We start from the raw sequence: 49,053 nt of genomic DNA, 5'->3' as shown, positions 1-49,053 counted from the left end.
GCCTTCGCAGAACCTTGCCCGGCCTCCCCCGCCCGCCCCGCGGGTCCGGGGGGGGGGGGGCCCCCGGCGGGCGGCGGCGGGGGGGGGGGGGGTGGGCCGGGGGGGTGGCTGCTCGTAGACCGGCATGGCCTGCGTCGACTGGCCGGTGCCACCGGAGCCGGCGGAGGCCAGCTCCTGGTCCAGCTCGGCGACGCGCTGACGGAGGTCGGCGTTCTCCTCGATGAGCCGCGTCAGCTCGTTCTCCACCAAGTCGAGGAACGCGTCGACCTCATCCTCGTTGTAGCCGCGCTTGCCAATGGGTGGCTTGCTGAACGCGACATTGTGAACGTCGGCGGGTGTGAGCGGCATTGTCGCCCCCTTGAAGTCTGGACAGTCAACCGGTCTCAAAGTGTAGAGCTTGGGTGGAACGTAACTGGCGTCCATCCTGTCACACCAGCCGCGGCCGTTGCAGAAGTGGATGAAATTAAGAACCAATTTCAAACATCGTCGGACGTTCGGGGACGATTTCGCGGCTCAATTTCGGCCCCGGCAAATCGTGTCCGCAACTCGCAGCGGGCCCCGATCACCGCGCGGCGCGGCCGGGGCTCAGGCGGCCGCGCCGAACGCCAGTTGCATGCCGATGAAGGCGACCAGCAGCAAGACCATGATCGACAGGTCGAACCGCACCGCACCTATCGTGAGCTGCGGAATGAGGCGTCGCAGCAGTTTCACCGGCGGGTCCGTCACCGTCATGATGATCTCCAGGATCACCACCGTCGCGCCCTTGGGATGCCAGTCGCGGGAGAACGACCGGATGAACTCCACCACGACCCGGGCGATCAACAGCAGCCAGAACACGAACAGGGCGAAGCCCAGGATTTCGAAGAAGAGCGACAACGGAGCCGACCTCGCTACGGGCAGGGGTGTGACATCAGATACAGCCCTCGCGGCTGGTCACGCCCGAGGTGCGACGCCAGCCTACCTGTCCGTTCCGGAGTGCCTACTGATAGGCGTAGAAGCCCGCCTCGGCGATGCGGCGCCGCTCCTCGGCGCTGACGTCGATGTCCGCGGGTGACAACAGGAAGACCTTGGTGGCGACCTTGTCGAACGAACCCCTCAGCGCGAACGCAAGGCCGGCGGCGAAGTCGACCAGGCGCTTGGCGTCGGCGTTGTCCATCGACACCAGGTCCATGATCACCGGGGTGCCGTCGCGGAACCGCTCGCCGATCGTGCGCGCCTCGCTGTAGTCCTTGGGCCGCAGCGTGGTGATCTTGGACAGCGGGCTGCCCGCCTCGAACAACTCGGCCATCCGGCGGGGGTCCATCGCCAGCGCGCCGCGGGTCGCACCGCGCATCGGCGCGAATCGTGGTGCGGGACGGTCGAATTCGCGGGGTCGCAGCCTCGGCTCGAACCGGTCGTCGTAACCGCCCCGGTAGCCGGCCGGCGCGTCGTCGTACTCGCGGTCGTCGTAGCCCCGGAGGCCCGGGCCGTAGCCCTCCTCGTCGAAGCGGTCGTCGCGGCTACGGCGCGAATATCCACGGGAGGCGCCGCGGTCGTCGTCCTCGTAGTACTCGTCGTCGTAGTCATCCATCGGGGCCATACCGAAGTAGGCCTTGACCTTGTGAAGTGTGCTCATCGCTCGACCCTTCTCATGCCCTGGACTCTGGTGTCTGTGATGAATGTGTGACTGGAGTGACTACTTCTGGTGACGGTAGAGGACGTTGTCCCAATAACGCGGTACCGACACGCACACACGTCGAGCCGTGTTTGACCGCCGCCTCGAGGTCGTCGGACATGCCCGCCGACAACTGCAGACGTTGCTGGTAGGCCGCCTGCACCCGCTGATGTTCGGCCTGCAGACGCGCGAACGCGGCGTCGGGGTCGGCACCGAGGGGCGGCATCGCCATCAGGCCGACGAACTCCAACGCAGGCGCCGCGTGCGCGGCCGCGCACAGTTCGTCGACTTGCTCGGGCCTGTTGACGTCGACGCCGCCCCGGCTCTCGTCGCCATCAAGGCTCACCTGGATGAAGACGCGCAGCGGTTCGGCGCGGCGGCCGTCCTCGAGCGCGTCGGCGGCCGCGCGGTTCAGGGTGGCTGTCAATCGGTGGCTGTCGACGGAGTGCGCCGCATACGCCCAGCCCGCGATGGACCGCGCTTTGTTGCGTTGAATCCGTCCGACCATGTGCCAGCGAATGGCCGCGACATTCGCCATCGAAGCGATTTCTTTGACTTTATTCGACGCTTCCTGTTCGCGTGACTCGCCAAAAGCTTCGCATCCCAAACGGCGCAAAATAATGACATCGGTTGCCGGAAAGAATTTGGTCACCGGTAGTAATTCAATTTCGTCGATATCGCGTCCGGCGGCGCCGGCGGCGGCGGCGATTCGGGCGCGGACGGCGGCCAGCGATTCGGCCAACTCGAGTTCGCGCGGCGTAGGCAAGGCGTCCGTCACTCCATCCACACCAGCGATGCAAGCCGCCCGGTCGGCGCGTCGCGCCGGTGGCTGAACAGGTCGCGGTCCTCGACCGTGCAACGCGGGTCGACGTCGATGGCGGCGACACCCAAAGTGGTTAGTTGCCGGGAGATTCCGGCTCGCAGATCGAGTCCGGGCGTATTCTTCGCGGTCGTCGTGCGGCTGCCGGGCAGGGTGGTCTCCACCTCCGCGGCCATCGCCTCCGGAACCTCGTAGTTGCGGCCGCTGACCGCGGGGCCCAGTAGAGCCGAGATGTCCTCGGCCCGCGCACCCAGCGCGATCATCGTCTCGACCGTGCGCGCCACGACGCCTTTCTGTGCGCCGACCCGTCCGGCGTGCACGGCAGCCACCACTCCTGCCCGCGCGTCGCCCAATAAAACGGGAACGCAATCGGCGGTAACCACCGCCAATGCCAAACGCGGTCGGGTCGTAACCAATGCGTCAGTATTGTCGACCGGCACGTCCGGCGCATGGTCCACCACAGCGACGTGATCGCCGTGCACCTGATTCATCCAGACGATTCCGTGGTCCCCCAATCCGACCGCCGCGCTCAACCGCTTGCGGTTGGCGGCGACGGCAGCCGGGTCGTCGCCCACGTGGTCGCCGAGGTTGAAGGTGTCGAAGGGCGGCGCGGAGAAGCCGCCGGCGCGTGTGGTGGTCACGCGCCGTATCCGAACCGTCACGGTCGCCAGTATGGCTAGTGGCGCATGAACGGTGGCACGTCGACGTCGTCGTCGGCGATGCCGCCGTCGTCTCCGCCGATGCTGACCGTCGCGCCGTTGGTGTGCACCGGCACGCTCGCCGGATCGGCAGGGTCGAACAGCGACGTGGTCACCTTGCCGGCCTTGCCGGGCGTGATGCCCTGCCCCTCGGCGGGACTGACCACCGGTTTGCGCCCTGGGCCGGTGGAGTCGAACCCTGCGGCGATCACGGTCACGCGGACCTCGTCGCCCAGCGAGTCGTCGATGACGGTGCCGAAGATGATGTTGGCATCTGGATGGGCGGCGTCCTGGACGAGCGATGCGGCCTCGTTGATCTCGAACAGACCGAGATCACTGCCGCCGGCTACCGAGAGCAGCACGCCCTGCGCGCCCTCCATCGACGCCTCCAGCAGCGGCGAGTTGATCGCGATCTCGGCGGCCTTGAGCGCGCGGCCGTCGCCGCGGGCCGAACCGATGCCCATGAGCGCGGTGCCCGCCCCGCTCATCACGCCCTTGACGTCGGCGAAGTCGACGTTGATCAGGCCCGGCGTGGTGATCAGGTCGGTGATGCCCTGCACGCCGTTGAGCAGCACTTCGTCGGCGCTGCGGAAGGCGTCCATCAGCGACACCGCGGCGTCGCCCATCTGCAGCAGTCGATCGTTGGGGATGACGATCAGGGTGTCGCAACTCTCCCGCAGCGCCTGAATGCCGTTCTCGGCCTGGTTGCTGCGCCGTTTGCCCTCGAACGAGAACGGCCGCGTCACCACACCGACGGTCAATGCGCCCAGTTTTCGCGCGATCGTTGCCACCACGGGTGCGCCGCCCGTGCCGGTGCCGCCGCCCTCGCCCGCGGTGACGAACACCATGTCGGCGCCGCGCAGAAGCTCCTCGATGTCGTCCTTGGCGTCCTCGGCGGCTTTGCGCCCGACTTCGGGGTCGGCGCCGGCGCCGAGGCCACGGGTGGAGTCGCGACCGACGTCGAGCTTCACGTCGGCGTCGCTCATCAACAACGCCTGCGCGTCGGTGTTGATGGCGATGAACTCCACGCCCTTGAGGCCTTGCTCGATCATCCGGTTGACGGCGTTGACGCCGCCGCCACCGATGCCGACCACCTTGATGACGGCGAGGTAGTTGTGTGGGGGGGTCATTGCGATCCCTTCCTCCCGGGTTGGCTGTCGACACGCCGACCGCTTGGCAAACCCTAAACCTCAACCAGAGGGTTATAGTTATGTCAAGTTGTTTCCGCGCAACCAGAACGGTAGGGCGAGGTCGAGCGGTTGCCATGCAGGCGCGCCGACGTGTCGCAGATTTTTCCCCTCGCGTGTGCGGCTACTTCACCGTCGGCAGGTCCGGGCTCGACACGTCGTAGGTCTGTCCGGGCTGGGTGAGCAGCGCCCCGAGTTTCAATGCCTTCTCTTCGGTGCGATCGGTGGTGCCCCAGATCACCTGTCTGCCGTCGACGAGCTGCAAGGTGATGGCCGCGACCGACGGCGCCGCGATTCGCGCGACCTGGGCGGCGACCTCCGGACGCAGCGACGTCATCACCTGCAGCGCCGCCTTCGTCGGCCCGTCGTTGGGGCCGGGGTGATCGGTGTCGAGATACGGCACCCCCGGCGGCGGCGGACCGATCGCGAAGTCCACGCCGTCGCGGTCGAACAGGTGCGGTCCGTCGGGATAGTCCTTGACCACCACCGGCACTCGCTCCTCGACGGTGATCCGCAGGGTCGACGGATACTGGCGTTGGACGCGCGCGCTGGCGACCCGCCGGATCGTCGCCACCCGTTCGGCGACGTTGTCGGTGTTCACCTGCAGAAGCGGCGTGCCCGGCGCGACAGCCGCGGCGGCGACGACCTCCTCCCGCGTCACCGCGCCCAACCCGGTGACCACGGTGTTGCGCACGGCCATGACCGGCGTGAAGTACAGCAGCAGCCCCAGTCCGACGACGATCACGCTGACCAGCGCGGACCACATCAGCACCTTCAAGCCTCGGACCGTGCCGCGGCCGAGCTTGCGGGTGTTCTCGGCGGGCTTGCCGAGCGCGCGCCGCTTTGCCTCCCTGCGGGCCTGCTCGATCGCGGTGGCGCGGGCCTGCGCGGCGCGGCGCTCTTCCCGCTCGCGGCGTGCCCGCCGCCGCGGCCCCTCGAAATCCGGAGCCGCCGCAGGGGCCGCCGGTGTCTCGGGCGCGTCCGCCTGCTCGGTCGGGCCGCTGTCGGTCGGCTCGGTCATCGCGACCCCGGGGTGCCGCGGTTTGCCTTGACCCGCAGCGCGGCAAGGATTTCGGCGCCGAGAATGGTCACATCACCGGCGCCCATGGTGACCACGACGTCGCCCGACGCGGCGGCCTCGGCCACGCGCGCCGGCACCGCGGACAGGTCCGGCACGTACGTCACGGGCACGCCGACGTGTTCGGCGACGCTGGCGCCGCTGACGCCGGCGATCGGTTGTTCGCGGGCCGCGTACACGTCGAGCACGAACACTTCGTCGGCGCCGTCGAGCGCCTGCCCGAAGTCACGCGCGAAAGTCTGTGTGCGCGAATACAAGTGCGGCTGGAACACCACGATGGACCGGCCGCCGGACTGTTCGGTCACTGTGCGCACCGCGCTCAGCGTGGCCCGAACCTCGGTCGGATGGTGCGCGTAGTCGTCAAAGACGCGGACACCGCCGGCCGTTCCGACCAACTCGAACCGGCGGCGCACCCCTTCGAAGCCGGCCAGCCCGTCGAGCACGGCGTCGACCGGTGCGCCCACCTCGATCGCCGCCAGCACCGCCGCGATCGCGTTGAGCGCCATATGCCGTCCCGGCACCGAAAGGCGCATCACCCGCGGTTGCGGTTCGCCGGCGAGCCGGATGTGGGCCACCGCACCGGTGTCGTGCTGCTCCCAGCTCAGCAGCGTGCCCTGCAGGGGCAGGACCGGGTCGCTGCCGTACCGCAGCACGCGGATACCCAATTCCGCGGTGCGCTCCGCGAGCGCCGCGGCACCCGGGTCGTCGGTGCAGACAACCAGTGCGCCACCGGGTTTGAGGCGTTCGACGAAGTCGTCGAACACCGCGCCGTAGGCCTCGGCGCTGCCGAAGAAGTCGAGATGGTCGGCCTCGATGTTCGTCACCACCGCGACGTCGGGGGTGTACTCCAGCAGTGAGCCGTCGCTTTCGTCGGCCTCGGCGACGAAGCAGTCGCCGCTGCCGTTGTGTGCGTTGGTGCCGGCCTCGCCGAGGTCCCCGCCGACGGCGAAGGACGGGTCGAAACCGCTGTGCTGCAAGGCCACGATGAGCATCGACGTGGTTGTGGTCTTGCCGTGCGTGCCGGTCACCATCAAGGTGGTGTATCCCGCCATCAGCTTGGCCAGCACCACCGGCCGCAGGATCACCGGGATACCGCGCCGCCGCGCCTCGACCAGTTCGGGATTGGTCTTCGGGATCGCGGCGTGGGTGGTGACAACCGCGGTCGGCCCACCGGGCAGCAGGTCCAGCGAGGACGCATCGTGCCCGATCCGGATCGCCGCGCCGCGGGCCCGCAGCGCGGCCACCGCGCGGGACTCCTTGGCGTCGGAGCCCGACACCAGCCCGCCGCGGTCCAGCAGGATGCGAGCGATACCCGACATGCCCGCGCCGCCGATGCCGACCATGTGCACCCGCTGCAGCTCGTCCGGCAGCGACTTCGCTTTCATCGCAGGCTCTTTCGTCCGGGGCCGCGCGCGACCTCGAGAGCGATCTCGGCGACCCGCCTGGCCGCGTCGCGGTGACCGGCCAGCGCGGCGGCCGCGGTCATCGTCTGCATCCGGCCGGGGTCGGTGAGCAGGTTCACGACGGTGTCGGCGACGACGCCCGGCGACAGGTCGGCGTCCTCGACGATCAGCCCGCCGCCGGCTTCGACCACGGGCAGTGCGTTGAGCCGTTGCTCGCCGTTGCCGATCGGCAGCGGCACGTACACCGCGGGCAGCCCGACCGCGGTCAGTTCGGCGACCGTCATCGCGCCGGATCGGCAGATCGCCAGGTCCGCTGCGGCGTACGCCAGATCCATCCGGTCCAGATACGGCACCGCGACATAGGGCGGGTCGCCGTCGGCGGGCTCGCGCAGGACGAGGGTGTTCTTGGGGCCGTGGGCGTGCAATACCGAAATTCCAGCAGCGGCAAGGTCTTTGGCCGCGGCCGACACTGCACCGTTGAGGGACTGGGCACCCTGCGATCCGCCGAACACCAACAGCACGCGGGCATCCGGGGCGAATCCGAAGTGGGCGCGGGCCTCGGCCCGCAATGCCATCCGGTCCAGCGAGGTGATCGCCGCGCGCACCGGCACGCCGACCACCTCGACATCGCCCAACCCGGGGTCGGGCACCGCCGAGAGGATCCGCCGCGCCGATCGGGCCCCGACCCGGTTGGCCCAGCCGGCGCTGGCGTTCGCCTCGTGCACCACCACCGGCACCCGCCGGCGTCGTCGCAGGCTGTGCGAGGCCAGATATGCCGGCACCGCGACATAGCCTCCGAATCCGACGATGACGTCGGCCTGGACCTCGTCGAGCACCGCCCGGGTCTGCCGAACGGCCCGTCGCAGCCGCACGGGCAGGCGGACGAGATCACCGGAGAGTTTGCGCGGCAAAGGCACCGGCTGGATGAGTTCGAGGTGGTAACCGCGTTGAGGCACCAGCCGGGTCTCCAGGCCGCGGGGCGTGCCCAGCGCCGTGATCCGCACAGTCGGGCTGAGCGCGGCCAGGGCGTCGGCCACCGCCATCGCCGGTTCGACGTGCCCCGCGGTGCCGCCGCCCGCGAGTACCACGGAGACCGTGTCGTTCACCCGTAACGCTGACCTTCCAGTGCGCGCCGCCGGCTTCTGTCCGAACGGCCGCCTCCATGATGCCTTGCGGCCCGTACCGGCCCGCCGGCCGTCTGACGTTTGCGACGGTCGCCGGCGGCCTGCTTGCGCGCGGGCTTGGGGGCCTGCTTGGCCGCGGGCTTGGCAGGCCGGGCGCGTTTGCCCTTGCCCGGTTTGCCGGACCGCTCGGCGCCGCGCCTGTTGAGCCGGTCGCGCAGCGCCTCGGTGCGCGACGGCACATAGGGTGCGGGCAGCGGCAACCGCAGCAGGTTGTTGACGCGATCGTCGCGGCCGGCGCGCAGAGCCGCCACCGCCTCGGGTTCGTGCCGCGCCGCGTTCGCCATGATGCCGATCATCAGAAGCGTTGTCGCCGTTGATGTTCCGCCCGCAGAGATCAGCGGCAGCTGCAGCCCGGTGACCGGCAGCAACCCGACCACGTAGCCGACGTTGATGAATACCTGGCCCATGATCCACAACGTCGCGGTGGCGGTCAGCAGGCGCAGGAACGGGTCGGCAGAGCGCCGGGCGATGCGCATACCGGTGTAGGCGAACAGGCCGAACAGACACAACAGCCCCGCCGCGCCGATGAAGCCCAGCTCCTCGCCGATGATGGCGAAGATGAAGTCGTTGTGCGCGTTGGGCAGGTAGTTCCACTTGGCCGCGCCCTGGCCCAGACCGTCCCCGAACACCCCGCCGTTGGCCAGCGCGAACCGTGCCTGACGGGCCTGATACCCCGACCCCTGCGTGTCGGCCGCGGGGTTCAGCCAGGACTGCACCCGCGCCGACCGATAGCCCTCGGCCATGGCGAGTACGGCGGCCGACACCACGACCATGAACAGTGAGGACACGAACACCCGCAGCGGCAGCCCCGCGTACCACAGCAGGCCCAACAGGATGATGCCCAGCGACACGGTTTGTCCGAGGTCGGGCTGCGCGACGATGAGCGCCAGCGCGACGAACGCGGCCGGCACCAGCGGGATCAGCATCTCCTTGAGCGAGGCCTGTTCCATGCGGCGGGCGGCCAGCAGATGCGCGCCCCAGATGGCGAATGCGATCTTGGCCAGCTCCGAGGGCTGCATCGACAGTCCCGCGACCACGAACCAGCCCCGAGAACCGTTGGCCACCGTGCCGATTCCCGGGATCAGCACCAGGATCAGCAGCACGATCGTGATCGCGAAGCCGGAGAAGGCGAGGCTGCGCATCAATTGGATGGGGACGCGCAGCGCGAGGTAGAACGCGAACAGCCCGACGACCGTCCACAGCACCTGCTTGGCGAACACGACCCAGGGCGAGCCGTCCTGGTCGTAGGAGTACACCCCGGATGCCGACAGCACCATCGTCAGCCCGAGAGTGGTCAGCAGGGCGGCAACCGCGATGATCAGGTGGAACGACGTCATCGGCCGGCCGAGCCACGCCCCGAAACGGGTTCGGGGCCCGGCCGTTTCGGGCACCGGCTCCGCCGGCTTGTCCTCGGCGCCCGCCCTGCGAAGCCGCAGCCGGGTCAGGATCGCGCTCATCGCCCGCTATCCGGACAGGGCGCGCACGGCGTCGGCGAACGCGTCGCCGCGGTGGCTGTAGCCGCTGAACTGGTCGAAGGAGGCGCCGGCGGGGGCCAACAACACGGTGTCGCCCGGGCGGGCGAGGTCCCGGGCCGCGCCGACGACCGCGGCCATGATCTCGCTCCCGGAGGAGGCGCCCGCGAGCGTGATCACATTGGTAACAGGACTAACTTCCGACCCAATTGTCCCTTGCACCCCAAAATCCTCCCCCGTCACAACCTCGATGACGGGGACATCCGGGGCGTGTCGCGATAACGCCTCGGCGATCGACGCCCGGTCCCGACCGATCAGCACCGCTCCGACCAGCCGATTCCCCATGGATGCGAGCAGCTCGTCGACCGATGCGCCCTTGAGCAGGCCGCCGGCGACCCACACCACTCGGGGGTAGGCGGCGATCGAGGCCCGGGCGGCGTGCGGGTTGGTCGCCTTGGAGTCGTCGACATAGGTGACCCCGTCGACCGTCCCGACCACCTGGGCGCGGTGCCTGCCGACCTCAAAGCCGGCCAACGCGTCGGCGATGGCGCCCGGCGCCACGTCGACCGCGCGGGCGAGGGCGGCCGCGGCCAGCGCGTCGAGCACCCCGACCGGTCCGGCCACCGGAATGGACGCCGCTTCGGCGAGCGCGACCCGATCACCGAACGCGTTGTCGACGAGCGTGCCGCCCACCACACCGAGTTCACCGGCGCCCGGTTCGCCGAGGCGGAAGCCGACGCGGGTCGCGGCGGCGGCGGTGTCGAGCAGGCCCGCGGCGACCGGGTCGTCGAGGCCGACCACCGCGACGCGCCCGTCCAGCACGCGGGCCTTGTCGCGTGCGTAAGCCGCCATCGAGCCGTGCCAGTCGAGGTGGTCCTCGGCGACGTTGAGCACCACCCCCGCGTCCGGCCGCAGCGACGGCGCCCAGTGCAGCTGGAAACTGGACAACTCGACCGCGAGCAGGTCGGAAGGCTCGGCCAGCACGTCGAGCACCGGGTTGCCGATGTTGCCGCACAGCACCGCGCGGCGCCCCGCCGCGATCAGCATGGCGTGCAACATCGACGTGGTCGTCGTCTTGCCGTTGGTCCCCGTGACCACCAGCCAGCGCCGCGGCGGTCCGAACCAGCCGGCCCGGTCCAGCCGCCAGGCCAGCTCCACGTCACCCCAGACCGGCACGCCGGCGGCCGCCGCCGCGACCAGAACCGGCGTGGTCGGCGCGAAACCCGGGCTGGTGACGACCAACGCGTAGTCGCCGATGTTCGCCTCAGCCTCGGCGGTCGTGACGACCGTCGCGGGCGTGATCAGCCGCTGCAACGCAAGCGGGTCGTCGTCGCAGATCGTCAGACGAACGCCGGTCGGCTCCAGCACGGCGCTCACCGAGCGGCCGGTGAGCCCGGCGCCGGTGACCAGCACACGGGCACCGGGTACCAGCGGCTCGATCCGGACCATCTCAGGCACCGACGGTGGTCAGCCACTCGCTGTAGAACAGCGCGACACCAAGCCCGCAGGCGATCGCGGTGAGCAGCCAGAACCGGATGATCACCGTGGTCTCCGCCCACCCGACCAGCTCGAAGTGGTGGTGGAACGGCGCCATCCGGAACACCCGGCGGCCGGTGGTGCGAAACGCCATGATCTGCACGACGACCGACACCACCTCGGCGACGAACAGCGCGCCGAGCACGACGGCCAGCATCTCGGTGCGGCTCGCTACCGACAGCCCGGCGATGATGCCGCCCAGCGCCAGCGATCCGGTGTCGCCCATGAAGATCTTGGCCGGCGCGGCGTTCCACCACAGGAAACCGATGCACGCCCCCGCGGTCGCGGCCGCGATGATGGCCAGGTCCAGCGGGTCGCGCACGTTGTAGCAGCCCAGCCCGGGGCTGGTCGCGCAGGCGTTGCGAAACTGCCAGAAGGTGATCAGCACGTAGGCCGCGCACACCATCGCCATCGCGCCCGCGGCGAGGCCGTCCAGACCGTCGGTGAAGTTCACTGCGTTCGACCAGGCGCTGACCACGACGACGCAGAACAGAACGAACAGCGCGGGCGGCAACGTGACGGTGGCGATCTCACGCACATAGGACAGTTCGGCGCTGCCGGGGGTCAACCCGTCGGCGTTGCGGAACTGCAGGGCCAGCACGCCGAACAGCATCGCGGCGGCCAGGATCCCGAGCGTCTTCGCGGTCTTGTTGAGGCCGAGGTTGCGCGAGCGCCGGATCTTGATCAGGTCGTCGACGAAGCCGACGACGCCGAGCGCGGTTGCCAGGAACAGCACCAGCAACCCCGACGCGGACGGGCCCCGGCCGTCCATCACGACGCCCACCAGGTGCGTGCCCAGGTAGCTGGCCCAGATGCCCGCGACGATCGCGACCCCGCCCATCGACGGTGTGCCGCGCTTCTTGTGGTGGGTCGGCGGCCCGTCCTCGCGGATCTCGTGGCCGAAGCCCTGCCGGGTGAACAGCCGGATCAGCAACGGGGTGAGCAGGATCGAGACCGTCAGCGCGATGCCGACGGCGATGAGGATCTGCCTCATGCGTGCGGGTCCCCGGTCTCGGCGGCCCCAAGATCAAGCAAAGCGTCGGCCAACGCGCCCAGCCCGGCCGCGTTGGAGGCCTTCACCAGCACCACGTCTGACGGTTGCAGTTCGGCGCGCAGGAGTGCCAGCGCCTCGTCGGCGTCGGCGACCATGGTGGCCTCAGCCCCCCACGATCCCTCCATCACTGCGCCGTGGTGCATGGCGCTCATAGCCCTCCCGGTTCCGACGACGACAAGTCGTGACACATCTAATCGCACGGCCAGTCGGCCGATGCGGTCATGCTCGGATATCGCGTCGTCGCCGAGTTCGGCCATCTCGCCCAGCACCGCCCAGCTGCGGCGTCGTCCCCCGCCTCCCCTACCCTCCGGGTGTGGGCCCACGCGCGCCATCGACGCCAGCGCCTTGAGGCCCGCGCGCATCGAGTCGGGGTTGGCGTTGTACGCGTCGTTGATGACCGTGACCCCGTCGCTGCGGGTGGTGACCTGCATGCGGTGCTTGGACACCGGCCCGGCGGTGGCGAGCGCGGCCGCGACCTGCTCGAGAGTGGCGCCGCACTCCAACGCGACGGCCGCCGCACACAGGGCGTTGGAGACCTGGTGATCGCCGTGCACGGAAAGCGCGACCTCGACATCTCGGGTCCCGGCGTGCAGGCTGAACCGCGGTCGGGCCAGCTCGTCGAGCGTGACCGCCTCGGCCCAGACGTCGGCGTCCCGACCGCCGGGCTCCCGGGACACCCGGACCACCCGCGCCTCGGTCTGCGCGGCCATCGCGGCCACCGCGCTGTCGTCGACATTGAGCACTACCGCCCCGGACGCCGGAACAGCTTGTGGCAGTTCGGCTTTCGTCGCCGCAATCGCTTCGCGGGAACCAAACTCGCCGAGGTGCGCGGTGCCCACGTTCAACACCACCGCGATGGACGGCGTGGCGATGGCGGCCAGCGCCGCGATGTTGCCGCGGTGGCGAGCCGACATCTCCAGCACCAGGAATTCGGTGGAGCGCGTCGCGCGCAGCACCGTCCAGGGGTGACCGAGTTCGTTGTTGAAGGAGCCCGGTGGCGCGATCACCTCGCCCAGCGGTGCCAGCACCGCGGCCACCAGATCCTTGGTCGAGGTCTTGCCGGACGATCCGGTGATGCCGATGATCGTGAGCCCGCTCTCGACGAGTTCCGCGGCGACCGCGGCCGCCAGCTTCGCCAACGCTGCCAGCACCGCTGCGCCGGAGCCGTCAGAGTCGTGCTCCAGCACGCCTGCGCCACGGTCGGATGTCTCGGGGGTCGGATCGACGACGATCGCGGGCACCCCGACCGGCCGCGCGGCGAGCACTGCGGCGGCGCCGGACGCCACGGCCGCGGCAGCGAAGTCGTGTCCGTCCGAACGGGCCCCGGGCAGCGCGAGAAAGAGGCCGCCGGGCGTGACGGCCCGCGAGTCGAACTCGACGCTGCCCGTGATCCGGGTGGATGAAGCGTCCTCGGCGGAGACGTCGGCGAGCCGGCCGCCGACGATCTCGGCGATCTGGGCGATCGTGAGGTCGATCATGGCCGGTGACCCGCTGCCTCGAGGGCGTCCGCCAGCTCCTGGCGGTCGTCGAATGGGCGGGTCACCCCGGCGCTGGTCTGGCCGGCCTCGTGGCCCTTCCCCGCGATCAACACGACGTCCCCGGCCCGCGCCCACGCCACCGCGTGAGCGATCGCCGCGCGGCGGTCCCCGATCTCGACGACCTTCGTGGACCCGGTCGATGCTCCCGCGACGATCGCCGCGCGGATCGCGGCGGGATCCTCGTCGCGAGGATTGTCGTCGGTGACGACCACCAGGTCGGCCAACTCGGCGGCGACGCGTCCCATCGGCTCCCGCTTACCTTGATCGCGGTTGCCGCCCGCACCGAACACCACCGCCAGCCGGCCTTCGGTCTGCGCCCGCAGTGTCTCCAGCACCGCCTGCAGCGCTCCGGGCTTGTGCGCGTAGTCGACCAGCGCCAGGAAGTCCTGTCCGCGCTCGACGGCTTCCATCCGGCCCGGCACGGTCGCGGTGCGCAATCCGGGCGCGGCCTGTTCGGGCGAGACCCCGACCGCGTCGAGCAGCGCGGCCGCGAGTAGGCAGTTGGCCACGTTGTAGCGACCCGGCAGCCCGATCCGCAGCCCGTGATGCACACCGGCGGGGTCGACCGCGAAGAACTCCTGCGCGTTGCGGTCGACGGTGCGGATGTCGTCGACACGCCAGTCGGCGTCGCGTCCGGTCGCACTGACGGTGACCGGGTCGCGCGCCAGCCTGGCCATCTCGCGGCCTGCGTCGTCGTCCACGCACAGCACGGAAACGTCTGCGCAATTGCGGGATTCGGGATCGAACAGCCGCGCCTTGGCTTCGAAGTAGTCGCGCATCGTCGGGTGGAAGTCGAGGTGGTCGCGCGACAGGTTGGTGAACCCTCCGACCGCGAACCGCACACCGTCGACGCGGCCCAGCGACAGTGCGTGGCTCGACACCTCCATCACGACGGTGTCGACCCCCTGCTCGACCATCACCGCGAGCAACGCTTGCAGATCAGGCGCTTCGGGCGTGGTGAGGGCACTGGCCTGATCGCGTCCGTCGATTCGGACGCCGACGGTGCCGATCAGCCCCGCCACCCGCTCCGCCGACCGCAGCCCGGCCTCCACCAGATATGTGGTGGTGGTCTTGCCGGAAGTCCCCGTGACCCCGATGACACGCAGCCGCTCGGACGGTCGTCCGTACACCGCGGCAGCCAACTCGCCGAGCACCGACCGCGGGGACGGGTGGATGAGGACGGGCACGTCCACCTCGGTTCCCACCAGCACCAGCCCGTCCGGATCGGTCAGGACCGCGGTCGCGCCGCGCGCGACGGCCTCACTCGCATGCCGCCCGCCGTGCGACGACGCGCCGGGCAGCGCCGCGAACAGGTCGCCGGGTTCGACGTCGCCGCTGCGCAACGTGACTCCGGTGATGCTGATCTGCGGCACAGGTCCGCCCCCGGCGGGCACCGCCTGGACCTGCTCGGCCAGTGGCCCGAGCGCCGGACCGGCGGGATGGCTGGGTCGCAGGTTCATGGCCAAGACACCCTACCGACCCGGCACTCTGGGCGCCCGCCGCATGTCGGAGGCCGTCGGCGCCGCCCTCAGGTGGCCTGCAGCGTCAGCCGTGGACCTGGGTCCGGCGAGAGCGGCACGTTCTCGCGCTGCAGCAGCCAGGACGTGATGTTGTGGAACAGCGGCGCTGCCGTCGTTCCAGGCTGGCCGTCGGCGGTGCGCTGCGGGTTGTCCATCATGATGCCGACCACGTAGCGAGGATCGTCGGTGGTGGCGATGCCGGCGAAGGTGATCCAGTAGACGTCGTCGTAGTAGCACCCGCACGCCGGGTTGATCTGCTGTGCCGTGCCGGTTTTCCCGGAGATCTGATACCCCTCGACGCCGGCCTGCCAGCCGGTCCCCTGCTGTTCGCCCGTGGGGTCGCGTTGCACCGTCGCCCGCAGCATCTGCCGCACTGTCTGCGCGGTCTTGGGCGACACCACCCGCACACCCTCGGGCCGCGGTTCGTCGGTGCGGGTGCCGTCGGGAGCGATGGTGGCCTTGACGATGCGGGGCGGGACGCGCACACCGTCGTTGGCGATCGCCTGATACATGCCCGTCATCTGCAGCAGCGTCATCGAAAGGCCCTGTCCGATGGGCAGGTTGGCGAACGTGCTACCCGACCACTGGTCGATCGGCGGGACCAGACCCGCGCTCTCCCCCGGCAGTCCGACCCGAGTGCGCTGCCCGAGACCGAACTTGCGCAGCATCTCGAAGAAGCGCTCGGGACCGAGACGCTGGGCCAGCATCAGCGTGCCCACGTTGGAGGACTTACCGAAGATCCCGGTGGTGGTGTAGGGCATCGTGCCGTGCTCCCACGCGTCGCCGACGGTGACGCCACCCATGTGGATCGACCCCGGCACCTGCAGCACCTCGTCGGGATGCGACAACCCGTACTCGATGACCGAGGCGGCGGTGACGATCTTGTTGACCGAGCCGGGCTCGTACGGAGACGACACCGACGGGTTGCCCAGTTCGCGGTCCTCCTGACGGCCGATGTCCTGACTCGGGTCGAACGTGTTGTCGTTCGCCATCGCCAGCACCTCACCGCTTTTCGCGTCCAGCACGACGGCCGAGACGTTCTTGGCGCCGGACAGGTTCTTGGCCTGCTGCACCTGCTGCTGAACGTAGAACTGGATGTCGTCGTCGATGGTCAGCATCACCGTGGAACCGTCGACCGCGTCGTGGCGGTTGCGGTAACTGCCCGGGATGACGACGCCGTCGGACCCGCGGTCATAGGTGATCGACCCGTCGGTGCCCGCCAGCACGGCGTCGAGCGAGTCCTCGAGGCCGAGCAGGCCGTGTCCGTCCCAGTCGATACCGCCCACGATGTTGGCGGCCAACGAGCCGCCCGGATACTGGCGCAGATCCTGGCGCTCCGAGCCCACCTCGGGGAACTTGGTGGTGATCGCGTCGGCGATCGCCGGGTCGACCGCACGCGCGAGGTAGACGAACGTCTCACTGCTCTTGAGCTTCTTGAGCACGGTGGCGGCGTCGGGCTTGTTGTTCAGCCGCGACGCCACCTCGGCGGCGATCTCACGCAGCCTGCGGTTCGGTTCGGGCGCCTCGGTGGATTTCGCCCTGGCCTCCTCCAACTGCTTGCGGACCTTGACCGGCTGAAAGGTCAGGGCGCGCGCCTCGATCGTGAAGGCGAGCTTGTCGTTGTTGCGGTCGACGATCGAACCGCGCACAGCCTTCTCGACGTCGACGACCTTGAGCTGGCCCGCGGCCTCGGCGCGCAGCCCCTCCGCGCGAGGCACCTGAAGGTTGAAAAGCTGACCGGCCGCGACGATCAGCACCAGGAAGATGACGGCGTTGCCGACCCGGTGCCGGAACACGAAAGACGCACTGCGCAAGCCGGTTCCGGCCATCGGCGCGCGGGTCCGGCGGGATTTTGCCGACCGTTCCTGCGAGACGGCGACGGACTTGCGGCGGGTGTCCGGCGCACCGCCATCGCGGCGCCGGCGCTCGCCGCGGCTCATGCTCCAGCGCCTGCCGGAGCCGGGACGGCGGGGCTGAACTGCTCGGCACCCGGTACCGGGCCCGGCAGCGGCTGCTGGGTGGGAACGTGCGGCGCGCCGAGCGGAGCGGCCTGCATGTGATCGCCGGGTGGGACGATCGGCGCGGTAGGCGGCATCGCGAGGGCGGGGCCCGGCAGCGGCGGCTGCCCCGGAAGCGCGTGCGGTGCCGCCGCGGCCGGCGGCACTGCCGTCGGCGGCTGTCCCGGAAGCACTGCCGTCGGCGGCTGTCCCGGAAGCACCGCCGTCGGCGCCTGTGCGCCCAGCTGCGGTTCCTCGCGGGACGGCATGCGGACGGTCAGCTCACGAGGCTCGACGACACGCGGCGCGGGCGGCCGCGGCGCCGGCGGCGGAGTCTCTTCGGGCAGTGGCGTGTTGAGCGGCGGCGGCGGAACCCCTTCGGCCGGCTTGGGAGTTCCGACCACTACCCAGTTGCCGGCGGGGTCCTGCACCAGGTGAGCGGTGTCGCGGGACGGGATCATCCCGAGCTCGCGGGCGGCTTCGGCCAACGCGGGCGCGGCCTGCGCCTCGAGCACATCACGCTCCAGCGCTTCCTTCTGTTGCAGCAGAGCCTGATTCGTCTCGCGGGCGTTGCCCAGCCGGTAGGACCGCTCCGCCGCGTCGGTGGACAACCACAGTGTGGTCCCGAGGCCGAATCCGAGCGAGCCGATCACGAGCACCACGAACGGCACCCTTGACATCAGAGCACGCGGATTCAGCTCTATCGAGGCCAGCTTGACGATGATGCGCTCGCGCAGCGGCGGCCGAACGACCTTCGGGGCTTTGGCTTTTCGAGCCTTGGCCCGCGCCTTGGCCTGGCTGGCGTTCTTCGGCCGGCCCGGCGCATCGGACGGACGCGGAATGGGATTGGTCTGCGGTCCGGAGCGTAGCGGTCGCTGCTCACGAGTGGGCTTGCGTCGCGCCTGCGCATCCCCCGAGCGACGCTGGGCACCCCGGGTGGGGCGCCGACGCTCGTCGCTGCCGCGCACCGGTGCACCTCGCCTGACCTGCTTGGTCTGCTTGGTCTGCTTGGTCTGCTTAACCTTCACCTGGCGGCCCCCACCTTCTCCAGTGCTCGTAGCCGCACGGGCGCGCTACGCGGGTTTCGTTCGATCTCCTCGGGAGCTGCGCGCTCGGCGCCGCGAGTCAGTGCGACGAACTCCGGGCCGTGACCCGGCAGCTCGACGGGAAGGCCGGGGGGTGTCCTGGACGCCGTGGCGGCCGTGAAGGCCGATTTCACGATGCGGTCCTCCAACGACTGGTAGGCCATCACGACGATGCGGCCTCCCGGGGTGAGCGCGCCCAGCGCCGCGGGCAACGCGGCGCGCAACGAGTCCAACTCGCCGTTGACCGCGATGCGCAGCGCCTGAAACGTGCGCTTCGCCGGGTGGCCGCCGGTGCGCCGCGCGGGCGCCGGAATCGCCTGATAGAGCAGCTCGACCAGCTCGCCGGTGGTACGGAAGGGCTGGCGGGCGCGACGGCGGACCAGCGCAGCGGCGATCCGGCCGGCGAAGCGCTCCTCGCCGAACTCACGCAACAGCCGGGTCAGCGACTTCTGGTCGTAGGTATTGACGACGTCCGCGGCCGTCAGCTCCGCGTCGGGATCCATCCGCATGTCCAGCGGCGCGTCCGCCGCGTAGGAGAACCCGCGCTCGGTGCGGTCCAGCTGCATCGACGACACGCCGAGGTCGAACAGCACACCGTCGGCTTTGCCTGCCCCCCAGGCGGTTTCGCCGAGGGCCGTGGCGATGCCGTCGTAGCGGGTGCGCACCAACGTCACCCGGTACGCGAACCGCGACAACCGCTCCCCCGCGATCCACAGCGCGTCGGGGTCGCGGTCGAGGCCGATCAGTCGCAGCCCGGGCAGTTCGGTCAGGAACCTCTCGGCGTGTCCGCCCGCGCCGAGGGTTGCGTCGACGAGCAGCGCTCCCTCACCGGATGAGCTGTCCCGCGTCAGCGCGGGTTTGAGGAGTTCGACGCAGCGGTCCAGCAGGACCGGGACGTGTCCGTGGTCTCCGCTGCGCCGTTCCATGGCCTTCCCTCCGTTCCACGCCCCTGCATCGGGGTCCCTGTCCGAGAGCGCGGACCTGGCGTTGGGGAAGTACGCCAGGGCCGGTTCGGGCAGAGACCGCGATGCACGGGCCAGATGTCGGCCGCTGTGCCGGTCGACCGCCGGATCAGATGATGTCGTGCAGAGCTTCATCGGTGGCCGCGGAGAAGTTCTCTTCGTGGGTCTGCTGGTACTCCTGCCATGCTGTCGAATCCCAGATCTCCAGGTAATCGACCGATCCGATCACCACGCAGTCCTTCGACAGGTTCGCGTAGCGACGGTGATCGGCCGACAAGGTGATCCGGCCTTGCGCATCCGGGTGCTGTTCATCGGTGGCGGCGGCCAGGTTCCGCAGGAAAGCGCGCGCTTCGGGATTGCTTCGCGATGCTTGCGACGCCCGTCGTGCCAGCTTCTCGAACTCGGCGCGCGGGTACACGGCGAGGCTGTGATCTTGACTCTTGGTGACCATCAACCCTCCTGCCAGCGCGTCGCGGAACTTGGCGGGCAGCGTGAGCCGCCCTTTGTCGTCGAGTTTCGGCGTGTAGGTGCCGAGAAACATCTCGCCGACCTCCCTGCCGCCCGGAGTCCCGGTCGCTCCGGTGTCTGCCACTTTACCCCACAATCCCCCACTCTCCACCATTTAGAGCGGGCAATTCTGTCGGTGGCCCCACTCCGGCCCCAAACGGCAGAAGTAACTAGATCCCTCGCGGCCGGGCGGCCGTCGCGCTGGGCAGGGAAAATCGCTGCTAGACGCCGCGCGGCGCAGTGGTGGGGAACAGTGGGGCGTGATGGCCCGCCCGCCCACGAAAAAAGGGGCAGCCCCTTACGGGCTGCCCCTGCGTCGGCGGGTGACTACTCGTCGAAGCGGCGGCGGAACCGGTCTTCCATACGACTGGCGAACGATCCGCCCGAACCCTTGCTGCGCTTCTGGCGCGGGGCGCCGGGCTCGGGAGCCGAGCGGTCGCGGCCACCGGGTACACGCGGGCCGGTGATCGCATACACGACACCGCCGAACATCACGATGAAGCCGAGGACCGAGAGCACCGGGAAGCCACTGATCTGGGTGGCCGGGAACGCGACACCCGACACCAGCATCGCGAGGCCGATCACGAACAGCGCGGCGCCTTGCAGTCGGCGTCGGGTCGAGGGAGCGCGCAGGGTGCCGCCGCGAACACTCGAAGCGAACTTCGGGTCCTCGGCATAGAGCGCGCTCTCGATCTGGTCGAGCATGCGCTGCTCATGATCGGAGAGTGGCATTCGTCCCTCCCTCGGAAACCCTGGGCCGACTGCCGGCCGTCTCGAAGTCCAAACTCGTCGGCGCCCGCCTTCCGGGCACCTAACAGTCATGATACGAGGTCGATCTGAGCCGTACCACCTAGTTCGACGCCCGATTGTATGACGTGACACCGCCGTTTGGAGAGCGCGGGCGGCTGCGCTCGATAATGGTGTGGACGACACCGCAAGGCACGCGGAGAGGCAGGCACAGTTGGCGACATTTCTGATCGATCTGTCGCCGAGCGATATGCAACGCCGGCTCGGTGACGCGCTCGCTGTCTACGTCGATGCGATGCGCTATCCACGCGGCACCGAGGACCAGCGGGCGTCGATGTGGCTCGAGCACACCCGCAGGCCGGGATGGAAGGCCGTCGCCGCCGTCGAGGGCCTTGACGCCGATCCGTGCAGCGCCGCCATTCTCGGCGTCGCCTACGGCTACTGCGGGGCACCGGATCAGTGGTGGCAACAGCAGGTCGTGGCCGGGCTGCAGCGCGTGGGAGCGGACCGGGCGCAGATCGCAGAGTTGATGACGAGCTACTTCGAACTCACCGAGTTGCACATCCACCCGCGCGCTCAGGGCCGTGGGCTCGGTGAGGCGCTGGCCCGCAGGCTGCTCGCCGGCCGAGAGGAGTCCTACGTGTTGCTGTCGACGCCGGAGATCAACGGCGAGGCGAACCGGGCGTGGCGTTTGTACCGCAGGCTGGGGTTCACCGACGTCATCCGCGGCTACCACTTCGCAGGCGATCCGCGGGCTTTCGCGATCCTGGGCCGGTCACTGCCACTGTGATCCGGCATCTGGCACGATGACCTCGTGCTGGCCCGCCATCGCAGCAACAGAACCCGGTTGCTCGCGCTCGTGATGCTGACTCTCGTCGTGCTGCCGACGGCCGTCGGCTGCGTTCGGGTGCGGGCGTCGATCACGGTGTCCCCCGACGACCGGGTGTCCGGGCAGATCGTCGCCGCGGCCAAACCGCGGAACGCCGACGACAAGGGCCCCCAGCTGCTGAACAACCTGCCGTTCGCCAACAAGGTGGCGGTCTCGGAGTACAGCCGCGACGACTACGTCGGTTCCCAGGCGGTGTTCTCCGACCTCACCTTCGCCGAGCTGCCGCAGTTGGCCAACATGAACCGCGACGCCGCGGGTGTCGACATCTCGCTGCGCCGCGCCGGCGACCTGGTGATCCTCGAGGGGCGCGCCGACCTCACCTCGCTCAACGACCCGGAGGCCGACGTGTCGCTGACGGTGTCCTTTCCCGGCGAGGTCACCTCGACCAACGGCGACCAGGTCTCGACCGAGATCGTCGAATGGAAGTTGCGGCCCGGCGTCGTCAGCACCATGAACGCCCAAGCCCGCTACACGGACCCGAGCGCCCGGTCGTTCACCGGCGCGGCGATCTGGCTGGGCCTGGGCTCGTTCCTGGTGGCCGGCATCATCGGCGCGTTGGCCTACATGAGCCGTGATCAATCGCCGCGGGTGGGCGACGCCCGCGATTAGACAGAGAAAGGGGCGCCCGCTGAGCGTGCATGCCGCGGCACCGTCAGCCGTCGAGTTGGCCGGCGCCGTCACCGACCAGCTGCGCGGTCTACTGCAGGACCGGCGCAGCGAATGCGCATACATGGGCGATGATTACGCCGAACTGACCGCGGCGCTGGAGGAATTCGTGCTGCGCGGCGGCAAGCGGCTGCGGCCCGCCTTTGCGTACTGGGGTTGGCGGTCGGTCGCCGATCGGTCCGAGGACCCGCTCGACCCGGATGTGTTGCGGTTGTGCTCGGCGCTCGAACTGCTGCACGCGTGCGCGCTGGTGCATGACGACGTCATCGACGCGTCGGCCACGCGCCGCGGTCTGCCGACTGTGCACCGGCTGTTCGCCGAGCGGCATCGCGCGCACGGCTGGCACGGCTCGGCCGAGCAGTTCGGCATGTCGGCGGCGATCCTGCTCGGTGACCTTGCGCTGGTGTGGGCCGACGACGTCGTCGCGACGGCCGAGCTGTCCGCCGACGCGGCGCGGCGGGTGCGACGGGTGTGGGCCGCAATCCGCACCGAAGTGCTCGGCGGCCAGTACCTCGACATCGTCGCCGAGGCCAGCGGCGCGCAGTCGGTGGCCTCGGCTCTGACGGTCAACATCTACAAAACCGCGTCGTACACGATCACCCGGCCGCTGCAACTCGGCGTCGCTGCTGCCGCCGACCGCCCGGACGTCCAAGACGCCTTTCACGATCTCGGCACCGACCTCGGCGTGGCGTTCCAGCTGCGCGACGATGTGCTCGGGGTGTTCGGCGACCCCGCGGTCACCGGCAAGCCCTCCGGCGACGACCTGCGGGCGGGCAAGCGCACCGTGCTGCTGGCCGAGGCGGTCGAGCTGGCCGAGAAGACCGACCCGGTGGCCGCCAAGCTACTGCGCACCTCCATCGGCTCTGACCTGTCCGAGGCCCAGGTCACAGAGCTGTGCGGGGTGATCGAATCGGTCGGTGCGCTCGCCGCGGTGGAGAGCCGCATCGAGGAGCTCACCCGCCAGGCGCTCGACACCCTCGACGCCGCCGACATCGACGCGCACGCCAAGGCGGGACTGTCCGAGCTGGCCCGGCTGGCCGCGAATCGAACCGCGTGAGCATGACCGCCCAACCGTCGCCGCGGCAGACGAAAAGCAGTGTGACCCAACACTTCTCACGGCTGACCTCGTTCGCGACGTCGCCGCAGGCCCAACCCGCCCGGCTCGGTTTCGTGGGCGCGGTGCTGATCACCGCCGGCGGTCTGGGCGCGGGCAGTACCCGACTGCACGACCCGCTGCTGGAATCGCTGCACATGTCGTGGCTGCGGTTCGGACACGGCTTGGTGCTGTCGTCGATCCTGCTGTGGGGCGGCGTGGCGCTGATGCTCGCGGCGTGGCTGTGGTTGGGCCGCGAGGTGGTCAACCGCACCGCGACCGAATACACCATGGTGGCGACGACCGCCTTCTGGCTGGCTCCGCTGCTGCTGAGCGTCCCGCTGTTCAGCCGCGACACCTATTCCTACCTCGCGCAGGGCGCACTGCTGCGCGACGGGCTCGACCCGTACGCCGTCGGCCCTGTCGACAACCCGAACTCGTTGCTGGACAACGTCAGCCCGATCTGGACCACCACCACCGCGCCGTACGGCCCGGGCTTCATCCTCATCTCCAAGTTCGTCACGATGCTGGTCGGCGACGACGTGGTCGCGGGCACGATGCTGCTGCGGCTGTGCATGCTTCCCGGCCTGGCACTGCTGATCTGGGCCGCGCCGCGCGTCGCCCGCCATATCGGCGCCGACGGCGCGACCGCACTGTGGATCTGCGTGCTCAACCCGCTGGTGATCATCCATCTGATGGGCGGCGTGCACAACGAGATGCTGATGGTGGGCCTGATGATGGCGGGTATCGCGTTGACGTTCAATGGCCGCCATCTGTGGGGTGTGAGCCTGATCGCGGTCGCGGTCGCGGTGAAAGCGACTGCCGGGCTGGCGCTTCCGTTCATGGTGTGGGTGTGGGCCCGCAATCTGCGTAGCGGGCGCGGCTTCTCATCGGTCAAGGCGTTCGTGGTGGCGACGGTGGCATCGGCGCTGATCTTGTCCGCGGTGTTCGCGGTGCTGTCCTTCGCGGCCGGGGTGGGGCTGGGCTGGCTCACCGCGCTGGCCGGATCGGTGAAGATCATCAATTGGCTGACGCTGCCGACCGCCGCGGCGAACCTCATCAACGTCTTCGGCGGATTGTTCCTGCCGGTGAACTTCTACGCCGTGCTCGACGTCGCCAGGATCATCGGGATCGTGGTCATCGCGGTGTCACTTCCGTTCGTGTGGTGGCGATTTCGGCACACCGACCGGGAGGCGCTGACCGGTATCGCGGTGGTGATGTTGATCGTGGTGCTGTTGGTCCCCGCGGCTCTGCCCTGGTACTACACCTGGCCGCTGGCGGTGGTGGCGGCACTGGCTCAGAGCCGTCGGTCGATCGCGGTGATCGCGGGCCTGTCCACGTGGATCACCGTGATCTGGAAACCCGACGGGGCTCACGGCATGTATTCGTGGGCGCATGTGCTGTTGTCCGTGGCGTGCGCCGCGGTGGCGTGGTATTCGCTGTACAAAGCGCCACCGCGAGCCGTCAATAGGCCATCGCCTGAGCCCGGCGCACCACCTCACGGGCCTGATGCGAGTGAAGAGCGTCAACCGGCCGGGCATTAGCCAACGCGTCGGTGGTGCCGTCGCGCCTGATCGTCAGCGATGCGTCGGGGGTGAACAGCCAGCGCACGATCTCGGTGTCGTGGTAACCGCCGTCGCGCAGCACGACCAGTAGACCGGGCAGCGCCTTGACGACGTGGCCGGTGGCGTCGAAGAAGATCTTCGGGACCACCACCGCGCCGTGTCGGCGCACGCCGATCAGATGGCCGTCGCGCAGTTGCTGATGCACCTTGGTCACCGCCACGCCGAGCATCTCGGCGACGGTGGGCAGGTCGTAGACGTCCTCGGCCGGGTCGAGGACGTCCTCCGCGGCCGGAATACTGCTCACGGCACCGAGTCTAAATCCGGTCGCGCCCGGCCGGAGGCGCGAAATAGACGAGATCGCCCTCCGTAACATGTCTTCGGTGGATGCCTACCCGCACACGGACCCGCTTCTCGGGGACGTGCTCGACGGTCGGTACCGCGTCGACACCTTGATCGCCACCGGGGGCATGTCCGCGGTCTACCGTGGGCTCGACCTACGCCTCGATCGGCCCGTGGCGCTCAAGGTGATGGACGCGCGGTACGCGGGCGACACACAGTTTCTGACGCGGTTTCAGCGTGAGGCACGCGCGGTCGCCCGGTTGACCGATCCCGGCCTGGTCGCCGTGTACGACCAGGGCGGCGGAGGTGTAGGCGGCCATCCTCCCTTCCTGGTGATGGAACTCGTGGAGGGCGGCACGCTTCGCGAACTGCTGCGCGAGCGCGGACCGATGCCCCCGCATGCGGCCGCGGCGGTGCTGGCGCCGGTCCTCGGCGGACTCGCGGCGGCGCACCGGGCGGGCCTGGTGCACCGCGACGTCAAGCCCGAGAACGTGCTGATCTCCGACGGTGGCGACGTCAAGATCGCCGACTTCGGGCTGGTGCGCGCGGTTGCCGAGGCGAAGATCACCTCCACCAGCGTCATCCTGGGCACCGCGGCGTATCTGTCGCCGGAACAGGTCAGCACCGGTGACGCCGACCCACGCAGCGACGTCTACGCGGTCGGGATCTTGACCTACGAACTGCTGACCGGCCATACCCCGTTCGCCGGCGACACCGCGCTCGCGGTGGCCTATCAGCGGATGGACAACGACGTGCCCGCCCCGAGCTCGACGATCGCCGGCGTCCCCGCACAATTCGACGACCTGGTGGCTCGGGCCACCGCCCGCGACCCCGCCCACCGCTACGCCGACGCTGATGAGATGGCCGAACACCTGGAAGCGATCGTCGACGCACTCGGGTTGCCGCCGTTCCGGGTGCCGGCTCCCCGCAATTCCGCCCAGCATGCGTCCGCGGCCCTGGAGACCGCCACGGCGCAGACGGCGATTCCACCGGCGCCGCGCCAGCAGACCCGAACGCTACCGCGCGACGACTGGCCGGCCCCCGAACCCGAATTCCAACCGGTGTCGGCGCAGTTCGCTGGCATCGACCTCGACGAGTTCTATTTGGCCCGGCAGCGCGCTCGGCGCACGCTGCTGTTCTGGGTCGTCGCCGTATTGACGCTGACGGCGCTGATCGCGGCGGCGGCGTGGACCGCGGGCAGCAACCTGCCCAACCTCTTCTAGCCGCGATCTAGTCGCGCAGCATCTCCGCAACCAGGAACGCGAGTTCCAGGCTCTGCTGGGTGTTCAACCGCGGGTCACAGGCGGTTTCGTAGCGCCCGGCGAGGTCGGAATCCGAGATGTCCTGCGCTCCGCCGAGACATTCGGTGACGTTCTCACCGGTGATCTCGACGTGGATGCCGCCGGGGTGGGTGCCCAACGCCCGGTGCACCTCGAAGTAGCCCTGCACCTCGTCGACGATCCGATCGAAGTGGCGGGTCTTGTAGCCGGTGGAGGACTCGTGGGTGTTGCCGTGCATCGGGTCGCACTGCCAGATCACCTGATGGCCGGTGACCTGCACCTTTTCGATGATCGGCGGCAGCAGATCGCGCACCTTGTTGTTGCCCATGCGGGTCACCAGCGTCAGCCGGCCCGGCACGTTGTTCGGGTCCAGCCGCTCGACGTACTCGACCGCGAGTTCCGGTGTCATGGTCGGGCCGAGCTTGACGCCGATCGGGTTCGCGATCACCTCGGCGAACGCGATGTGGGCGCCGTCGAGTTGGCGGGTGCGCTCGCCGATCCACACGTAGTGCGCGGACAGGTCGTAGAGCTTCGAGCCCTGCTCCGTCTCGGACAGGCGCAGCATCGCGCGCTCGTAGTCGAGCACCAGCGCCTCATGGCTGGCGTAGATCTCGGCGGTCTCCAGGTTTCGGTTGTCGACACCGCAGGCGCTCATGAACGTCAGCGCGCGGTCGATTTCACCGGCCAGCGCCTCGTAGCGGGCGCCCGCGGGTGAGGTGCGGACGAACTCGCGGTTCCAGTCGTGCACCTGATGCAGCGACGCGAGACCGGACCCGGTCAGCGCTCGGACCAGGTTCATCGCGGCGCTCGCGTTGGCGTAGGCCCGCACCAGCCGCGACGGGTCGTGCTCACGAGCCGCGGCCTCGGGCGCGAAGCCGTTGACCATGTCGCCGCGGAAGGACCGCAGCCCGAGAGCGTCGATGTCGGCCGAGCGCGGTTTGGCGTACTGGCCCGCGATACGCGCAACCTTGACGACCGGCACGCTGGCGCCGTAGGTCAACACCACCGCCATCTGCAGCAACGCTCGGATGTTGGCCCGGATGTGGGGTTCGGTGTTGTTGACGAACGTCTCGGCGCAGTCGCCGCCCTGCAGCAGGAACGCCTTGCCGCACGCCACGTCGGCCAGCAGACCCTTGAGCCGCTCGACCTCGGCGGGCACGGTCACCGGCGGGACACTCTCCAGCACGGTGCGCATGTTCTTGGCCGCATCGGCGTCCCAGCTCGGCTGCTGAACCGCGGGCTTGGCGAGCGCGGCGTCGAGCCGTTGCCGCAGTTCATCGGGCAGTGGCGGCAACGGTGGCAACTGGTCGATGGGTACGTCGACGGTCCAGTTCACCCGTTCATGGTAGCGGCCCGCGACATCTGCTTTCTCACCGTTGGGCGGACCCTTCGCCGGTGGTCATCAGCTGAAACCGCCGCAGATTGTGGCGAGCGTCGACCAGCGCATCGTGGGAATCCCGCGGCCGCGGCGGCATCCGCGGCGAACCGCGCTCTTCCCAGTACTGGCGCAACTCCCGGGTGAAACGCGGGATCGCCGGCGGAAGGTCGGTCATCGGGCCCCACAGCTGACACAGCACGACGTGGTCGTAGGCGCCCACCCAGGCCCACAACTCGATCGGCTCGTCACCGTCGACGCCGAAGAAGTCCTCCAGCTCCGAGCGGATCTGGCGCCGCGAACGCCACAGCTGCGAGGCCGGCGGCGGAAGCTTGGGCAGCACGTGCTTGCGCACCCAGCTGCCCGCCCGCTCGGGGTTGAATTCGGTTGACACTGCGTAATATTCGCGGCCGTCCTCTGCGGCCACGCCGATCGATATCAATTCGATCGTGCGACCGTTGTCGATGAACTCGGTGTCGTAGAAGTAGCGCACTAAGCGGGTTCCTTTTCGGTTTCCGCCGCGACCGACCGGTCCTTCGGCGCCGGAGCGGCGCGGATTTCGCGGTCGAGTTGCTCGTCGACCTCCGCGTCGTCCGGGAACTTGGGCATGCCGGCGACGGCGTCCTGCAACCACAGCTTGGCCTGCACGACGGGCCGCCGCAGCCACCGCTCCCGTTCCAGCGCCCGGTGCATCTTGCGGGGCCGGTTGGTATAGCGCCAGCGCGCCCACGGCGCATGCGGGCGGGACAACCGGATCGCGCCGACCACGAGCAGCGGTGTGAGGAACATCCCGATCAGCCCGGTCCACACCTTGCCCTTGAGCAGCACGACGACGGCAAGCAGCAGGGTCAGTACCGCCGCCGCGATCACGCCCGCCCGCGCGAGCAGATTGTGGTCGTTGCGCCAGATGTCGATGTCGAAGAACGACAGCGGGTTGAAACCGAGGATCAGCAGGCCGGCGACGGCGACCGCGGCGAACACCGCATCGACCGAGGTCCGGCCGTCCTCGGCCCAGTACACGTCCTCCAGATGCAGGATCAACGCGAACTCGTCGAGGACCAGCGCCGCACCGATTCCGAAAAAGATTGCCGCCGCCGTGAATTCGGGTACTCCCCCGTCAACCGCCAACGTCACCATCGTCACACCGGAGACCATGACCAGGACCACACCGATCACCACGTGGTGGATATGCAGCCCACTGCCCTGTGCCGCCGAAACAGAGATGTTGCGCGGCTGCCACCACTTGCGTGGCGCAGTGCTGTTCTGGTGGCTGCGGATGTACCGCACGATCGTGCGGGTCACGAAGAACGTCAGGATGAACGCGACCAGGCAGAACACGAGCGGCACCCGCGCCGGGGGGACGGCGAAGTCGAGGTGGATGTCCGCGAGCACTCAGAAAACCTACGCCGCCCACTGCGGACGCGAGGAGCGCAATGACCTGCGCGTGTCGTGGCCGGGATACCGGCCGACCTGCCGGTGCACCCCGATAGTCTGGTCGATGACATGAGTATGTGGCGGTCGCCCGGCGGGGCTGGTTGGGGGCCAACGCTCGCCTGGCGGCTGTTCCAGTTGCTCACCGTGGCCGCGTTGGCCTGGGCGGGTTGGCGGTTGCTCGGCGCGGTCCCCTACCGCATCGACGTCGACGTCTACCGGATGGGCGGACAAGCCTGGCTGGACGGTCGACCGCTCTACGCCGACGGTGCGATGTTCCACACCCGAGGCGGGCTGGACCTGCCGTTCACCTATCCGCCGCTGGCCGCCGTGGCCTTCTCCCCGTTCGCGTTGTTGTCGTTGGAGGCGGCCAGCGCCGCGATCACCGTGACCACGCTGGTGTTGCTGATCGTCGCGGTGACGATCGTGCTTCACCGGTGCGACGTCTGGCCCGAGACCACGGTGACCGGCGAACCCGCGTGGCTGCGGCAAGCGTGGCTGGCCGCGGCCGTCGTCGCACCGGCGGTCGTCTACTTGGAGCCCATCCGGTCGAACTTCGACTTCGGGCAGATCAACGTGGTGTTGATGACGCTGGTGATCGCCGATTGCGTGCCGCGCCGGACACCGTGGCCGCGGGGCATGCTGCTCGGGCTGGCGATCGCGCTGAAACTCACCCCGGCGGTCTTCCTGCTCTACTTCCTGCTGCGCCGCGACACCCGCGCATTGCTCGTCACCGCGGCGTCCGCCGTCGTCGCCACACTGGTCGGGGTCGCGTTCGCCTGGCGCGACTCGCTCGAGTACTGGACCGAGACGGTGCGCAACACCGATCGCATCGGCACCGCGACGCTGAACACCAACCAGAACATCGCGGGCGCGCTGGCCCGGCTCGGGCTGGGCGAAGGACCACGGTTCGTGCTGTGGGTAATAGCCTGTTTCGCCGTGCTGGGGCTGACCGTGTGGGCGGTGCGACGTGTGCTCAAGGCCGATCAGCCCGTCCTCGCCCTGATCTGCGTGGCCATGTTCGGGCTCGTGGTGTCACCGGTGTCGTGGTCTCATCACTGGGTGTGGGCGCTGCCCGCGCTGGTGGTCACGGCATTGGTGGCGTACCGAAGACGGCACGCGGCGCTGGCCGTGGTCGCGGTCGCCGGTTTGGCGTTGATGGTGTGGACGCCGATCACGCTGATGCCCGAACACAAGGAGACCGCGGCGTCGCTGTGGCGGCAATTGGCCGGCGGCTCGTACGTGTGGTGGGCGATCGCGGTGATCCTGGTGGCCGGCACGGTGGCGGGCGCGATCAAGCCGGCGCAGCGCAGCAGGCCGGTCGTCGACGCCGCGCCGGTGCCCGCGGTCAACTAACCGGCGGCTACTTCCGGCATGCGGGCCGACGGCTTCATCGCGTCGTCGGCCCTGCCCTCCTTGATGTCGGCGGCGTAGAGGTCGACGTACTCCTGACCGGACAACCGCATCAACTCGTACATCACCTCGTCGATGACCGCGCGCTCGATGAAGCGGTTGCCCGCCAGCCCTTCGAAGCGGCTGAAGTCCATCGGCTTGCCGAACTTGACCTGTACCCGACCGAAGCGCCACATCTTGCTGCCCGGCGGGTTGACGACGTCGGTTCCGATCATCGCGACCGGAATCACCGGCACGCCGGTCTGCAGCGCCAGCCTGGCCAGGCCGGTCTTGCCCTTGTAGAGCCGTCCGTCGGGCGACCGGGTGCCTTCGGGATACATCCCGAGCAGCTTGCCCTCGTCGAGGATGCGCTCGGCCGTGTTCAAGGCGCTCTGCGCGCTGTCGGCGTCGGCGCGGTCGATCGGCACCTGACCGGCGACGGTGTAGAACCAGCGGGTGAACCAGCCCTTGATGCCGGTGCCGGTGAAGTACTCGGCCTTGGCCAGGAACGTGATCCTGCGGCTGACCACCAACGGCAGATAGAAGCTGTCGGCGACCGCGAGGTGGTTACTGGCCAGGATCGCCGCACCGGAGTGCGGAAGGTGTTCGAGCCCTTCGACTTTGGGCCTACCCAGCAATGACAGCAGTGGACCCATGAAGATGTACTTGAACAGCCAATACCACATGGGCCCTCCCGGTGAGCGAACACCGGCCGGTGTTCTGCGACAACTTTACCCACGCACTGTGGATGCGACCACAGGAGCAACACTTACTCCTCGACTGTGACGGGGATGTGTTGATAGCGGCCCGGTGCGGGCGGCGGCTCGGGCCCGTCCGGGCCGGGGTCGGTCGGTGGTGCCGGCGGGCCGTCCGGCGGTTCGCCCGACCCCGTCTGCCGCTCGGCCTGATCGAGAACCGCCCGGACCACGGCCAGCAACGCGACGCTGTGCTCCGCGATGACCGTGAGCAGCGGATGCTGTTCGCCCGCCACCAGGGCCGCAAGCGCACAGACGGGGCACCACACCTGCTGGCACTTGCCCGCGCCGCTGCCCATCGCCCGCGCGGCGGCGAGCCGCACCGCAGGGTCGAGCTTGTCCAGGATCGTCTGCGCGAGCTGGCGCAGCTCCGGCCCGAGATCGGCGTGTGGGCCAGTCACTTCGGCCACACCTCCGGATTCGGACGGAACCGCACGGTCAACTCACACCCTCGCAATTGCGCGTCCACCACGATGCACCTACGCAGAACGGACGCTAGACGGACCCGGCGCCGCAAGCCGCCGGCGCCGATGATCAAGTCGTCGTCGACCCTGCCAAGCGAAAGCGCCGAAGAGTCGACCTGCGGTAACTCTAGCCGCAATCGGTACACCGCTTCGAGGCCAGAGCCGGACTCGCGGTCGACGATCGGACGCAGCGGCCCCGGCGGCGCCGACCCGTCGCGACGACGCGCGCTGTCCAGCAGCTCGCCGAGCGCCTTGGCGCCGATGGGTTCGCCGGCCATATGGGGCACCAGCACCAGCCGAACGTCGCCGATCGTGGCGTCGAGCTCCTCGAGGACGGTCCGCTGCTCCGAGATCCGCTCGGTGTACCAGTCGAACGCGGGGTGGTCGGGCAGGTTGCGGTACTCATACGAATCGTCTTGCACGAGGATCTGATTGACGATCAACTCCGCAACCTGAACACCCATCAGCGACAGCGACCCCAGCGTCCGCGCCGCCTCCGCCGCCACCACCCGCTCGGCCGTCATCACCAGATGCGCACCGACCTTGGACTCGTCGGTCAGCAACGTGCTCAGCCGCTCGGTGCCGGCGCCCACCCGCTCGAACAAGGCGACGACGGCAGCGGTGTGCGGGTCGTCGGCTCCGGTGGACAGCCGCCGGTGCCGCGGCCACGCCCGCTCCAGATACATGCCGAACGTCGCGGGCAGGGTGAGCATGCGCAGCGCGTCGGCGGTCGATGCACAGTCCACCACGACGCGGTCCCACCGTCCCGAGTCCGCCAGCTCACCGACCTCGTGTAGCCCGAGCACCTCCTGCACCCCCGGCAGTGCCGAAAGCTCTTCCGGGGCAACGTTTCCCAACTCCGACTCGGAGAATCTGCCGGACAGTAAACCGGCGATCTCGCGCCACCGCGACTCGAGCAGCGCCAGCGTGTCCAGCGCGAGCGCGTCGAGGAATCCGCCACCGGGGACGGCTCCCCCGGTTTCCAGGTCGGCGAACACCCGGGTCGGCTCGCCCGATCCGGTCGGCGTCACCGTCGTGCCGAGCACGTCGCCGATGGAATGCGCCTGGTCGGTCGAGACGATCAGTACCCGCAGGCCCGCCCGTGCGTCGCGCACGGCGGTGGCGGTCGCCAACGTCGACTTGCCTACTCCGCCCTTACCGACGAACAGGCTGATTCTGGCGGCAGGCATGTCGGCGGCATTGGCGCTCACTCAGCCTCGACTCGTTTCTTGAGGTCCTTGAGCGCGGTGTCGGTGAGGCGCCGTTCGGCTTTACGCTTCAACAGCCCGATCATCGGAATGACCAGATCCACCGACAGTTCATAGGTGACGTCGGTTCCAGATCCCTTGGGAGACAGTCGGTATGTTCCTTCCAGGGACCTCAGCAGTGAGCTGGACACCAGGCTCCACTTCACGGACTTGCGGTCCGCTGGCCAGTCGTACGCCAGCACCATCGTGTCCTTGAGTACCGCGGCGTCCAGCACCAACCGGGCGGTCTTCGGGTAACCCTCGGCGTCGGCCTCGAGGACCTCTGTCTCCTTGTACTCGGCCACCCAGTCCGGATAAGACCCGATGTCTGCGATGACGTCCATGACCGTCGAAGGGTCGGCATCGATGTGAATGGTCTGCGCCGTCTTGTCCGCCACGGTGAAAATCTACCCTCCCCTGCCGGCGACGGTGCCACGCTGCATCACGCCAACGGCGAGACACCCACCGGGCGTGTGGCCTCCAGCCGTTGCTTGACCTCGAACGCCATGTTCTTACCCGCGACCCGCCGCCGGTGGTTCATCTTGGCCAGATTCATCTTGGCCAACTGCCACGCCGCCACCCCAGACGGCTCGGCGTGCAGGAAGTAGTGCAGGACGACGCCGTCGAGCACCGGTTCCAGCCAGATCTCCATCGTCCCGGTCAACGCGCCGGTGACGGTCCAGCGGTGGCCCTTCTCGCCGCGGTCCTCCACCACTGTCAACCGCAGGTCGGGCCACCAGCGACGCCAGCTCGCGGGATCCGCGACGTACCGGCCGACCTCGACGGGGTCGGCCGCGACGAAGGTGTCGTCCGCGATCTGGATGCTGTACATGGCCTACCAGCTTCACATATGGCCCTGACCCGGCCGATCGCGGCCGACTAGGCTGAGTCCAGCAGACCAGCCGGATCGGGAGGCCAAGACAGTGCGTGAGTTCAGTGTGCCCGCGACCTTCACGGTGGGCGAGCACGACAACGTCGTCAGCTCCGTGTTCGACCACGAGCGCGACGATCCCGACCATGTCATCTTCCAGCGTCTCGTCGACGGCACATGGATCGACATCACCTGCAAGCAGGCCGCCGATCAGATCCGGGCCACCGCACTCGGTTTGATCGCCAAGGGCGTGGCCCCGGGCGACCGCGTCGCGCTACTGTCCGCGACCCGCTACGAGTGGCCCATCCTGGACCTTGCGATCCTGGCCGCGGGTGCGCTCACCGTGCCGATCTACGAGACCAATTCGCCCGAACAGGTGAAGTTCGTGCTCTCGGACTCCGAAGCGGTGTTGATCATCGCCGAGACCGACGCGCACGCCGACAGGATCGAGCACCTCGAGAAGGAACTGCCTGCGCTGCGGGAGGTACTGCGCATCGAGGGCTCGGGCACGCCGGCGCTCGACGAGCTCGCCGAGGCGGGAAAGTCGGTCGACGCCAAGGCACTCGACGAACGGCTGGCCGCGCTGAAGGCCGCCGATCCCGCGACGCTGATCTACACCTCCGGCACCACCGGCCAGCCCAAGGGCTGTCAGCTGACCCATTCCAACCTCGTCTACGAGATCCGTGGCGCCAAGGACTGCTTCCCGACGCTGCTGGACAAGGGCGAGAAGATGCTGGTCTTCCTGCCGCTCGCGCACGTATTGGCCCGGGCGATCACGCTCGCGGCGTTCACGTACAAGGTCACGCTCGGCTTCACCAGCGACATCAAGAACCTCGTGCCCACGTTCGCGGTATTCAAGCCGACACTGGTGGTCTCGGTGCCCCGGGTGTTCGAGAAGGTGTACAACACCGCCGAGCAGAACGCCCGCAACGACGGCAAGGGCCGAATCTTCGAGATCGCCGCCAACACCGCGATCGAATACAGCAAGGCGCAGGACAGGGCTCGCGGACGCGAGGAGCGGAAAGGCAAGGGACCCGGGCTGCTGCTGCGGGCCAAGCACGCGCTGTTCGACCGCCTCGTCTACGGCAAGCTGCGCGCCGCGCTCGGCGGAGACTGCCGCGGCGCTATCTCCGGTGGCGCTCCGCTGGGCGCCCGGCTGGGCCACTTCTACCGCGGTGTCGGGCTGGCCATCTACGAGGGCTACGGCCTCACCGAGACCAGCGCGGCGATCACGGTGAACCGGATCGACGACGTCAAGGTCGGATCGGTCGGAAAGCTGTTGCCCGGCAACAGTATGCGCATCAACGACGACGACGAGCTGTTGGTCAAGGGCGGCGTGGTGTTCACCGGGTACTGGCACAACGACGAAGAGACCGAGGCCGTATTCTCCGACGGCTGGTTCCACACCGGCGACCTCGGCGCGATCGACGACGACGGCTTCTTGACCATCATTGGCCGCAAGAAGGAGATCATCGTCACCGCGGGCGGTAAGAACGTCGCACCGGCGATCCTGGAGGACCGGTTGCGCGCGCACCCGCTGATCAGCCAGGCGATGGCGGTCGGCGACGCGAAGCCGTTCATCGGCGCGTTGATCACGATCGACCCCGAGGCGATCGAGGGATGGAAGGAACGCAACAGCAAGAGCGCGGACGCATCGGTCGGCGACCTGGCGACCGACCCCGACCTGCTCGCCGAGATCGACCTGGCGGTCAAGGAGGCAAACCAGGCGGTGTCGAAAGCCGAGGCGATCCGCAAGTTCCGCATCCTGCCCGTGGACTTCACCGAGGACACCGGTGAGTTGACCCCGACGATGAAGGTCAAGCGCAAAGTGGTGGCGCAGAAGTTCGCCACCGACATCGAGGCGCTCTACGAGGGGTAGAGCAGGCTCGACAACCGCTGCGCCTGGGTGTGCCACTGCCAGTTGTCGACCACCCAGCGCCTGCCCGCCGCTCCCATTTGCGCTGCCCGCTGGGGATCGGCCAGCAGATCGCTGACCGCCGCCGCGATCGCCCCCACGTCCCAGCCGTCGACCACCACGCCCGTTTCCCCGTCGAGCACCGTCTCCGGCGCGCCCCCCGAGCGGCCCGCCACGACCGGCACGCCCGAGGCGGACGCCTCGAGATAGACGATGCCGAGCCCCTCGACGTCCAGTCCGGCGCCGCGGGTGCGGCACGGCATTGCGAACACGTCGGCCATTGCGTGGTGGGCGGGCAACTCTTCGCCGGGGACGGCGTCGGTGAAGACCACGTGTTCGGCGACCCCGAAACTGTGCGCCAGCCTGTGCAGGGACGAGCGGTACGGCCCACCGCCGACGATCACCAACGCAGCGCCGTGCACGCGTTGCCGGATCGCGGGCATCGCCCGGATCAACATGTCCTGGCCCTTGCGGGGCACCAACCGCGACAGGCAGACGACGACCGGCCGGTTTCCGAGCCGGTAGCGGGCGCGCAGTTCGGCGCGCGCCACCTCGTCGGGGGCGAACCGGTCGGTGTCGACTCCGGGCGGCAGGTGCTCGAGCGCGGCCCGCGGCCCGAACGCCGACGCGAATCGGCGCCGGGTGTACTGGCTGACGTAGGTGATCGCATAGGTGCCGGATCCGATGCGGCGCAATGCCGTTCGGGCGAGCGGAAGCATCGACCAGCCGACCTCGTGGCCGTGGGTGCTCGCGATCACCCGACGCGCGCCTGCGTCGCGGGCCAGCGGCGCCATCAGCGCCAGCGGAGCCGCCGCACCGAACCACACCGTCTCGGCGGCGTGCTCCTCGACCAGCCGCCGCATGCGGCTGATCACCCCCGGCTCGGGAAGCATCAGGGTGCCCGGATGGCGCACCACGTCGTAGCCGGCGGCCGCGGCCTCGGCATCGAACGCGTCGGAGTCCTTCCACTTCGGCGCGTACACCGTCAGCTTGTGCTGACCCGCCGCGACCAGGTGGTCGACCAGCTCCTGCAGATAGGACTGGATGCCGCCGCGGCGCGGCGGAAAGTCGTTGGTGACCAAGAGGATCCGGCTCACGTCAGCTCGCCCACTGCCGCCACTGCGCCAGCAGCGATGACTGGTCGACGCCGAGGGTGTCCCGCACCGCCGTCGCGACATCGGGGTGGGCAGGCCCGCACGCCTGCTCATACAGCTCGCGCAACGGACCCGGACCGTACCGATCGGCGACGAACCGGGTGAACCACCAGGCCCGGTCGTAGGCCAGCGAGCGGTCGGGCCCGGCCAGCTCGGCGTCAGTGGGCAGCCTCACCGCCGACGCGTCGGGCCGCGGCGCCGCCGGCCGGGCGACGTAGTCGGCCACCCCTTCGGTGAGCCAGCGCGGCGCGTCGGACGCGGTCCTGGCGCGGGCCGCGTAGTGAAACAGTTCGTGGCGCAGCACGATTCGCAGCGCGGCGTCGCTCATGTCGGCGGCGCCGGGGGCGAACATGATCCGCTCGGCCGTCGCGGTCGCCGCGGTGTGTACATCACCGCCGCCGACCGCCGCGAACTGAGCATCGGTGCCCGCGGCGACGATCACCACCTCGTGTGGCCACTCCGGGCCCCAGAACGCGGTGACCGCATCCGCCGCGCCGCGCATCTCGGCGGCGATGCGCGTCAGCAGCTTCTCAGCGCGCGCCCCGCCGAGGCCGATCAACCGGACCGTACGGCCGTCGCTGAGCGTCTGGACACGCGATACGGCGGTCGGCGTGGTCCCCGAAGCGGACGCAACCGGGGCGGCGGAGGCAGCCGGGGTGGCCACTGTCGGCGTGGGTGCGACATCGGCGCGGCCGATCAGGAGCAGCGCACAGATGAGCTCGGCGACGAGGAGCGCGGCGAGTCTGGACCTGCTCCTGGGATGCGCGGCCCTCCGGCGGTCAGTAGCGGCGGACGTTGTAGATCGGCGCATTGTCCACCGGAGCGACTCGCACCGGCGTGCCGTAGGTCGAGGCGTGCACCATCATTCCGTCACCAATGTAGATGCCGACATGCGACGCATCGGAGTAGTAGGTCACCAGGTCACCGGGCTGCATCTGGTCCCTCGACACCGCCTGCCCGCCGCTGGCCAGCGCCTGGCTGGAGTGCGGCAGCGAGATGCCGGCCTGCTGGAACGACCACATCACGAGCCCGGAGCAGTCGAATGCGTTCGGACCGGACCCACCCCACGAGTACGGCGAGCCGATGCGGCTCAGCGCGGCCTGGATCACGGTCGCGGAGTGCCCGCCCACCGGCGGGGCCATGTCGCCAGGCGGGATGGCCCCGGGAGCCGGCGCCGCGGCGATGACCGCGGGATCGGAACCCGGCGGCGGGGGTCCGGGCGGGGGCACCGGAGGCGCGGGCGGCATTGCGGCCAGCGCCTCGCGCTGACGCGGCGTCAGGGCCTCGTACTGCGACTTGACCACGGCGATCTGGACCTGCAGGCGGCTCTGCTTCGATTGCAGCTCCGCACGCACGGCCGCGGCCTGTTCGGCTGCCGTCTTCGCCTCGGCGGCCGATTTCGCGGACGCCTCCTCGGCCAGGGCCGCCTTTCTGCCGATGTCGCGGTAGCTCTTCATCTGTGCCGACATCTCGGCGGCCATCACGCGTTGCACCGACAACTGGTCGATGAGACCCTGCGGCGAGCCGGCGGTCAGTATCGCGTCCAGTCCGTCGGTCCTACCCCCCATGTACTGCGCCGCAGCAACTTTGTCGACGGCCGCCTGGAAGGTTGCCAGCTGGTCTCTCGCCTTGTTTGCGGCCGCGACGTCGGCGGCATGCTTGGCCTCCGCGCTCTGCTGGATGGCCAGCTTGTTGTTGAGATCGAGCTGCGCCGAATGCATCGCCTCGGTGGTCTGCTCGGCCTGCCGCGAGAGCTCGTTGAGCTTCGCCAGCGCATCGTCGGCGGGATCAGCCTGCACACTGCCGGTGAAGATGCCTGCGAGGACGGTGATACCGACTATCGCGCTGACGAAGGGACGTCGAAACCCGCGTGTGGTCAAGCGCGTACGGTCGAGCCTCAAGATTTGCGCCCTTCAACTTCCGTGACGAAGCCGCGTCGAAAACGCTATTAGGTCTCAGACAGGTTACGAAACGGCATCGGGGTTGTCCAACAGAAGACGCAAATTTAACAGTCGCCCTGCATTTCGATTCCGCGCCGGTCCCACCGCGTGTCGTCAGGCGACACCGGAACTTCCGTCCCGGTGAATCGGGACCAGCCGCAGCCGCGGCGCCAAACCCACGTCGGCAAGCACCTCCAGCGCTCGGCGCTCGTCGTCGAACAAGGTGTCGGGTACGCCCAGCAAGACACTCACGACGCAGTCCTGACAGCCTGGTCCGCGGACCGCACAGTCGTCGCAGTCGATTTTCACCGTGCCCACGAATGGCTCCTCTCGGTCGGTGCTGCCCGCACGCTATCGGCGGGCACCGACATCTCATCGCGGTCAAGCGTGGCAACCCGGTCCTGTCGGTGTCGTTTCCTACCGTCAGCGCATGAGCCAGCTCAGCTTCGCCGACGTTGACGGGCAGGCTGATGTCTCACTGCGCGACACCACGTTCGTCGTCGTCGACCTGGAGACCACCGGAGGGCGGGCCACCGGCGACAACCACGACGCGATCACCGAGATCGGCGCGGTCAAGGTGCGCGGCGGCACGGTGCTCGGCGAGCTGGCCACGCTGGTGGATCCGGCCCGCAGCATCCCACCCCAAATTGTTGCCCTGACGGGGATCACCACGGCGATGGTGTGCGACGCGCCGAGGATCGAGTCGGTGCTCCCGGCGTTCCTGGAGTTCTCCCGCGGCGCGGTGCTGGTCGCACACAACGCCGGCTTCGACATCGGGTTCCTGCGCGCGGCCGCGGAACGCTGCCAGATCACCTGGCCTCGACCGCCGGTGCTGTGCACGGTGAAACTGGCCCGCCGGGTGCTCACCCGCGACGAGGCGCCCAGCGTGCGGCTCTCCGCGCTGGCCCGGCTGTTCGCCGCCACCACCACCCCGACGCACCGCGCCCTCGACGACGCCCGCGCCACCGTCGACGTCCTGCACGGCCTCATCGAGCGGGTGGGCAATCAGGGTGTGCACACCTACACCGAGTTGCGGTCGTACCTGCCCGACGTCACCCCGGCGCAGCGGCGCAACCGTCACCTCGCCGCAGCGCTGCCGAACCGGCCGGGTGTCTACCTGTTTCGCGGCCCGGCCTCCGGGGCGGCCCCGCGTAGCAGCGCAGTGCTCTACGTCGGCACCGCCGTGAACCTCCGCCGGCGCGTCGGGCAGTACTTCAACGGCTCCGATTCGCGCACCCGCATCAAGGAGATGGCCTCCCTGGCCACCGCGGTCGACCATGTCGAGTGCGCGCACGACCTCGAGGCCGGCGTGCGCGAACTACGGCTGCTGGCCGCCCATGCGCCGCCCTACAACCGCCGGTCGAAGTTCCCACACCGGTGGTGGTGGTTGGTGCTGACCGACGAAGCGTTCCCCCGCTTTTCAGCGGTGCGAGCACCGAAGCACGACATGGCCATCGGGCCGTTCCGGGCGCGCTCCGACGCCGTCGACACCGCGGCGCTGCTGGCGCGCTTCACCGGCGTGCGAACGTGCACCAGAAAGCTCGCCCGAACCGCGATGCACGGCCCGGCCTGCCCGGAACGTGAAGTGTCTCCGTGCCCCGCGCCGCGCGACATCGGCGCCGCCGACTACGCCGAGGCGGTCGTGTGCGCGACCGACCTGATCGAGGGTCGCGACGACCGTGCGGTGGCCGCGGTGCTAGCCCACATCACCGATCTCGCCGACCGCGGCCGATACGAAACGGCCGCGCGCCTTCGAGATCACACGGCCACCGCGATCGACGTGCTGTGGCGCGGTCAGCGGCTGCGCGCGCTGGCGGCCGTTCCGGAGTTGGTCGCCGCACGGCCCGACGGTGCGGGTGGATGGCAGCTCGCGGTGATCCGCAACGGCCAGCTGGCCGCGGCGGGCAACGCGGCGCGCGGCGTGCCACCGATGCCTGTCATCGACGCGATTTGTGTTGGCGCACAAGCTGTTCTGCCGACGAGCGCGCCGCTGGGCGGCGCGCTGGTCGAGGAGACGGCGCTGATTGCACGGTGGCTGCAGCAACCGGGGGTGCGCATCGTGCGCGCCACGAGCGGGTACTGCTCGCCGGTGCACGCAGCCGGCCGGTGGGCGTCCTGGGCCGCGTCGGCGCGCTCGGCGCGGCTGGCCGCCGAGCAGTACGAAAGGACGGACCTCTCAAGCCTTTTGGGTGAACCGCACCCAACGCGCGAGGAGCTGTTCGGCCGCCCCGGAGTCGATGGCCTCGGCCGCCTTGGCCAGCCCCGTCTCCCAGGCCGGCACCCATTTGGCGTCGCTGGCTAGTCCGGCATGCGCCACCAGTGCCCCGGCCGCGTTGAGGATCACCGCGTCGCGCACCGCACCGGGCGCACCGCCCAGCACCGCGCGCACCGACGCGGCGTTCGATTCCGCATCGCCGCCGACCAATTCCGACAACTCCGCGCGCTTGAAGCCGAACGCGGCTGGGTCGAACGTCAACCGCTCGACCGTGCCCGCCTGCACTCGCCAGATCGTGCTTGTCGTGGTCGTGGTCAGCTCGTCGAGGCCGTCGTCGCCGTGCACCACCAGCACGCTGGACCCGCGGGTCGCGAACACGCCGGCCATCACCTCGGCCAGGTCGCCCCACGCGCAGCCGATCAGCCCGGCCCGCGGCGAAGCCGGATTGGTCAGCGGGCCCAGCAGGTTGAAGACCGTCGGCACGCCGATCTCGCGGCGCACCACCCCGGCGTGCCGGTACGACGGATGGAATTGCGGAGCGAACGCGAAGCCGATGCCGACTTCGGCGACACTGCGCGCGACGTCGTCGGGAGCCAAGTCGATGCGCACGCCGAGCGCCTCGAGCGTGTCCGCCCCGCCGGACAGCGAGGAGGCGGCGCGGTTGCCGTGCTTGATCACCGGAACGCCCGCGGCGGCGACGACGATCGCCGCCATCGTGGACAGGTTCACCGTGTTGGACCCGTCGCCGCCGGTGCCCACCACGTCGACGGTTTCGTTGCCGATGACATCGGTCGGCACCCGCCGCGCATGCTTGAGCATGACGTCGGCCAACTCGGTCACCTCGGCCGACGTGGGGCACTTCATCTTCATCGACACCCCGAAGCCGGCGATCTGCGCGGGGGTCGCCGCGCCTGTCATGATCTGGTCCATCGCCCACGCCGCCTGGCCGGTCGCCAGCGACTGACCGGTGGTGAGACGGCCCAGAATCCGGGGCCAGGTGAACGAATCAGGGTTTTCGGGGAAAGCCACCACGCGATTATTGACGAAACTCCGGACCCGGGTGGAGTTCGACAACTACAAAGCGTCATACTTGCTCATGTGACGAGCGCTGTAGGGGCTTCGGGAACCGCAATCACGTCGCGAGTACATTCGCTGAACCGGCCGAACATGGTCAGCGTTGGCACGATCGTGTGGCTGTCCAGCGAGCTGATGTTCTTTGCTGGCCTGTTTGCGATGTACTTCACCGCACGTTCGCAGGCGGGCGGCGAGTGGCCGCCGCCGCCGACGGAGTTGAACCTGGTACAGGCCGTTCCGGTCACCCTGGTGCTGATCGCCTCGTCGTTCACCTGCCAGATGGGCGTGTTCGCCGCCGAGCGCGGCGACATCTTCGGACTGCGCCGCTGGTACGTCGTCACGTTTTTGATGGGGCTGTTCTTCGTGCTCGGCCAGGGTTACGAGTACATCCAGCTGGTCCACCACGGCACCACCATCTCCAGCAGCGCCTACGGTTCGGTGTTCTACATGGCCACCGGCTTCCACGGATTGCACGTGATCGGCGGGCTGGTCGCGTTCGTGCTGCTGTTGGCCCGCACCCGGATGAGCAAGTTCACCCCAGCTCAGGCCACCGCTGCGATCGTGGTGTCGTACTACTGGCACTTCGTCGACATCGTGTGGATCGCGTTGTTCGCCGTCATTTACTTCGTCCGTTGATCGGCTTGCCGATGTCTCCGATGAGAAGGGGTTCGATGACCGACAAGTCGCGCCGTCGGCTGCGCCGGCGCCTGTCAGGTGCTGTGCTGCTGCTGCTCGGGCTGGGTGTCGCCGGTGGCCTGGCGGCCACCCTCACGCCGACGCCACAGGTTGCGGTCGCCGATGAATCGCAGTCGGCGCTGCTGCGCACGGGCAAGCAGCTGTTCGACACGTCCTGCGTCACCTGCCACGGCGTGAACCTGCAGGGCGTCGAGGATCGCGGGCCGAGCCTCATCGGTGTCGGCGAGGCGGCGGTCTACTTCCAGGTGTCCACCGGCCGCATGCCCGCGATGCGTGGTGAGGCTCAGGCACCGGACAAGCCGCCGGTGTTCGACGAGGCGCAGACGGACGCGCTCGGCGCCTACGTGCAGGCCAACGGCGGTGGTCCGGTCGTCCCGCGTGACGACAACGGACGCGTCGCCCAGGAGTCGCTGCTCGGTGACGACGTCGCCCGCGGCGGCGACCTGTTCCGGCTGAACTGCGCGTCGTGCCACAACTTCACCGGCAAGGGCGGCGCCCTGTCGTCGGGCAAGTACGCCCCCGACCTCGGCGACGCCAAGCCCGCGCAGATCTACACGGCGATGCTGACCGGCCCGCAGAACATGCCGAAGTTCTCCGACCGGCAGCTGTCGCCGGACGAGAAGCGCGACATCGTCGCCTACGTCCGCGAGTCCGCGGAGACCCCGAGCTACGGCGGCTATGGCCTCGGCGGGTTCGGCCCGGCGCCGGAGGGCATGGCGGCCTGGATCATCGGCATGGTGGCCGTCATCGCGGCGGCCTTGTGGATCGGAGCGCGAGCATGAGCGAGCGAGAAGCCGGAGGCGGATCGCGCATGGATGGAGAGCCGGACCACGGCACCGCGAACACTCCCAAGGGCACCGACGCGCCCGGCCACGCCGGCGTGCCGGGTCAACCCACCGACGCCGAACTGGCGGCCATGTCGCGTGAGGAGCTCCTCGAACTCGGCGGCAAGCTCGACGGCGTCGAGATCGTCTACAAGGAGGACCGGTGGCCCGTCGCCGGCACCAAAGCCGAGAAGCGCAGCGCCCGCGTGGTGTCGTACTGGCTTCTGCTGGGCGGGTTCTCGGGTCTGGCGCTGGTGCTGGTGTTCCTGTTCTGGCCCTGGGAGTACAAGCCGTCCGGCTCCGAGGGTGAGTTCCTGTTCAGCCTGGCCACTCCCCTCTATGGGTTGACGTTCGGGCTGTCGATCCTCGCGATCGGCATCGGCGCAGTGCTGTACCAGAAGAAGTTCATCCCCCAGGAGATCTCGATCCAGGAGCGCCATGACGGCAGCTCCCCCGAGATCCAACGCAAGACGGTCGTGGCCAACCTGAGCGACGCGCTGGAGAGCTCGACGATCAAGCGCCGCAAGCTCGTCGGCCTGTCGCTGGGCATCGGCCTGGGCGCGTTCGGTCTGGGCACCCTGGTGGCGTTCATGGGGGGTCTGATCAAGAACCCGTGGAAACCGGTGGTGCAGACCGCCGAAGGCAAGAAGGCCGTGCTGTGGACGTCCGGGTGGACGCCCCGCTACGAGGGCGAGACGATCTACCTGGCCCGCTCCACCGGCAATGGCACGTTCGTCAAAATGCGGCCCGAAGACCTCGACGCCGGCGGCATGGAGACCGTGTTTCCGTGGCGCGAGTCCGACGGTGACGGCACCACCGTCGAGTCGCACCACCACCTCGCCGAGATCGCGATGGGTGTGCGCAACCCGGTCATGCTGATCAGGATCAAGGCCCAGGACATGCCCCGGGTGGTCAAGCGCAAGGGCCAGGAGAGCTTCAACTTCGGCGACCTGTTCGCCTACACCAAGGTCTGCTCCCACCTGGGTTGCCCCGCTTCGCTTTACGAGCAGCAGTCCTATCGCATCCTGTGCCCGTGCCACCAGTCGCAGTTCGATGCGTTGCACTTCGCGAAACCCATATTCGGCCCGGCTGCGCGTGCCCTCGCGCAGCTGCCCATCACCATCGACCAGGACGGGTATCTCGTCGCCAACGGCGACTTCATCGAACCCGTCGGGCCGGCCTTCTGGGAACGGAAATCAGCATGAGTCCAAAATTGCCGAAACCGCCCGCACTCGCCGAAATCGCGGCCGCGCAAGGCGAAGCCATCGATTCCCGCTACCACCCGTCGGCGGCGGTGCGGCGTCAGCTAAACAAGGTGTTCCCCACCCACTGGTCGTTCCTGCTGGGCGAGATCGCGTTGTACAGCTTCATCGTCCTGCTGATCACCGGCGTGTATCTGACGCTGTTCTTCGACCCGTCCATGGCGGAGGTCACCTACGACGGCGTCTACCAGCCGCTGCGCGGTGTGCAGATGTCCAAGGCGTATGAATCCACGCTCGACATCAGCTTCGAGGTCCGCGGCGGCTTGTTCGTCCGTCAGATACACCATTGGGCGGCACTGCTTTTCGCGGCCGCGATCATGGTTCACCTGGCTCGCATCTTCTTCACCGGCGCCTTCCGCAGGCCGCGTGAGGCGAACTGGGTGATCGGCGCGCTGCTGCTCATCCTGGCGATGTTCGAGGGCTACTTCGGTTACTCGCTGCCCGACGACCTGCTCTCGGGCATCGGCTTGCGCGCCGCGCTGTCATCGATCTCGCTGGGGATGCCGGTGATCGGCACCTGGCTGCACTGGGCGCTGTTCGGCGGCGACTTCCCCTGCGGCGGCGTGGGCTACGAGTGCTCGACCGACGGTTTCTGGATTCCCAGGATGTACGCACTGCACATCCTGCTGATCCCGGGAATCATGTTGGCGCTCATCGGGCTTCACCTGGCCCTGGTGTGGTTCCAGAAGCACACCCAGTTCCCGGGGCCGGGTCGCACCGAGACCAACGTCGTCGGCGTGCGCGTCATGCCGGTGTTCGCGGTGAAGTCCGGCGCTTTCTTCGCGATGACCGTCGGCATCCTCGGCCTGATGGGCGGGCTGCTGACGATCAACCCGGTGTGGAATCTCGGGCCCTACAAGCCTTCTCAGGTGTCGGCGGGCAGCCAGCCCGACTTCTACATGATGTGGACCGAAGGTGTGGCACGTATCTTCCCGCCTTGGGAGATCTACATCGGCAACTACACCGTCCCCGCCTCCACCTGGGTGGCGCTGTTCATGGGGCTGGTCTTCGTACTGCTGATCGCCTACCCGTATCTGGAGAAGAAGCTCACCGGCGACACCGCACACCACAACCTGCTACAGCGTCCGCGCGACGCCCCGGTGCGCACCGCGCTGGGCGCGGCGGCCATCTCGCTGTACATGCTGCTCACGCTCGCCGCGATGAACGACATCATCGCGCTGAAGTTCCACATCTCGCTGAACGCGACGACGTGGATCGGCCGAATCGGCATGGTGGTGCTGCCCGCGATCGTCTACTACATCGCGTACCGGTGGGCCGTCGGCCTGCAGCGCAGTGACCGCGAGGTGCTCGAGCACGGCATCGAGACCGGCATCATCAAGCGGCTGCCGCACGGTGCCTACATCGAGCTGCACCAGCCGCTGGGGCCGGTCGACGAGCACGGTCATCCGATTCCGTTGGAGTACCAGGGCGCGGCATTACCCAAGCGGATGAACAAGCTGGGCTCCGCGGGCGCTCCGGGCACCGGAGGCTTCCTGTCCGCCGATCCGCTCGAGGAACACGAGGCGATCACCGCCGCGCAGCACGCGGGCGAACGCAAGGCGCTCACCGCACTGGCCGAACACCAGGCGCGCAGGGACTCGCCGAACGGACACGGCACGGGTGATGGGGATTCGCCCAACGGCCACCACTGACGTGGCCGTTGGGGTCCGAAAAGCGCCCGCTTTGAAGAACTTACGCGCTCTGCTGATCCGGCAGAGCGCGTAGTTCTTTGAGGTAGAACCACGGCACCACGGGCATGGCCAGCGTGACAAGCGCGGTCAGCACGTAGAAGACCCACGCCGCGACGTTGCTGTCCACCGCCATCAGGTAGGTGGCCACGCCGATGGCCACCATGGCGACACCGATTGCGCACGCGATCACCACGGCGCAGCGCAGCCACACCAGATCGACGGCTGCCGAGCCTGGCTCGGAGGCTTCGAGACTGCGCAGCGGTCTGGGCGCCGCGTAGGCCGACTGGGCCTCGAGCCCCGCCCTTGCCCCCGCCGGCTTCAGCTTCTCGGTGGCCGGCGACGCTGGACGGGCTGCCTGTGGCGGTTCGGCCAGGGCTTCCCGGCGCGCTCGCAGCAGCAGCGGCACGGCCCCGATGATCACCACCGCCGAGATGCCGATGACGGTGTAGAGCAGCCAGGGCGTGCCGGCGTCTCCTGGGGACTCGGCGTGCCCCCGGCCCAGGTCCACCAGCGCCACGGTGGCGGCCACGCCGGTGCCGAGGGCGACCAGCCAGATTGCCGCGCAGGAGCCGAGCAGGATGCGGTCCGTGCGGTCCAGTTCGCTGGGATCCAGTGCCGGGCTCAACCGTGAACGCCCCGACGCGTCGGTGTCGTAGGTCATCAGCAGCTGGTCTGCGCGGAGTTGTTGGTGTTCGACGACAGCACCGTCCCGTCGCTCGTGGTGATCGAACAGTTGAGCCGGCTGACCAGGAACAGGCTCGACGCCTGCACCGACCCGACTTCGGACTGCGAGATGGGTGTCACGGTCAATGACCACGGGATGTAGACGTTGCGCTGGGTGCGGCTGCGCCCGGACGCGTCGATGTAGGTCACGGTGATGATGTCTCCCGGTGCTTTGGTTCCCGTCACCGAGTAGGTGACCTGGCGCGGGCCCGCGCGGGTCGTCGTGGGCGGCGGTGACGGCGGCTGTGTGGTTGCCGGCGCCGGCGGTGGCGGCGGCTCGGCGGGTGCGGGCGGCGGAGGCGGCGGTGTGGTGGTGGTGATCTCGTCTTGCACCGGCGGTGCCACGGTGGTGGTCGAGGTTTCCGGTGTGGCGAGATTGTCGGTGTCGGTTCGGGTCACCAGTACCGAGACCGACGCCACCAGCGCGATGGCCGCGACGATCGCCGCCACGCCGACGACCCACGGCCACCGGGGCGGGGTGTGCTGGTCGACCGGGTCGCCCGGTTCGTAGCTGTCGTAGTCGTACAGCGACGCGTCGGCGGGCACGTACGGGCCCGCAGTGAACTGCTCGGACTCCGGCGCCGAGTACGCCCGCGAGTAGAACTCCGTCTCGCTGGTGTCCGGAGCCGGCTGGTCACCGGCGGTTTGATCCGGCTCCTGCCTCGGCTCCTGACTCGGCTCCTTAGCCTGGAAATCCGCCCCTTCGTCATCCGGGGGATTCGGCCCGCTCATTTACGCCTATCCTTCTCGACTACTCAACCGGCGCGACACGCCAACAAGGTCCACCGGCTCGGCCGGCGGCGGCTGACCGTGCCTCGGCAACATTACCCAACCGCCTCACCCGGGTGGATCACGCGGCGCGGTCTACCGGTGAAGTGGTGGTCTGATTGTGACCTTGCGCCGCCCGCACCGCGGGCTGCCCCTTGTCGGTCAGTGCTTCTCGGGACCGGTGTAGTACTCGAACACCAGGCCGGCGACCGTAGTGACCACGAAGCAGATGCCCGCCACGATGAGCCAGGGCAGCCACAGCGCGACACCGACCGCGGTGATCGACGCCGACAGCGCGATCATCACCGGCCACCAGCTGTGCGGGCTGAAGAAGCCGAGCTCGCCGGCGCCGTCGCTGATCTCGGCGTCCTCGTAGTCCTCCGGCCGGGTGTCCAGGCGCCGGGCCACGAACCGGAAGAAGGTGCCGGTGATCAGGGTCAGGCCGGCGGTCAGCACCAGCGCGGTGGTGCCCGCCCACTCGATGCCGCCGTACTGGAACATTGCGGTCAGCACGGCGTAGACGACGGCGGCGAGGATGAAGAACGCGGTCAGGAACTCGAACAGCCGGGCTTCGATATGCATGTGATGTCCCTACTTGCTGGCCTGCGATTGCTGGGGCGCCAGTTCACCGCGACGGGTGTCGAACGGTTGGGTGGTGACGGCTTTCGGCGGCTGGTTGATCGCCTGCAGCGCCTGGGCATTGGTCTTGCCGTCGATGCGCTGCTGCAGATACGCCTTGAAGTCGTTGGGCTCCACGACCCGTAGCTCGAAGTTCATCATCGAGTGGTAGGTGCCGCACATCTCCGTGCACCGCCCGACGAAGGCGCCGGTCTGGTTGATCTCGCTGATCTGGAAGGTGTTGTCGGAGTTGTTCGCCCGCGGGTCGGGCATCACGTCGCGCTTGAACAGGAACTCCGGCACCCAGAACCCGTGGATGACGTCGGCCGAGGCGATCCGGAACTCGATGCGCTTGCCCGACGGC

The 49,053-nt window shown here is 69.0% G+C and carries 48 protein-coding genes and 1 pseudogene (1 of these 49 only partly in view); 12 read left to right on the top strand and 37 right to left on the bottom strand.

Annotated features, from left to right (window positions below; all coding sequences use genetic code 11):
* The 19 genes from AU185_RS08510 to AU185_RS08420 form a co-directional block, all read right to left on the bottom strand.
* A partial coding sequence (locus AU185_RS08510; RefSeq protein ID WP_286143023.1) for a DivIVA domain-containing protein occupies nt 1-348 on the bottom strand: 348 nt, incomplete at its 3' end.
* 237 nt (nt 349-585) lie between these two features.
* Entirely contained in the window at nt 586-876 is a 291-nt protein-coding gene (locus AU185_RS08505; RefSeq protein ID WP_059098939.1) for a YggT family protein, read from the bottom strand.
* A gap of 103 nt (nt 877-979) precedes the next feature.
* Nucleotides 980-1,615 carry a cell division protein SepF gene (locus AU185_RS08500; protein WP_059098938.1) on the bottom strand — a complete coding sequence of 212 codons (636 nt, stop codon included), beginning with the start codon at nt 1,613-1,615 and terminating at the stop codon, nt 980-982.
* Between the two features lie 13 nt (nt 1,616-1,628).
* Nucleotides 1,629-2,441 carry a YggS family pyridoxal phosphate-dependent enzyme gene (locus AU185_RS08495; RefSeq protein ID WP_502687775.1) on the bottom strand — a complete coding sequence of 271 codons (813 nt, stop codon included), beginning with the start codon at nt 2,439-2,441 and terminating at the stop codon, nt 1,629-1,631.
* Entirely contained in the window at nt 2,429-3,136 is a 708-nt protein-coding gene (pgeF, locus tag AU185_RS08490; protein WP_059098936.1) for a peptidoglycan editing factor PgeF, read from the bottom strand. The genes AU185_RS08495 and pgeF overlap by 13 nt, the downstream gene beginning before the upstream one ends.
* A gap of 14 nt (nt 3,137-3,150) precedes the next feature.
* Nucleotides 3,151-4,302, bottom strand: a complete 1,152-nt coding sequence (ftsZ, locus tag AU185_RS08485) for a cell division protein FtsZ (RefSeq protein ID WP_059098935.1) — start codon at nt 4,300-4,302, stop codon at nt 3,151-3,153.
* 181 nt (nt 4,303-4,483) lie between these two features.
* Entirely contained in the window at nt 4,484-5,380 is an 897-nt protein-coding gene (locus tag AU185_RS08480) for a cell division protein FtsQ/DivIB (RefSeq protein WP_059098934.1), read from the bottom strand.
* Entirely contained in the window at nt 5,377-6,822 is a 1,446-nt protein-coding gene (murC, locus tag AU185_RS08475) for a UDP-N-acetylmuramate--L-alanine ligase (protein ID WP_059098933.1), read from the bottom strand. The genes AU185_RS08480 and murC overlap by 4 nt, the downstream gene beginning before the upstream one ends.
* Nucleotides 6,819-7,946, bottom strand: coding sequence for an undecaprenyldiphospho-muramoylpentapeptide beta-N-acetylglucosaminyltransferase (gene murG, locus AU185_RS08470; protein WP_059098932.1), 1,128 nt, complete (start codon nt 7,944-7,946; stop codon nt 6,819-6,821). The genes murC and murG overlap by 4 nt, the downstream gene beginning before the upstream one ends.
* A complete protein-coding gene (ftsW, locus tag AU185_RS08465) occupies nt 7,943-9,472 on the bottom strand; it encodes a putative lipid II flippase FtsW (protein ID WP_172800377.1) in 1,530 nt (509 codons plus the stop codon). The genes murG and ftsW overlap by 4 nt, the downstream gene beginning before the upstream one ends.
* A 15-nt stretch (nt 9,473-9,487) precedes the next feature.
* A complete protein-coding gene (murD, locus tag AU185_RS08460) occupies nt 9,488-10,954 on the bottom strand; it encodes a UDP-N-acetylmuramoyl-L-alanine--D-glutamate ligase (RefSeq protein ID WP_172800308.1) in 1,467 nt (488 codons plus the stop codon).
* Entirely contained in the window at nt 10,947-12,026 is a 1,080-nt protein-coding gene (gene mraY, locus AU185_RS08455; RefSeq protein WP_059098929.1) for a phospho-N-acetylmuramoyl-pentapeptide-transferase, read from the bottom strand. Before mraY ends, murD begins: the two co-directional genes overlap by 8 nt.
* On the bottom strand, nt 12,023-13,564 hold the full coding sequence (locus AU185_RS08450; RefSeq protein ID WP_059098928.1) for a UDP-N-acetylmuramoyl-tripeptide--D-alanyl-D-alanine ligase: 1,542 nt from the start codon (nt 13,562-13,564) through the stop codon (nt 12,023-12,025). The genes mraY and AU185_RS08450 overlap by 4 nt, the downstream gene beginning before the upstream one ends.
* Nucleotides 13,561-15,084, bottom strand: a complete 1,524-nt coding sequence (locus AU185_RS08445; protein ID WP_059098927.1) for a UDP-N-acetylmuramoyl-L-alanyl-D-glutamate--2,6-diaminopimelate ligase — start codon at nt 15,082-15,084, stop codon at nt 13,561-13,563. The genes AU185_RS08450 and AU185_RS08445 overlap by 4 nt, the downstream gene beginning before the upstream one ends.
* Nucleotides 15,085-15,152: 68 nt before the next feature.
* The gene (locus tag AU185_RS08440) at nt 15,153-17,084 is read right to left on the bottom strand and encodes a peptidoglycan D,D-transpeptidase FtsI family protein (protein WP_059098926.1); all 1,932 of its coding nucleotides are present in this window, start codon (nt 17,082-17,084) and stop codon (nt 15,153-15,155) included.
* A complete protein-coding gene (gene ftsL / locus AU185_RS08435) occupies nt 17,081-18,169 on the bottom strand; it encodes a cell division protein FtsL (RefSeq protein ID WP_082683797.1) in 1,089 nt (362 codons plus the stop codon). The genes AU185_RS08440 and ftsL overlap by 4 nt, the downstream gene beginning before the upstream one ends.
* Entirely contained in the window at nt 18,166-19,152 is a 987-nt protein-coding gene (gene rsmH / locus AU185_RS08430) for a 16S rRNA (cytosine(1402)-N(4))-methyltransferase RsmH (protein WP_059098925.1), read from the bottom strand. The genes ftsL and rsmH overlap by 4 nt, the downstream gene beginning before the upstream one ends.
* Before the next feature lie 145 nt (nt 19,153-19,297).
* Entirely contained in the window at nt 19,298-19,729 is a 432-nt protein-coding gene (gene mraZ, locus AU185_RS08425) for a division/cell wall cluster transcriptional repressor MraZ (RefSeq protein ID WP_059098924.1), read from the bottom strand.
* Between the two features lie 293 nt (nt 19,730-20,022).
* Nucleotides 20,023-20,427: an SCO2097 family morphological protein gene (locus AU185_RS08420; protein WP_059098923.1), complete on the bottom strand. Its 405-nt coding sequence runs from the start codon at nt 20,425-20,427 to the stop codon at nt 20,023-20,025.
* 229 nt (nt 20,428-20,656) lie between these two features.
* Between AU185_RS08420 and AU185_RS08415 the strand changes: the two genes are divergently transcribed.
* The 4 genes from AU185_RS08415 (at nt 20,657) to AU185_RS08400 (ending at nt 24,634) form a co-directional block, all read left to right on the top strand.
* A complete protein-coding gene (locus AU185_RS08415; RefSeq protein ID WP_059098956.1) occupies nt 20,657-21,232 on the top strand; it encodes a GNAT family N-acetyltransferase in 576 nt (191 codons plus the stop codon).
* Between the two features lie 72 nt (nt 21,233-21,304).
* Nucleotides 21,305-21,940 (top strand): LppM family (lipo)protein, encoded by a 636-nt coding sequence (locus AU185_RS08410; RefSeq protein ID WP_059098955.1) that lies wholly within the window; start codon nt 21,305-21,307, stop codon nt 21,938-21,940.
* A gap of 25 nt (nt 21,941-21,965) precedes the next feature.
* Nucleotides 21,966-23,054, top strand: coding sequence for a bifunctional (2E,6E)-farnesyl/geranyl diphosphate synthase (gene idsA2, locus AU185_RS08405; RefSeq protein WP_059098922.1), 1,089 nt, complete (start codon nt 21,966-21,968; stop codon nt 23,052-23,054).
* A gap of 2 nt (nt 23,055-23,056) precedes the next feature.
* Nucleotides 23,057-24,634 (top strand): alpha-(1->6)-mannopyranosyltransferase A, encoded by a 1,578-nt coding sequence (locus tag AU185_RS08400; protein ID WP_059098921.1) that lies wholly within the window; start codon nt 23,057-23,059, stop codon nt 24,632-24,634.
* Here the strand turns inward: AU185_RS08400 and AU185_RS08395 are convergent.
* Entirely contained in the window at nt 24,555-24,959 is a 405-nt protein-coding gene (locus AU185_RS08395; RefSeq protein WP_059098920.1) for an Rv2175c family DNA-binding protein, read from the bottom strand. The genes AU185_RS08400 and AU185_RS08395 overlap by 80 nt on opposite strands.
* 67 nt (nt 24,960-25,026) lie before the next feature.
* Between AU185_RS08395 and AU185_RS08390 the strand changes: the two genes are divergently transcribed.
* Complete coding sequence (locus AU185_RS08390; protein WP_059098919.1) at nt 25,027-26,217, top strand: protein kinase domain-containing protein; 1,191 nt, start codon at nt 25,027-25,029, stop codon at nt 26,215-26,217.
* A gap of 7 nt (nt 26,218-26,224) precedes the next feature.
* Here the strand turns inward: AU185_RS08390 and AU185_RS08385 are convergent, their stop codons facing one another.
* The 3 genes from AU185_RS08385 to AU185_RS08375 are packed head-to-tail and all read right to left on the bottom strand — an operon-like array spanning nt 26,225 to nt 29,041.
* The gene (locus tag AU185_RS08385) at nt 26,225-27,610 is read right to left on the bottom strand and encodes a class II 3-deoxy-7-phosphoheptulonate synthase (RefSeq protein WP_059098918.1); all 1,386 of its coding nucleotides are present in this window, start codon (nt 27,608-27,610) and stop codon (nt 26,225-26,227) included.
* Nucleotides 27,611-27,644: 34 nt separating this feature from the next.
* The gene (locus AU185_RS08380) at nt 27,645-28,142 is read right to left on the bottom strand and encodes a polyadenylate-specific 3'-exoribonuclease AS (protein WP_059098917.1); all 498 of its coding nucleotides are present in this window, start codon (nt 28,140-28,142) and stop codon (nt 27,645-27,647) included.
* Nucleotides 28,142-29,041: a hypothetical protein gene (locus AU185_RS08375; RefSeq protein WP_059098916.1), complete on the bottom strand. Its 900-nt coding sequence runs from the start codon at nt 29,039-29,041 to the stop codon at nt 28,142-28,144. Before AU185_RS08375 ends, AU185_RS08380 begins: the two co-directional genes overlap by 1 nt.
* Before the next feature lie 111 nt (nt 29,042-29,152).
* On the opposite strand from AU185_RS08375, the gene AU185_RS08370 reads away from it, so the two are divergent.
* Nucleotides 29,153-30,436 carry a glycosyltransferase 87 family protein gene (locus AU185_RS08370; protein ID WP_059098954.1) on the top strand — a complete coding sequence of 428 codons (1,284 nt, stop codon included), beginning with the start codon at nt 29,153-29,155 and terminating at the stop codon, nt 30,434-30,436.
* Here the strand turns inward: AU185_RS08370 and AU185_RS08365 are convergent.
* The 5 genes from AU185_RS08365 to AU185_RS08345 all read right to left on the bottom strand — a co-directional run bounded on the left by AU185_RS08365 (nt 30,433) and on the right by AU185_RS08345 (nt 33,770).
* Complete coding sequence (locus AU185_RS08365; RefSeq protein ID WP_059098915.1) at nt 30,433-31,158, bottom strand: lysophospholipid acyltransferase family protein; 726 nt, start codon at nt 31,156-31,158, stop codon at nt 30,433-30,435. The genes AU185_RS08370 and AU185_RS08365 overlap by 4 nt on opposite strands.
* Before the next feature lie 83 nt (nt 31,159-31,241).
* On the bottom strand, nt 31,242-31,628 hold the full coding sequence (locus AU185_RS08360) for a hypothetical protein (protein ID WP_059098953.1): 387 nt from the start codon (nt 31,626-31,628) through the stop codon (nt 31,242-31,244).
* Nucleotides 31,625-32,881: an ArsA family ATPase gene (locus AU185_RS08355; protein ID WP_059098952.1), complete on the bottom strand. Its 1,257-nt coding sequence runs from the start codon at nt 32,879-32,881 to the stop codon at nt 31,625-31,627. Before AU185_RS08355 ends, AU185_RS08360 begins: the two co-directional genes overlap by 4 nt.
* A 17-nt stretch (nt 32,882-32,898) precedes the next feature.
* The gene (locus AU185_RS08350; RefSeq protein WP_059098914.1) at nt 32,899-33,336 is read right to left on the bottom strand and encodes an SRPBCC family protein; all 438 of its coding nucleotides are present in this window, start codon (nt 33,334-33,336) and stop codon (nt 32,899-32,901) included.
* A gap of 44 nt (nt 33,337-33,380) precedes the next feature.
* Nucleotides 33,381-33,770 (bottom strand): polyketide cyclase / dehydrase and lipid transport, encoded by a 390-nt coding sequence (locus AU185_RS08345; RefSeq protein ID WP_059098913.1) that lies wholly within the window; start codon nt 33,768-33,770, stop codon nt 33,381-33,383.
* 91 nt (nt 33,771-33,861) lie between these two features.
* Between AU185_RS08345 and AU185_RS08340 the strand changes: the two genes are divergently transcribed.
* Nucleotides 33,862-35,688 carry an AMP-dependent synthetase/ligase gene (locus AU185_RS08340; protein WP_059098912.1) on the top strand — a complete coding sequence of 609 codons (1,827 nt, stop codon included), beginning with the start codon at nt 33,862-33,864 and terminating at the stop codon, nt 35,686-35,688.
* Here the strand turns inward: AU185_RS08340 and AU185_RS08335 are convergent.
* From AU185_RS08335 to AU185_RS08320, 4 genes are all read right to left on the bottom strand, one after another.
* Entirely contained in the window at nt 35,676-36,821 is a 1,146-nt protein-coding gene (locus tag AU185_RS08335; RefSeq protein ID WP_059098911.1) for a glycosyltransferase family 4 protein, read from the bottom strand. The two genes, AU185_RS08340 and AU185_RS08335, sit on opposite strands and share 13 nt — an antisense overlap.
* Before the next feature lies 1 nt (nt 36,822).
* Nucleotides 36,823-37,689 carry a peptidase gene (locus AU185_RS08330; RefSeq protein WP_059098910.1) on the bottom strand — a complete coding sequence of 289 codons (867 nt, stop codon included), beginning with the start codon at nt 37,687-37,689 and terminating at the stop codon, nt 36,823-36,825.
* Nucleotides 37,658-38,779, bottom strand: coding sequence for a peptidoglycan hydrolase RipC (gene ripC, locus AU185_RS08325; protein WP_059098909.1), 1,122 nt, complete (start codon nt 38,777-38,779; stop codon nt 37,658-37,660). The genes AU185_RS08330 and ripC overlap by 32 nt, the downstream gene beginning before the upstream one ends.
* Nucleotides 38,780-38,932: 153 nt before the next feature.
* The gene (locus AU185_RS08320) at nt 38,933-39,136 is read right to left on the bottom strand and encodes a hypothetical protein (RefSeq protein ID WP_059098908.1); all 204 of its coding nucleotides are present in this window, start codon (nt 39,134-39,136) and stop codon (nt 38,933-38,935) included.
* Between the two features lie 112 nt (nt 39,137-39,248).
* On the opposite strand from AU185_RS08320, the pseudogene AU185_RS08315 reads away from it, so the two are divergent.
* A pseudogene (locus AU185_RS08315) lies at nt 39,249-41,057 on the top strand (DEDD exonuclease domain-containing protein); the annotation flags it as partial.
* Here the strand turns inward: AU185_RS08315 and trpD are convergent.
* The gene (gene trpD, locus AU185_RS24565) at nt 40,995-42,062 is read right to left on the bottom strand and encodes an anthranilate phosphoribosyltransferase (protein ID WP_231740276.1); all 1,068 of its coding nucleotides are present in this window, start codon (nt 42,060-42,062) and stop codon (nt 40,995-40,997) included. The pseudogene AU185_RS08315 and the gene trpD overlap by 63 nt on opposite strands.
* Before the next feature lie 69 nt (nt 42,063-42,131).
* Between trpD and ctaE the strand changes: the two genes are divergently transcribed.
* The 4 genes from ctaE to qcrB are packed head-to-tail and all read left to right on the top strand — an operon-like array spanning nt 42,132 to nt 46,541.
* Nucleotides 42,132-42,743, top strand: a complete 612-nt coding sequence (ctaE, locus tag AU185_RS08300; protein ID WP_059098906.1) for an aa3-type cytochrome oxidase subunit III — start codon at nt 42,132-42,134, stop codon at nt 42,741-42,743.
* Between the two features lie 11 nt (nt 42,744-42,754).
* On the top strand, nt 42,755-43,585 hold the full coding sequence (gene qcrC / locus AU185_RS08295; RefSeq protein WP_172800305.1) for a cytochrome bc1 complex diheme cytochrome c subunit: 831 nt from the start codon (nt 42,755-42,757) through the stop codon (nt 43,583-43,585).
* Nucleotides 43,586-43,614: 29 nt separating this feature from the next.
* Nucleotides 43,615-44,832 carry a cytochrome bc1 complex Rieske iron-sulfur subunit gene (gene qcrA, locus AU185_RS08290; protein ID WP_059098950.1) on the top strand — a complete coding sequence of 406 codons (1,218 nt, stop codon included), beginning with the start codon at nt 43,615-43,617 and terminating at the stop codon, nt 44,830-44,832.
* Nucleotides 44,829-46,541 carry a cytochrome bc1 complex cytochrome b subunit gene (gene qcrB, locus AU185_RS08285; RefSeq protein WP_059098904.1) on the top strand — a complete coding sequence of 571 codons (1,713 nt, stop codon included), beginning with the start codon at nt 44,829-44,831 and terminating at the stop codon, nt 46,539-46,541. The genes qcrA and qcrB overlap by 4 nt, the downstream gene beginning before the upstream one ends.
* A 40-nt stretch (nt 46,542-46,581) precedes the next feature.
* On the opposite strand, the gene AU185_RS08280 is transcribed toward qcrB, so the two are convergent.
* The 4 genes from AU185_RS08280 to ctaC form a co-directional block, all read right to left on the bottom strand.
* Nucleotides 46,582-47,241, bottom strand: a complete 660-nt coding sequence (locus AU185_RS08280) for a DUF2561 family protein (RefSeq protein ID WP_059098903.1) — start codon at nt 47,239-47,241, stop codon at nt 46,582-46,584.
* The gene (locus AU185_RS08275) at nt 47,241-48,035 is read right to left on the bottom strand and encodes an MmpS family transport accessory protein (RefSeq protein WP_059156957.1); all 795 of its coding nucleotides are present in this window, start codon (nt 48,033-48,035) and stop codon (nt 47,241-47,243) included. Before AU185_RS08275 ends, AU185_RS08280 begins: the two co-directional genes overlap by 1 nt.
* A 198-nt stretch (nt 48,036-48,233) precedes the next feature.
* Nucleotides 48,234-48,653, bottom strand: coding sequence for a cytochrome c oxidase subunit 4 (locus AU185_RS08270; protein WP_059098901.1), 420 nt, complete (start codon nt 48,651-48,653; stop codon nt 48,234-48,236).
* 9 nt (nt 48,654-48,662) lie between these two features.
* Nucleotides 48,663-49,053, bottom strand: partial view of an aa3-type cytochrome oxidase subunit II gene (gene ctaC / locus AU185_RS08265; RefSeq protein WP_059098900.1) — the 3' portion only. The gene runs 656 nt beyond the window's last position; the window shows 391 of its 1,047 coding nt (coding positions 657-1,047); its start codon lies off the right edge, out of view — the gene reads right to left on this strand; the stop codon is at nt 48,663-48,665.

It is taken from the genome of Mycobacterium sp. GA-0227b, from assembly GCF_001499855.1.
In the GTDB taxonomy this organism is placed as follows: Bacteria; Actinomycetota; Actinomycetes; order Mycobacteriales; family Mycobacteriaceae; genus Mycobacterium.
The sequence above is the reverse complement of the archived record's forward strand: the minus strand, read 5'-3'. Positions and strand labels throughout refer to the sequence as shown.

What these genes read in the sequence shown, in the direction of transcription:
- AU185_RS08500 (WP_059098938.1), bottom strand. Translation starts at nt 1,615, where the DNA reads ATGAGCACACTTCACAAGGTCAAGGCCTACTTCGGTATGGCCCCGATG.
- ftsZ (WP_059098935.1), bottom strand. Translation starts at nt 4,302, where the DNA reads ATGACCCCCCCACACAACTACCTCGCCGTCATCAAGGTGGTCGGCATC.
- AU185_RS08480 (WP_059098934.1), bottom strand. Translation starts at nt 5,380, where the DNA reads ATGACCGAGCCGACCGACAGCGGCCCGACCGAGCAGGCGGACGCGCCC.
- murC (WP_059098933.1), bottom strand. Translation starts at nt 6,822, where the DNA reads ATGAAAGCGAAGTCGCTGCCGGACGAGCTGCAGCGGGTGCACATGGTC.
- mraY (WP_059098929.1), bottom strand. Translation starts at nt 12,026, where the DNA reads ATGAGGCAGATCCTCATCGCCGTCGGCATCGCGCTGACGGTCTCGATC.
- AU185_RS08450 (WP_059098928.1), bottom strand. Translation starts at nt 13,564, where the DNA reads ATGATCGACCTCACGATCGCCCAGATCGCCGAGATCGTCGGCGGCCGG.
- AU185_RS08445 (WP_059098927.1), bottom strand. Translation starts at nt 15,084, where the DNA reads ATGAACCTGCGACCCAGCCATCCCGCCGGTCCGGCGCTCGGGCCACTG.
- AU185_RS08440 (WP_059098926.1), bottom strand. Translation starts at nt 17,084, where the DNA reads ATGAGCCGCGGCGAGCGCCGGCGCCGCGATGGCGGTGCGCCGGACACC.
- rsmH (WP_059098925.1), bottom strand. Translation starts at nt 19,152, where the DNA reads ATGGAACGGCGCAGCGGAGACCACGGACACGTCCCGGTCCTGCTGGAC.
- mraZ (WP_059098924.1), bottom strand. Translation starts at nt 19,729, where the DNA reads ATGTTTCTCGGCACCTACACGCCGAAACTCGACGACAAAGGGCGGCTC.
- AU185_RS08420 (WP_059098923.1), bottom strand. Translation starts at nt 20,427, where the DNA reads ATGCCACTCTCCGATCATGAGCAGCGCATGCTCGACCAGATCGAGAGC.
- AU185_RS08410 (WP_059098955.1), top strand. Translation starts at nt 21,305, where the DNA reads ATGCTGACTCTCGTCGTGCTGCCGACGGCCGTCGGCTGCGTTCGGGTG.
- AU185_RS08400 (WP_059098921.1), top strand. Translation starts at nt 23,057, where the DNA reads ATGACCGCCCAACCGTCGCCGCGGCAGACGAAAAGCAGTGTGACCCAA.
- AU185_RS08390 (WP_059098919.1), top strand. Translation starts at nt 25,027, where the DNA reads ATGTCTTCGGTGGATGCCTACCCGCACACGGACCCGCTTCTCGGGGAC.
- AU185_RS08370 (WP_059098954.1), top strand. Translation starts at nt 29,153, where the DNA reads ATGAGTATGTGGCGGTCGCCCGGCGGGGCTGGTTGGGGGCCAACGCTC.
- AU185_RS08365 (WP_059098915.1), bottom strand. Translation starts at nt 31,158, where the DNA reads ATGTGGTATTGGCTGTTCAAGTACATCTTCATGGGTCCACTGCTGTCA.
- AU185_RS08355 (WP_059098952.1), bottom strand. Translation starts at nt 32,881, where the DNA reads ATGCCTGCCGCCAGAATCAGCCTGTTCGTCGGTAAGGGCGGAGTAGGC.
- AU185_RS08345 (WP_059098913.1), bottom strand. Translation starts at nt 33,770, where the DNA reads ATGTACAGCATCCAGATCGCGGACGACACCTTCGTCGCGGCCGACCCC.
- AU185_RS08330 (WP_059098910.1), bottom strand. Translation starts at nt 37,689, where the DNA reads ATGCGCCGATCTACAACGTCCGCCGCTACTGACCGCCGGAGGGCCGCG.
- qcrC (WP_172800305.1), top strand. Translation starts at nt 42,755, where the DNA reads ATGTCTCCGATGAGAAGGGGTTCGATGACCGACAAGTCGCGCCGTCGG.
- qcrA (WP_059098950.1), top strand. Translation starts at nt 43,615, where the DNA reads ATGGATGGAGAGCCGGACCACGGCACCGCGAACACTCCCAAGGGCACC.
- qcrB (WP_059098904.1), top strand. Translation starts at nt 44,829, where the DNA reads ATGAGTCCAAAATTGCCGAAACCGCCCGCACTCGCCGAAATCGCGGCC.
- AU185_RS08280 (WP_059098903.1), bottom strand. Translation starts at nt 47,241, where the DNA reads ATGACCTACGACACCGACGCGTCGGGGCGTTCACGGTTGAGCCCGGCA.
- AU185_RS08275 (WP_059156957.1), bottom strand. Translation starts at nt 48,035, where the DNA reads ATGAGCGGGCCGAATCCCCCGGATGACGAAGGGGCGGATTTCCAGGCT.
- AU185_RS08270 (WP_059098901.1), bottom strand. Translation starts at nt 48,653, where the DNA reads ATGCATATCGAAGCCCGGCTGTTCGAGTTCCTGACCGCGTTCTTCATC.